Annotated in this window: 52 protein-coding genes and 1 tRNA gene (1 of these 53 only partly in view); 32 read left to right on the top strand and 21 right to left on the bottom strand. The window is 64.0% G+C overall.

What is annotated here, in order from left to right; all coding sequences use genetic code 11:
- Positions 1 to 917: M1 family aminopeptidase (locus AACZ65_RS13735; RefSeq protein WP_339671756.1), on the bottom strand; the 917-nt coding region annotated here is incomplete at its 3' end.
- Here AACZ65_RS13735 and AACZ65_RS13740 point away from each other — a divergent pair.
- The 3 genes from AACZ65_RS13740 (at position 916) to AACZ65_RS13750 (ending at position 3654) form a co-directional block, all read left to right on the top strand.
- Positions 916 to 2502, top strand: coding sequence for an FAD-binding domain-containing protein (locus AACZ65_RS13740; RefSeq protein ID WP_339671758.1), 1587 nt, complete (start codon positions 916 to 918; stop codon positions 2500 to 2502). The genes AACZ65_RS13735 and AACZ65_RS13740 overlap by 2 nt on opposite strands.
- Position 2503: 1 nt before the next feature.
- Positions 2504 to 2698 (top strand): DUF2256 domain-containing protein, encoded by a 195-nt coding sequence (locus AACZ65_RS13745; protein ID WP_339671760.1) that lies wholly within the window; start codon positions 2504 to 2506, stop codon positions 2696 to 2698.
- Positions 2699 to 2877: 179 nt separating this feature from the next.
- Positions 2878 to 3654, top strand: coding sequence for a gamma-glutamyl-gamma-aminobutyrate hydrolase family protein (locus tag AACZ65_RS13750; RefSeq protein WP_339671762.1), 777 nt, complete (start codon positions 2878 to 2880; stop codon positions 3652 to 3654).
- A gap of 6 nt (positions 3655 to 3660) precedes the next feature.
- On the opposite strand, the gene AACZ65_RS13755 is transcribed toward AACZ65_RS13750, so the two are convergent.
- From AACZ65_RS13755 to AACZ65_RS13765, 3 genes are all read right to left on the bottom strand, one after another.
- Complete coding sequence (locus tag AACZ65_RS13755; RefSeq protein WP_339671764.1) at positions 3661 to 9315, bottom strand: Hint domain-containing protein; 5655 nt, start codon at positions 9313 to 9315, stop codon at positions 3661 to 3663.
- A 332-nt stretch (positions 9316 to 9647) separates the two neighbouring features.
- Positions 9648 to 11894 carry a Hint domain-containing protein gene (locus AACZ65_RS13760; protein WP_339671766.1) on the bottom strand — a complete coding sequence of 749 codons (2247 nt, stop codon included), beginning with the start codon at positions 11892 to 11894 and terminating at the stop codon, positions 9648 to 9650.
- A gap of 192 nt (positions 11895 to 12086) precedes the next feature.
- The gene (locus tag AACZ65_RS13765; RefSeq protein WP_339671768.1) at positions 12087 to 12839 is read right to left on the bottom strand and encodes an SDR family oxidoreductase; all 753 of its coding nucleotides are present in this window, start codon (positions 12837 to 12839) and stop codon (positions 12087 to 12089) included.
- A gap of 74 nt (positions 12840 to 12913) precedes the next feature.
- Between AACZ65_RS13765 and AACZ65_RS13770 the strand changes: the two genes are divergently transcribed.
- The 4 genes from AACZ65_RS13770 to AACZ65_RS13785 all read left to right on the top strand — a co-directional run bounded on the left by AACZ65_RS13770 (position 12914) and on the right by AACZ65_RS13785 (position 18023).
- Positions 12914 to 13366, top strand: a complete 453-nt coding sequence (locus tag AACZ65_RS13770; protein WP_339671770.1) for an isoprenylcysteine carboxylmethyltransferase family protein — start codon at positions 12914 to 12916, stop codon at positions 13364 to 13366.
- A 127-nt stretch (positions 13367 to 13493) separates the two neighbouring features.
- Positions 13494 to 15068 (top strand): Re/Si-specific NAD(P)(+) transhydrogenase subunit alpha, encoded by a 1575-nt coding sequence (locus tag AACZ65_RS13775; protein WP_339671772.1) that lies wholly within the window; start codon positions 13494 to 13496, stop codon positions 15066 to 15068.
- A gap of 13 nt (positions 15069 to 15081) precedes the next feature.
- A complete protein-coding gene (locus AACZ65_RS13780; protein ID WP_037272693.1) occupies positions 15082 to 16515 on the top strand; it encodes an NAD(P)(+) transhydrogenase (Re/Si-specific) subunit beta in 1434 nt (477 codons plus the stop codon).
- A gap of 227 nt (positions 16516 to 16742) precedes the next feature.
- Positions 16743 to 18023 carry a DUF3422 domain-containing protein gene (locus tag AACZ65_RS13785; RefSeq protein ID WP_339671774.1) on the top strand — a complete coding sequence of 427 codons (1281 nt, stop codon included), beginning with the start codon at positions 16743 to 16745 and terminating at the stop codon, positions 18021 to 18023.
- Between the two features lie 127 nt (positions 18024 to 18150).
- Here the strand turns inward: AACZ65_RS13785 and AACZ65_RS13790 are convergent, their stop codons facing one another.
- Positions 18151 to 19467, bottom strand: coding sequence for an aminotransferase class I/II-fold pyridoxal phosphate-dependent enzyme (locus AACZ65_RS13790; protein ID WP_339671776.1), 1317 nt, complete (start codon positions 19465 to 19467; stop codon positions 18151 to 18153).
- A gap of 101 nt (positions 19468 to 19568) precedes the next feature.
- On the opposite strand from AACZ65_RS13790, the gene AACZ65_RS13795 reads away from it, so the two are divergent.
- The 6 genes from AACZ65_RS13795 (at position 19569) to AACZ65_RS13820 (ending at position 23898) form a co-directional block, all read left to right on the top strand.
- On the top strand, positions 19569 to 20459 hold the full coding sequence (locus tag AACZ65_RS13795) for a LysR family transcriptional regulator (RefSeq protein WP_339671778.1): 891 nt from the start codon (positions 19569 to 19571) through the stop codon (positions 20457 to 20459).
- Between the two features lie 68 nt (positions 20460 to 20527).
- The gene (ribB, locus tag AACZ65_RS13800; protein WP_339671780.1) at positions 20528 to 21679 is read left to right on the top strand and encodes a 3,4-dihydroxy-2-butanone-4-phosphate synthase; all 1152 of its coding nucleotides are present in this window, start codon (positions 20528 to 20530) and stop codon (positions 21677 to 21679) included.
- A gap of 4 nt (positions 21680 to 21683) precedes the next feature.
- The gene (locus AACZ65_RS13805) at positions 21684 to 22229 is read left to right on the top strand and encodes a 6,7-dimethyl-8-ribityllumazine synthase (RefSeq protein ID WP_339671782.1); all 546 of its coding nucleotides are present in this window, start codon (positions 21684 to 21686) and stop codon (positions 22227 to 22229) included.
- Positions 22226 to 22708, top strand: coding sequence for a transcription antitermination factor NusB (nusB, locus tag AACZ65_RS13810; RefSeq protein WP_339671784.1), 483 nt, complete (start codon positions 22226 to 22228; stop codon positions 22706 to 22708). Before AACZ65_RS13805 ends, nusB begins: the two co-directional genes overlap by 4 nt.
- A gap of 149 nt (positions 22709 to 22857) precedes the next feature.
- The gene (locus AACZ65_RS13815) at positions 22858 to 23187 is read left to right on the top strand and encodes a hypothetical protein (RefSeq protein ID WP_339671786.1); all 330 of its coding nucleotides are present in this window, start codon (positions 22858 to 22860) and stop codon (positions 23185 to 23187) included.
- 267 nt (positions 23188 to 23454) lie between these two features.
- Positions 23455 to 23898: an MmcB family DNA repair protein gene (locus AACZ65_RS13820; RefSeq protein WP_339671788.1), complete on the top strand. Its 444-nt coding sequence runs from the start codon at positions 23455 to 23457 to the stop codon at positions 23896 to 23898.
- Here the strand turns inward: AACZ65_RS13820 and AACZ65_RS13825 are convergent.
- A complete protein-coding gene (locus tag AACZ65_RS13825) occupies positions 23893 to 24081 on the bottom strand; it encodes a DUF6324 family protein (RefSeq protein WP_008280662.1) in 189 nt (62 codons plus the stop codon). The two genes, AACZ65_RS13820 and AACZ65_RS13825, sit on opposite strands and share 6 nt — an antisense overlap.
- A gap of 78 nt (positions 24082 to 24159) precedes the next feature.
- On the opposite strand from AACZ65_RS13825, the gene AACZ65_RS13830 reads away from it, so the two are divergent.
- Entirely contained in the window at positions 24160 to 24645 is a 486-nt protein-coding gene (locus tag AACZ65_RS13830) for a GNAT family N-acetyltransferase (protein ID WP_339671887.1), read from the top strand.
- Positions 24646 to 24686: 41 nt separating this feature from the next.
- Positions 24687 to 24763, top strand: a tRNA-His gene (locus AACZ65_RS13835).
- A gap of 11 nt (positions 24764 to 24774) precedes the next feature.
- Here AACZ65_RS13835 and AACZ65_RS13840 read toward each other — a convergent pair.
- Positions 24775 to 25086 carry a DUF6476 family protein gene (locus tag AACZ65_RS13840; RefSeq protein WP_339671791.1) on the bottom strand — a complete coding sequence of 104 codons (312 nt, stop codon included), beginning with the start codon at positions 25084 to 25086 and terminating at the stop codon, positions 24775 to 24777.
- Between AACZ65_RS13840 and AACZ65_RS13845 the strand changes: the two genes are divergently transcribed.
- The 4 genes from AACZ65_RS13845 (at position 25085) to AACZ65_RS13860 (ending at position 28649) form a co-directional block, all read left to right on the top strand.
- Positions 25085 to 26113 (top strand): RluA family pseudouridine synthase, encoded by a 1029-nt coding sequence (locus tag AACZ65_RS13845; protein WP_339671792.1) that lies wholly within the window; start codon positions 25085 to 25087, stop codon positions 26111 to 26113. The two genes, AACZ65_RS13840 and AACZ65_RS13845, sit on opposite strands and share 2 nt — an antisense overlap.
- A 157-nt stretch (positions 26114 to 26270) precedes the next feature.
- Positions 26271 to 27167 carry an RNA polymerase sigma factor RpoH gene (rpoH, locus tag AACZ65_RS13850; RefSeq protein ID WP_037272713.1) on the top strand — a complete coding sequence of 299 codons (897 nt, stop codon included), beginning with the start codon at positions 26271 to 26273 and terminating at the stop codon, positions 27165 to 27167.
- 67 nt (positions 27168 to 27234) lie between these two features.
- Positions 27235 to 28314, top strand: a complete 1080-nt coding sequence (locus AACZ65_RS13855) for an alpha/beta fold hydrolase (protein WP_339671794.1) — start codon at positions 27235 to 27237, stop codon at positions 28312 to 28314.
- A 65-nt stretch (positions 28315 to 28379) separates the two neighbouring features.
- The gene (locus AACZ65_RS13860) at positions 28380 to 28649 is read left to right on the top strand and encodes a DksA/TraR family C4-type zinc finger protein (RefSeq protein ID WP_339671889.1); all 270 of its coding nucleotides are present in this window, start codon (positions 28380 to 28382) and stop codon (positions 28647 to 28649) included.
- A 104-nt stretch (positions 28650 to 28753) separates the two neighbouring features.
- On the opposite strand, the gene AACZ65_RS13865 is transcribed toward AACZ65_RS13860, so the two are convergent.
- Positions 28754 to 30574: a M3 family oligoendopeptidase gene (locus tag AACZ65_RS13865; RefSeq protein WP_339671796.1), complete on the bottom strand. Its 1821-nt coding sequence runs from the start codon at positions 30572 to 30574 to the stop codon at positions 28754 to 28756.
- Positions 30575 to 30698: 124 nt separating this feature from the next.
- Between AACZ65_RS13865 and AACZ65_RS13870 the strand changes: the two genes are divergently transcribed.
- Positions 30699 to 31529, top strand: coding sequence for a fumarylacetoacetate hydrolase family protein (locus AACZ65_RS13870; RefSeq protein ID WP_339671798.1), 831 nt, complete (start codon positions 30699 to 30701; stop codon positions 31527 to 31529).
- Here the strand turns inward: AACZ65_RS13870 and AACZ65_RS13875 are convergent.
- Together AACZ65_RS13875 and AACZ65_RS13880 are read right to left on the bottom strand one after the other, a co-directional pair.
- Entirely contained in the window at positions 31483 to 32472 is a 990-nt protein-coding gene (locus tag AACZ65_RS13875) for an alpha/beta hydrolase (protein WP_339671800.1), read from the bottom strand. The two genes, AACZ65_RS13870 and AACZ65_RS13875, sit on opposite strands and share 47 nt — an antisense overlap.
- Positions 32472 to 32762, bottom strand: coding sequence for an SCP2 sterol-binding domain-containing protein (locus tag AACZ65_RS13880; RefSeq protein WP_339671802.1), 291 nt, complete (start codon positions 32760 to 32762; stop codon positions 32472 to 32474). The genes AACZ65_RS13875 and AACZ65_RS13880 overlap by 1 nt, the downstream gene beginning before the upstream one ends.
- Before the next feature lie 71 nt (positions 32763 to 32833).
- Here AACZ65_RS13880 and AACZ65_RS13885 point away from each other — a divergent pair, with 71 nt between their 5' ends.
- The 5 genes from AACZ65_RS13885 (at position 32834) to AACZ65_RS13905 (ending at position 37902) form a co-directional block, all read left to right on the top strand.
- Positions 32834 to 33394: a tetratricopeptide repeat protein gene (locus AACZ65_RS13885; protein WP_339671804.1), complete on the top strand. Its 561-nt coding sequence runs from the start codon at positions 32834 to 32836 to the stop codon at positions 33392 to 33394.
- 21 nt (positions 33395 to 33415) lie between these two features.
- Entirely contained in the window at positions 33416 to 36325 is a 2910-nt protein-coding gene (locus tag AACZ65_RS13890) for a helicase-related protein (protein WP_339671806.1), read from the top strand.
- A 4-nt stretch (positions 36326 to 36329) separates the two neighbouring features.
- Positions 36330 to 36710: an RNA-binding S4 domain-containing protein gene (locus tag AACZ65_RS13895; protein WP_339671808.1), complete on the top strand. Its 381-nt coding sequence runs from the start codon at positions 36330 to 36332 to the stop codon at positions 36708 to 36710.
- 52 nt (positions 36711 to 36762) lie between these two features.
- Positions 36763 to 37101: a ferredoxin FdxA gene (gene fdxA, locus AACZ65_RS13900; RefSeq protein ID WP_297541224.1), complete on the top strand. Its 339-nt coding sequence runs from the start codon at positions 36763 to 36765 to the stop codon at positions 37099 to 37101.
- A 291-nt stretch (positions 37102 to 37392) separates the two neighbouring features.
- A complete protein-coding gene (locus AACZ65_RS13905; RefSeq protein ID WP_008280623.1) occupies positions 37393 to 37902 on the top strand; it encodes a CarD family transcriptional regulator in 510 nt (169 codons plus the stop codon).
- A gap of 57 nt (positions 37903 to 37959) precedes the next feature.
- Here the strand turns inward: AACZ65_RS13905 and cobS are convergent, their stop codons facing one another.
- Positions 37960 to 38718 carry an adenosylcobinamide-GDP ribazoletransferase gene (gene cobS / locus AACZ65_RS13910; RefSeq protein ID WP_339671812.1) on the bottom strand — a complete coding sequence of 253 codons (759 nt, stop codon included), beginning with the start codon at positions 38716 to 38718 and terminating at the stop codon, positions 37960 to 37962.
- A 78-nt stretch (positions 38719 to 38796) separates the two neighbouring features.
- Here cobS and cobT point away from each other — a divergent pair, with 78 nt between their 5' ends.
- The gene (gene cobT, locus AACZ65_RS13915) at positions 38797 to 39813 is read left to right on the top strand and encodes a nicotinate-nucleotide--dimethylbenzimidazole phosphoribosyltransferase (protein WP_339671814.1); all 1017 of its coding nucleotides are present in this window, start codon (positions 38797 to 38799) and stop codon (positions 39811 to 39813) included.
- Positions 39814 to 39890: 77 nt separating this feature from the next.
- Entirely contained in the window at positions 39891 to 41555 is a 1665-nt protein-coding gene (locus AACZ65_RS13920; protein ID WP_339671816.1) for an iron ABC transporter permease, read from the top strand.
- 191 nt (positions 41556 to 41746) lie between these two features.
- Here AACZ65_RS13920 and AACZ65_RS13925 read toward each other — a convergent pair whose 3' ends face one another.
- The gene (locus AACZ65_RS13925; protein ID WP_339671818.1) at positions 41747 to 42352 is read right to left on the bottom strand and encodes a flavin reductase family protein; all 606 of its coding nucleotides are present in this window, start codon (positions 42350 to 42352) and stop codon (positions 41747 to 41749) included.
- 89 nt (positions 42353 to 42441) lie between these two features.
- Here AACZ65_RS13925 and AACZ65_RS13930 point away from each other — a divergent pair, with 89 nt between their 5' ends.
- The 4 genes from AACZ65_RS13930 (at position 42442) to AACZ65_RS13945 (ending at position 45425) form a co-directional block, all read left to right on the top strand.
- Entirely contained in the window at positions 42442 to 42927 is a 486-nt protein-coding gene (locus AACZ65_RS13930) for an N-acetyltransferase (protein WP_339671820.1), read from the top strand.
- Positions 42928 to 42981: 54 nt separating this feature from the next.
- On the top strand, positions 42982 to 43752 hold the full coding sequence (locus AACZ65_RS13935) for an EcsC family protein (protein WP_339671822.1): 771 nt from the start codon (positions 42982 to 42984) through the stop codon (positions 43750 to 43752).
- Between the two features lie 109 nt (positions 43753 to 43861).
- A complete protein-coding gene (locus AACZ65_RS13940) occupies positions 43862 to 44236 on the top strand; it encodes a hypothetical protein (protein ID WP_339671824.1) in 375 nt (124 codons plus the stop codon).
- Entirely contained in the window at positions 44229 to 45425 is a 1197-nt protein-coding gene (locus AACZ65_RS13945) for a biotin/lipoyl-binding protein (RefSeq protein WP_339671826.1), read from the top strand. The genes AACZ65_RS13940 and AACZ65_RS13945 overlap by 8 nt, the downstream gene beginning before the upstream one ends.
- A gap of 10 nt (positions 45426 to 45435) precedes the next feature.
- Here AACZ65_RS13945 and ptsP read toward each other — a convergent pair whose 3' ends face one another.
- From ptsP to metF, 4 genes are all read right to left on the bottom strand, one after another.
- Positions 45436 to 47679, bottom strand: coding sequence for a phosphoenolpyruvate--protein phosphotransferase (ptsP, locus tag AACZ65_RS13950; RefSeq protein WP_339671828.1), 2244 nt, complete (start codon positions 47677 to 47679; stop codon positions 45436 to 45438).
- 67 nt (positions 47680 to 47746) lie between these two features.
- Positions 47747 to 48985, bottom strand: coding sequence for an aspartate kinase (locus tag AACZ65_RS13955; protein WP_339671830.1), 1239 nt, complete (start codon positions 48983 to 48985; stop codon positions 47747 to 47749).
- Positions 48986 to 49068: 83 nt separating this feature from the next.
- The gene (locus tag AACZ65_RS13960) at positions 49069 to 49560 is read right to left on the bottom strand and encodes a PaaI family thioesterase (protein ID WP_339671832.1); all 492 of its coding nucleotides are present in this window, start codon (positions 49558 to 49560) and stop codon (positions 49069 to 49071) included.
- A gap of 61 nt (positions 49561 to 49621) precedes the next feature.
- Positions 49622 to 50488, bottom strand: a complete 867-nt coding sequence (gene metF, locus AACZ65_RS13965) for a methylenetetrahydrofolate reductase [NAD(P)H] (protein WP_339671834.1) — start codon at positions 50486 to 50488, stop codon at positions 49622 to 49624.
- A 106-nt stretch (positions 50489 to 50594) separates the two neighbouring features.
- On the opposite strand from metF, the gene AACZ65_RS13970 reads away from it, so the two are divergent.
- Entirely contained in the window at positions 50595 to 51515 is a 921-nt protein-coding gene (locus tag AACZ65_RS13970; RefSeq protein WP_339671836.1) for a LysR family transcriptional regulator, read from the top strand.
- Between the two features lie 3 nt (positions 51516 to 51518).
- Here AACZ65_RS13970 and AACZ65_RS13975 read toward each other — a convergent pair whose 3' ends face one another.
- From AACZ65_RS13975 to AACZ65_RS13995, 5 genes are all read right to left on the bottom strand, one after another.
- Positions 51519 to 52751 carry a mandelate racemase/muconate lactonizing enzyme family protein gene (locus AACZ65_RS13975; RefSeq protein WP_339671838.1) on the bottom strand — a complete coding sequence of 411 codons (1233 nt, stop codon included), beginning with the start codon at positions 52749 to 52751 and terminating at the stop codon, positions 51519 to 51521.
- A 99-nt stretch (positions 52752 to 52850) separates the two neighbouring features.
- Complete coding sequence (locus AACZ65_RS13980) at positions 52851 to 53936, bottom strand: zinc-binding dehydrogenase (RefSeq protein WP_339671840.1); 1086 nt, start codon at positions 53934 to 53936, stop codon at positions 52851 to 52853.
- 66 nt (positions 53937 to 54002) lie between these two features.
- Complete coding sequence (pcaD, locus tag AACZ65_RS13985; protein ID WP_339671842.1) at positions 54003 to 54803, bottom strand: 3-oxoadipate enol-lactonase; 801 nt, start codon at positions 54801 to 54803, stop codon at positions 54003 to 54005.
- 9 nt (positions 54804 to 54812) lie between these two features.
- Positions 54813 to 55787, bottom strand: a complete 975-nt coding sequence (locus AACZ65_RS13990) for a threonine/serine dehydratase (RefSeq protein ID WP_339671844.1) — start codon at positions 55785 to 55787, stop codon at positions 54813 to 54815.
- A protein-coding gene (locus tag AACZ65_RS13995; protein WP_339671846.1) for an alpha/beta hydrolase crosses the window boundary here: on the bottom strand, positions 55784 to 56154 show its final stretch. It continues 463 nt past the right edge of the window; 371 of the gene's 834 nt are visible here — the last part of the coding sequence; its start codon lies beyond the right edge, outside the window — the gene reads right to left on this strand; the stop codon is at positions 55784 to 55786. The genes AACZ65_RS13990 and AACZ65_RS13995 overlap by 4 nt, the downstream gene beginning before the upstream one ends.

A 56154-nucleotide genomic window follows, 5' to 3' on the forward strand; every position in this document is an offset into this window, starting at 1 on the left:
CAGTCGCGGCAGGTGATGCGGTTGCCGGTCCAGTTGTGGAAATACTCATGCGCGACAATCGCCTCGATACGTTCGAAATTGGCATCTGTTGCGGTCTCTGCTGTGGATAAGACGCAAGAGGAGTTGAAAATGTTCAAGCCCTTGTTCTCCATCGCGCCCATGTTGAAATCGTCCACGGCGACGATATTGAAGAGATCGAGGTCATATTCGCGCCCGTAGACCTCTTCGTCCCAAGCCATGGATTTCTTGAGCGCCTCCATGCCAAAGGCGCATTTGTCCTCATCCCCCGGCCGCACCCAGATGTTGAGCGCGACCTTGCGGCCAGAGCGGGTGGTGAACGTGTCGGTATGCGCCACCAGATCGCCCGCGACGAGGGCAAAGAGATAGGCGGGTTTCGGCCAGGGATCGTGCCATTCGGCCCAGCCCGCGCCAGAGCCGGTCGGGTTGCCGTTGGAGAGCAGGACCGGCATGTCGCCCTCGATGCGCACGGTGAAGGTGGCCATCACATCGGGGCGGTCGGGGTAATAGGTGATCTTGCGAAAGCCTTCGGCCTCGCATTGGGTGCAATACATGCCGTTCGACATATAGAGCCCTTCGAGGGCGGTATTGCCTTCGGGATCAATCTCGACCTCGGCCTCGAAAGTGAAGGGCGCGTCGGGGACCTCGGCCCGGAGGCCCTGCGGCGTCACCTCGGGTGTGATGTCGGCCCCGTCGATACGGGCCGAGACGAGCGTAAGCGCCTCGCCATGCAGGAAAAAATCGCGCGATGCGGCCTCGGGGTTGGGGCGGAATGCGATGCGACTGAGAACGCGCGTGGATTTGGGCGCAAGCCGAAAGGTCAGATGCACCGCGTCCACGAGAAAGGCGGGGGGCGTGTAATCTGCGAGATAAACGGGCTGCGGGGCTGCATCTTTCATGGCGCTCTCCTTTGACTTTGGCGCGAAGGTAGGCGTTGGGGAAGGGGGCTGCAATGGGCTTTCCTTTGGGGCGCGCGCCTCTATTTCCGGGGTTATGGAACGCCCGGTCATTCTCTGGTTCAAGCGCGATCTGCGGGTGCAGGATCACCCGGCGCTGCACCATGCCGCGCGGTTGGGGCCGATCATCCCGCTCTATATCGTGGAGCCGGATCTATGGGCCGAGCCGGATGCCTCGGGGCGGCAGTATGCATTTGTCCGCGACTGTCTGGAGAGCCTGCGGGAGGACCTGGCGGGGCTGGGTCTGGGACTTGTGCTGCGCGTCGGGGATGCGGTGGCGGTTCTGGAGGCGCTGCGCGCCCGTCACAAGGTGGCGCATCTGGTGAGCCATGAGGAAACCGGCAATCTCTGGAGTTATGCGCGCGACCGGCGGGTTGCCGCGTGGACACGCGGGCAGGGGGTGCGGTGGCACGAGAGGCCGCAATCGGGCGTGGTGCGGCGGCTGGGCAATCGCGACGTCTGGCAGGGCGCGCGCGACGGGTTCATGCGCACGCCGGTTCTGGGGCCGCCCGAGGGCGCACGGGGGCTGGTGCTGGCGAGTGATGACCTGCCAAGCGCCGAGAGTTTGGGGCTGAGCGATTTTTGCCCGTTGCGGCAAAGGGGCGGGCGTGGCGCGGCGGTGCGCGCGCTCGAGTCGTTCCTGACGACTCGCGGCGAGAGCTATCAGCGGGCGATGTCCTCGCCCCTTGACGGCGCGCGGGCCTGTTCGCGGATCAGCCCGCATCTGGCCTTTGGCACGCTGTCGCTGCGCGAGGCGGTGCAGGCGGGGGCGGCGGCCCCCACCGGGCGCGGGCCGGATTGGGCGCGGTCAATGCGGTCGTTTCAGGCGCGTTTGGCCTGGCGCGATCATTTCATGCAGAAGCTGGAGGATGAGCCGGAGATCGAGCGGCGCTGCCTGCATCCCGCCTATGAGGGGCTGCGCCGGCGCGCGCCAGATGAGGCACGGCTGGCGGCGTGGTCGCGGGGCGAAACGGGGTTGCCTTTTGTCGATGCCTGCATGCGGTCGCTCTTGGCGACGGGATGGCTCAATTTCCGCATGCGCTCGATGCTGATGGCGGTGGCGTCCTATCACCTCTGGCTTGATTGGCGCAGCACCGGGCCGGTGCTGGCGCGGGCCTTTACCGATTACGAGCCGGGGATTCACTGGCCGCAGGTGCAGATGCAATCGGGCACCACGGGGATGAACACCATCCGGATCTATAACCCGGTGAAACAGGGGTTGGATCAGGATCCTACGGGGGCATTCACGCGGCGTTGGTTGCCGGAATTGGCCGAGGTGCCGGATGCCTGTTTGCAACGCCCTTGGGAGTGGCCGGAGGCGGCGGCGCTCTTGGGGCGCGCCTATCCGGCGCCGATTGTCGATCCGGTCGCGGCGGCGCGGGCCGCGCGCGAGGCGGTCTGGGCCTGTCGGCGCACGCATCGCGGGGATGAAAAGACGGCGCAGATCGTGCGCCGCCATGCCAGCCGCAAACGCCCAAGGGGGGCCAAGCCCAAGGCGGTCTCGGCGCAATTGAGTCTGGACCTCTGATATGCCGCGCGCGCCCCGCAAATCCGATCTGCCAGTCAAGATCTGCGCCACCTGTGGGCGGCCGATGGTATGGCGGCGCAAATGGGCGCGCGTCTGGGACGAGGTGCGCCATTGCAGCGAGCGGTGCCGGCGCAGTCGCAAGATCGCTGGTGTGGACGAGAACGGCCCGGCTGGTCGGGATGCGTTTGACCGGTGACGAAGCAGCCCCGCCCACGGCGTCAGGGTGGCGCCAAAAAGTGAAGAACCTCGCAAGAAATTCGGGCAATTTCGCATCATCGCACGAAAACATGTGCGCGAATTGATGTTTTGTTATTTCATTCTGCGTTATATTTAAGACAAATATGTAAACGTCAGGCGCAGCCCGGAAAGACAAAAATGAAACGTCCGGTTGTTGGTGTGATTGCCAACCAGTACCAGATCGAAAACCGCTATCCGACCCACGCGGGGGGCACCATCAATTCTTCGGCGGTGGCCGATGTCGCGGGCTGTATGCCGCTGATCATTCCCGCCGATCCGCGCTATGTTTCGGTGGCGGAATTGCTGGACACCTGCGATGGTTTTATGCTGACCGGCGGACGGCCTAATGTGCACCCCGAGGAATATGGCGAGGCCGCGACCGAGGCGCATGGCGCATTTGACCGTGCGCGCGATGCGATCACCCTGCCGCTGGCGCGCGCCTGTATCGAGCGTGGGCAGCCGATTTTGGGCATTTGCCGGGGCTTTCAGGAGATGAACGTTGCCATGGGCGGCACGCTTCACCCCGAAATCCGCGATCTGCCGGGGCGCGACAATCACCGCATGCCCCCCGAGGGCACGATGGAAGAACAGTTCGCCCTGCGCCACAAGGTTCGCTTTACGGCAGGTGGCGTGTTTCACCGGCTGATGGGGGCGGAAGAGGTGATGACCAACACGCTGCACGGGCAGGGGATTCTGCGTGAGGGGCGCAGCGTGGTGATCGATGGATGGGCCACGGATGGCACGCCTGAGGCGCTTTATATCGAGGGCGCGCCGGGGTTCACGCTCTCGGTGCAGTGGCACCCGGAATACAATGCCGCGCATGATCCGGTCAGCCGCCCGCTCTTTGCCGCCTTTGGCGATGCGGTGCGGGCCTGGGCCGCGGGGCGCGCGGCCCCGCTGCTTCGCTCGGCCTGAGCGCGGTCAGGCCGCGTCTTTCTCTCCCAGAGCAGTCAGGAGTTGCGCCTCGTGGCGGCGCAGGCAACTGCGCACGGTGTCGCGGTGGTGGCCGGGAGCAGTGCGCAGTTCCGGGAAGATCGCGAAAAGCTCTTCGCGCGCTGCCGCGTCGATCGCTCCAAGCGCCATGTCGCCGGCATAGAAGCTCTCGGTGCCGATTCCGTCGGCATAGATGATCTCGTGCCGGTCGAACATGATGTGGATGTAGGTCACGGCGTCGCGCGGGCTGATGGTCACGTCGCGGCCGTTGACCATATGCTTGGAGGCAATCAACACCTCACTCTCGCCAAAGAGCAACTCGGCCTGATAGCCGGTAAAGAGCAGACGGTGTTGCGGCGACACGAGAAGCGGCGCTTGTCCGCCCATCACGCTTGAGGCGATGGAAACGGGGGCGAAATCGCCCAGACCCGGCACGCTGCGTTTGCCGATCCAGCGGATCGGCTGCAACCCGTGATCGCGCGTCACCACCATGTCGCCCAAGCGCAGGCTCTCGACCGGGCGTTCGCCCCATTGGGTGAGAATGCGCGCACCGGGGGTGAAACAGATGATGTTCTCGATTTCCGAGAAGGTGACGATGGTGCCGTCGGTCATGGTGAACGTGCCCGCAAGCCCGCCCGCCGCATCGTCGGTATTGGTAAAGTTGATGTCGGCCTTCTTGGCGAACTCGCCCAGCCAGAGGGTGTCACCGGCGGTTTCCGCGCCCTCGCCACCGAGGATGGTGATGGTATTGGTTGCGGCCTCGCCCAGATCGGTCAGTCGGAAGAAATCATCGCCTTCCTCGCCTGCCACGCTGTCGCCCTGGCTGACATTGATCGTGTCATCGCCGGTGCCGCCAAAGAGCGTATCGGCGTCGATGCCGCCATCGAGGCTGTCATTGCCCGCATCGCCATAGAGAACGTCGGCGCCGTCGAGGCCGAAGAGTGTGTCATTGCCGTCGCCGCCCATGACCGTATCAGCGCCAAGCCCTGCGGAGACAAGGTCATTGCCTGCACCGGCGTCGATGACATCATCGTTACCATTGGTGCGGCTGTCGGCATTGTCCACCCGGTCGCCTTCGGGGTCGCCGGTATAGGCGCTGTCGATGGAGTCATCGCCCGCCGTGCCCTCGACCACGTAATCGGGCTGGAAGATGCCCATGGCCGCGAGCGCGTCGTGAGAGGAAATCGAGGCTGGATCGACCCCCACAAGCGTGACGCTCTCGCCATTCGGGAAGCTGAGAACGGCGTTGCCGTCGAGATCGCCGCTGACGGTCACATCGGTTACGTTGACCGGATCGCCATTGGCATCGGTCAGACCCGAGAGGTCAAGCTGATCCTGTCCGGTAAAGGTGCCGTCGCCATTGTCGATGGGACCGGCAAAGCCGGTGATGGTATCTGCCCCGTCGCCATCGGCAAAGACGACGGTATCGACCGCGCCATCGCCAACGCCAATGTCGAAGCTGTCATCGCCCGCGCCGCCGTCGACGGTATCGGCGCCCGCGCCGGTGCTGACGCTGTCGTTGCCGCTGGAGCCGAGCACAAGGTCGTCGCCAGAACCGAGGATGATATTCTCGATCTCGACGAATTGCGCTGTCTGGGTGCCGTTCGAGAGCGTGCCCTGTTCGGGGTTGCCGGGATCGCCCACCGTCAGGTCAAGCACGGTGTTCTGCGTGACCGCGCTGGCATCCAGCGTGTCGCCGCCTGCGCCATTCGACCAGCCGTCGATCGTGTCATTGCCGAAATCATCGGCCATGACGATAAGGTCATCGCCTTCGGCGGCGAAGATCACATCGTCGCCGGTGCCGCCCAGAAGCGTGTCATTGCCTCCGCCCGCGCTGAGGCTGTCATTGCCCGCGCCGCCATCGAGATAGTCATCGGCCACGTCGCTGCCCGCGAGCAGCGTGTCATTGCCATCGCCGCCGATCAGCGTGTCGGCCTCTGTTCCACCGTCGAGATAGTCGTCGCCCACGCCGCCCGACAGGCTGTCGGAGCCGGTGAAGCCCTCCATGCTGTCATTGCCGTCGCCACCGTCGAGCGTATCATTGCCCGCCGCGCCGTAGAGCGTGTCATCGCCCGCGCCGCCGTCGACGCTGTCATTGCCATCTTCGCCGTGAATTTCGTCATTTCCGGCGCCGCCCAACACGGTATCGTCGCCCAGCCCGGCAAAGACGAGGTCATCGTTGCCACCATCTGCGGCATCGTTGTTGTCGATGCGGTCTCCCTCCGGGTCGCCGGTATAGCTGGCGTCGATGAGGTCTGCGCTGCTGGTGCCTTCAACGATGAAATCGCCCTTGAAGCTGGGGATTCCCATGGCAACCAGCTGATCCACGCTCTGGACGGCCGTGATCGGCACGCCGACGAGTGTCACGCTCTCGCCGCCGGGGAAGGTGAGGACGGCGTTGCCGACCCCGTCCTGTGACACAACGACATCCTCGGTCGTGACCGGGTTGCCGCTGGCGTCGGTGAGGCCGGTCACATCGAATTGGTCGCGCCCGGTAAAGGTGCCGTCGCCATTGTCGGTTGGGGTCTCGAAGCTGGAGACCACATCATTGCCGGACCCGTCCGCGAGGATCAGAAGATCGGTTTCGCCGTCGCTTGGGCCAAGGTCGATCTGGTCGTCGCCCGCGCCGCCCGCGACCGTATCGGACCCCGAGGAGGAGAGGATCGAATCGTTGCCGTCCCCGCCATCGACATAGTCGCTGTCAAAGCCGGAAAAGATCGTATCGTCACCGCCGCCCGCAAAGATGACGTCATTGCCGTAATTGCCGATGATTTCCTCGACCCCGTCCGAGCCGATGACGGTATCGGCCCCGGTGCCCATCTGAAATCGTTCGATTTCCGAGAATTCGGTGGTGGCGGTGCCATCGGTGATCGTGCCGGTGCCCTCGGCAGTGAAATTGATCAGCAGCCCGTCGGAAATGGCGGAAAAGTTGATGCGGTCGCCTTCGCTGGCTGTCTCTTCGGTCTCGCCGCCGATGATCGTGTCGTTTTGCAGGCTGCCGTCGAGGAAAATCTCGTCATCGCCTGCGCCTGCGAGGATGAGGTCATTCCCGAGACCCGAGTCGATGCTGTCATTGCCCGCGCCCGCGTCGATCACATCGTCATTCGAGCCGTTGGCGGCATCGTTTGCGTCTACCAGGTCGCCGTCGGGGTCGCCGGTGTAATCGACGTTGATGAGATCGGCCCCTGCCGTGCCCTCGACCACGAAGTCGCGCCCGTCGGGGATGCCCATTGCCACGAGGGCGGGGACGCTGTTGACATCGCTCATCGGCACGCCGACGAGCGTCAGGCTCTCGCCGCCGGGGAAGGTGAGGATCGCATCGCCCGTGCCGTCGCCATTGGTGTCGGTGACGGTGACATCGGCGGTGGTGACAGGGGTCGTGCCATCCGAGGTGAGGCCGGTCACATCCAGCAGATCGCCACTGGCATAGGTGCCATCGCCATTGTCGGTGGGGGCGGCAAAGCCGCTGACCGTATCGCGGCCAGAGCCATCGGCAAGGACCAGCGTGTCGGTGCCCGCGCCGAGGATGATAGTCTCGATCTCGGAGAAGGTGGCGGTGGATGTGCCATCGCTGACGGTGCCGGTTTCGGCATCGGCGGCGGTCAGGTCGAGGGTGATCGGGCCGGTTGTCGCGGACAGATCGAGCGTGTCGCCCAGGGTTTCGCCGGTTTCGCCGCCGGTGATCGTGTCCGCGCCGAAGCCGTCCGTCAGCACAAAGGTATCGTCGCCGCCTTCGCCGAACATCTGGTCGGCCCCTGTGCCGCCTGCGATCAGGTCATCATCTGTCCCGCCAAAGATGGTGTCGTTGCCGGCTCCGCTGAGGATCGTATCGTCGCCAGCCCCGGCCAGCACCGAATCCGCATTGCTGCCGTCCGAATGGTCAAGCGCGTCGATCCTGTCGCCATCGGGATCGCCGGTATAGTTAACGTCGATCAGATCGGCGCTGGCGGTGCCTTCGACGATGAAATCGGGGATGATGAAGCGTTCGATGTCGACGTAGTTGATATTGAACGATTCAAATCCGCGGCTGAGAGAAATCTGACCGCTGAACCCCGGATTGCCGTTCGCCTCGGGGTTTTGCGTCATGCTGGTGACGGTCCAGCCGTCCGCGATCAGCCCCGAGAGGTCGAGCGTGTCGTTGTCGGTGCCGCCAGAGCCGCCATCGGCGTAGAAACTGTAGACACCGGAAGGATCATTCGCCGTTGCAACGATCAGGTCAGCATCATCGCCGCCGAAAATACTGTCATTGCCACCTGAACTGATGATCGTGTCATTGCCCGCTTCGCCAAAGACGGTGTCGGTCCCTGCGCCCCCGTCGATCAGGTCATTGCCGCTCTCGCCGCCGATGGAATCGTTGCCCGCATCGCCGCTGAGGATGTCTCCTGCCGAGGAGCCAAAGATCGTGTCATTGCCGTCGCCGCCCGAAACGGTGCTGGCATCGGCGGTCGCATCAAAGCCGCCGGCATCGTCGATGTAGTCGTTGCCCGCGCCCCCTTCGACCGAGTCGTTGCCGGTGCCGTAGTAGATCGTGTCGTCGCCGCCGCCGCCAAGGATCGTGTCATTGCCGCTGCCGCCGATCAGCGTGTCGGCCCCGTCGCGCCCGTCGATGGAGTCGTTGCCCGCGCCGCCGTCGATATAGTTGGTGGTGGTGCCGCCGTCGAAGATGCCGTCGTAGCCGACCAGAGTGTCGTTGAAAGCTGTCCCGATAAAGCCGTCGATGCCATCGTTGATCACATCCCCGGTGGCATCGCCACCAGAGGTGGCCCCGGTCGAGAGATTGACATTTACCGCCTCGGAAGAGCCCGAGTAGTCGACGATGTCGAGTCCCGATCCACCGATCATCGTATCGGCCCCGGCACCGCCGATCAGCGTATCGTTACCGTCTCCGCCCAGAAGCGAGTCATTGCCGGCGCCGCCATCGAGAAGATCGTTGCCGCCTTCACCATAGACGGTATCGTTGCCGGTGCCTGCGCGCACGGTGTCGTTGCCAAGACCGGCCGTGACCAGATCATCGTTGGTCCCGGCGAGATTGTCCGTGTCGTCGATCCGGTCGCCCTCGGGGTCGCCGGTGTAATTGGTGTCGATAAGGTCGTTGCCGGTCGTGCCCTCGACCACGTAATCCGAGAACGTGAGGTCGTAGCGGTCTGCCGTCATGGCATAGACGTCGGTGCCGTTGGCCGGCGTGGCGGTGCCCAATGTGACCGAGAGGATCGGTTTGGCCTCGAGCGCGTCTGAATAGGCGGTGGGACCGGAGGGCGGCGGTAGAAGATAGAGATTGCCGGCGGTGTCCTGCATGACCATGGCGGTGACAGTTGCCGTCGTGCCATCGGTGTAGGTAATCACCGTGTTGCTGTAGAGCATCGTGGCGTCATGCGTGTAGCGCACGCCGCCGATGACGAATTGTTCGTTGCTCAGGAAGTTGTTGGAATCGTAGGCGTTGGATGTAGCCCCGCCGGCGTAATCGGGAAACAGCAGCAGGTCGATGTCGGGGGAGAGCGACGCAACATTGCTCGCCAGCGGATTGGCGGTGCTGCCGAAGACGAGTCCCTCAAGGGCCTGATGATTCTCGGAGGTGAGATTGCCTTCGATCGTGTCGATTTGCGGGGCGGTCCCAAGGCGGAAGAGATCAAAGGTCGTGGCCATATTCGGTTACTCGTCAGATTTCTGGTCGTGGGTGTGGCCGTGACGGGCCAGGCGGCGGAGGATCGTCCGATCAGAGGGGCAGACAGTCCAAGGAGCGCGCAGACACACCGTGCCGCCCCCAGCGCTCACGCGCGCGGGGGAAAGATGTGCGTGTCTTAAATATTTGTTTTTCAAACATAAAACCTGCTTTCCACGTAAGATAACACTCGGGCAAGGTCAGTCTTGACGATCATAAGACGTACCCTTTGGAATAGTGTTAAAGTCCCAGCGCGCTGTTACTTTGGCTGGATTCAGGCATTTTAACGGCCCGTGCGCGTCATAATTTAGGGGCGTTATCCGCAGGGTTGTAAAAGTTTGGCCTCGTGGCGCTTGAGGCAGGGGCGCGCGGTGGCACCGTAAGCATTGGGATTGCTGCGCAGTTCCGGGAAGATGCTGAACATCTCTTCGCGCGCCTGATCCGAAATGGCCGATATGCCGATGTCGCCTGCGTGAAAGCTCTCGGTCGCCGCGCCTTCGGCGTAGATCACCTCGTGCTGATCGAACATGACGTGGATATAGGTCACGGCGGCCTGTTCCTCTTGGGTGACGGCCAGGCTGTCGACCAGATGCCGTGCGGCGACCAGCACTTCGTCGCAGCCAAAGAGCAGCTCTGCCTTGTAGCCGGTGAAGAGAAAGCGGTGCTGTGGCGAGACCAGAAGCGGCGCGCGCGCCCCGTCGAGCACATGGGCGGCCACGCGCACCGGGGCGAAGCGGTCAATGCCCGGCACGGTGCGCCGCCCGATCCAGCGGATCGGTTGCGGGCCATGATCGCGGGTGATCACCAGATCGCCCGCGCGCAAGGACTCAACCGGACGCTCGCCGCGCGGGGTCAGGATGCCGATGCCGGGCGTGAAACAGATGATGTTCTCGATTTCCGAGAAGTTGACGAGGGTGCCGTCGCTGAGCGTGAAGCTGCCCGAGAGGCCGCCCGCCGCGTCATCGGTGTTGGTAAAGGTGATGTCGGCCTTGCGCGCCTCGGGTGACAGGAAGAGCGTATCGCCGTTGGTTTCGCCCCCTTCGCCGCCGACGATGGTGATCGTGCCGGTGCCGGTCTCGGCGGGCGGTTCGATGACAAAGAGATCGTCGCCATCGCCGCCAAAAAGCGTGTCATTCTCGCCCACGATCAGCGTGTCATCGCCGCCTTCGCCAAAGAGCAGGTCGGCACCAGCCCCCCCGTCAAGGAAATCATTGCCCACAATCGCGTCGCTGCCCACGATGAGCGGGCTGCTGGCCAGATCCTGCACCGCGCCGCCGGGCAGGGTGACGGTGCCCGAGAGCACGTTGCCGCCAAGGTTTTCCCAATAGCGCACTTCGATGGTGTAACTTTGGCCCGCCTCGAGCGTGACATCGCCAAAGCGGGTCGTCGCGGCCTGGTGAAAATCGTTGTCGAGAAACGATCCGGTGGTGCCGATCTGGTTGGTAAAGGTCAGCGGGTTGCCGTTGCTGTCGAGGATGCGGATGGTCGAGCCATCGTCCGAGGTGGTGGTAAAGCGATAGACCCCATCCTCGGAGGCGATGAGGTTGGAGGTATAGATAATGCCGTAGTCATTGGGATCGAACTGACCTGTCGCCTGCTGGCCATGACCCGTGACGTCAAAGCCCGCAGAGGTGCCGGACCCCGCCAAGGTGCCGCTCTCGATGGTGAACGCCTGACCATTGGCCGAGGTGAAATCGCGGGTATAGACATCATAGCTCCAGCGTGCGGCGGTGCCGCCATCGCCGTAGAGCACGTCATTGCCAGCCCCGCCCTCAAGGCTGTCATCTCCGGCGCCGCCGATCAGCGTGTCGGTGCCGCCCTGGCCCAGCAGCGTGTCATTGCCGCTCTCGCCGCTCAGGCTGTCGGCGCCGGTGCCACCCTGCACGGAATCGTTGCCAAGGCCAGCGAGCACGGTGTCATTGCCTGCGCCCGCATTGATGACGTCGTCGTTGAAGCCCGGACCGCTGAGCCCGTCGCCATTGTCCACCCGGTCAGAGCCATTGGCGACAGGTTCGATATAGCTGCCATTGATCAGATCGGCACCGCCGGTGCCTTCGACAATCCCGTTATCCCAGGCCTGCGCCACGCGGTCCGCGCCGAGGTTGGTATTGGTGCTGGCATTGACGCTGTCGAGGGTGATGGAAACAATCGGTCCGGCCTCGAAGGCGGTGACATCGGCGTTGAAGCCGATTTCGGGCGCCAGAAACAATTCGCCGGTGGTCGATTGCGCCAGAACCGCCGTGACAAGCGCGGTGGTGCCATTGGCATAGGTGATGGTGGCGTTGAAAACGCTGAGCCCGTCAAAGATAAACGTCTGCGTGCCCGCGCCTATGTCGGTGGTAAAGGCGTCATTGGCCGCGGTGTTGTTCATGTCGAGCGCACCGGCTGCGCCACCGTTGTTGATGGTCGTGGTGCTGGTGATGCGCTGGTAAAGCGGGTCTACTGCGCTGCCGTAGGTGCGGTTTTCGAAGAGGGCGGCGTTTTCGGCATTGCTGTTGCCTTCGGTCGGATCAAGAAAATCCGTCTCGGTCCCTAAAAAGATCCAGTTGAACGTCGTTGGCATAGTTACGGCACCCTGTTGTTTCCAAACTGGATACACAGAGTGTGCGGCGGCAATGGGCGCGCATTCGGGAGAATTTTAGACGATTGTGTCTAAAAGCGGGTCAATCATGTCCGGCGTAAGGCGGGGGCGCTGCCCCCGGACCCCCGGAGTATTTTCGCCATAAAGAAACCATGCAGGCCGCGAAGCCTTGGATCAGACCTGACCGCCTGCGATCTCGATGGTCTGGCCATTGAGGCTGTTCGATCCCGGACCGCAGAGCCAGAGTACGGCTTGGGCCACTTCCTCGGGGGCGATCAGGCGTTTGTGGCGGTTGGCCTCGATCATCATGGCGCGCGCGGCCTCTTCTGACACGCCCGCGCGCTGCGAAATGGCGGTGGCATTGCGGCTGACGATGTCAGTGTCCACATATCCGGGACAAATCGCGTTGAAGGTCAGGCCGGTGCCAAGATAATCCTCGCTCAGCGCGCGGATGAGGCCGATCATCCCGTGTTTAGAGGCCGTATAGGCGGCCGCGCCCTTGAGCCCCTTGATCCCGGCAATCGAGGAAATGGCGATGACCCGACCCCAGTCGGTCTGGCGCATGCCGCCCAGACATTCGCGCAAGGTGTAGAATGCGCCGTCGAGATTGGTGGCCATGATCTGACGCCAGAACTCGGCGTCGGTCTTGTGCAGGGCGCGCCCCTCGGCGATGCCGGCATTGGCGATGCAGATCTGGATCGGGCCGCGCGCAGCGACCGCCTCGGCCACGCCGGCGACGACATGGGCCTCTTGGGAGACGTCCATAACGACGGGATGCAGGCCTGCGCCGCTGACTGCCTCCAGCACCGCGGCGCGGCGTCCGGTGATTGTCACCTCTGCGCCCGCCTCGGCCAGCGCGCGGGCGATAGCAAGGCCAATGCCGCTGCCGCCGCCCGTCACCAATGCGTGTTTGCCCGCGATTGTCATCTTGCCTCCACCTTGACTCGCGCTACTGTAGCCGCTCTTGACCAAGTGACAACCTCGAGAGGGATCGCAGGCCCATGCTGAAATGGATCGACATGCCGCCGGTCTGGCTGGCGGGGTTTCTTGCACTCGCCTGGTTGCAATCGAGCCTCTATGGCATGGGCCTCAGCTTTGGCGAGACCTGGGCCGATCTCTTGGGAGGGCTGCTCGTGGGTGGGGGGATTTTGCTGGTGGTGATGGCGGCCATGGAATTTCGCCGGCACAAGACCAGCATCGTGCCGCATGAAACGCCCGAGCGGCTGATTCAGTCGGGCATTTTCCGGCGGTCGCGCAATCCCATCTATCTGGGGGATGCGCTGATTCTCGCGGGGCTGATTCTGCGCTGGGACGCGGTTCTGGCGCTGCCACTGATTCCCGTTTTCGTCTGGGTGATCGAAAAACGCTTCGTTATACCGGAAGAGGACAGGATGCGGCGCAAGTTCCGCATGGATTTTGCCCGATATTGCGAAAAAACACGACGTTGGTTGTAGAAACCGCGACAATCTTGATCTCGTCACTCACGAAATAGTGTGAAATAACGACCTTCGGGACAAGGAAACCGGCATGCCGCGCTGCGGGGCCATCAGAACACGTCATCTGCCAAAGGGGGAGACAGCATTGAAGATCGGAACGCCAAAGGAAGTGCATGAGGGTGAGAATCGGGTCGCCATGACACCCGATTCGGCCCTGCAATTGCAAAAGCTGGGCTATGACTGTGCCATCGAAAGCGGCGCGGGGGCCGCTGCGGGATTCTCGGACGCGGCCTATGAGGCCGCTGGCGTCGAGGTGATCAAGACCGCCGCAGCACTCTACAAGGCCGTGGATATCGTGGCCAAGGTGCGCCCGCCCAGCGAGACGGAGGCCAAGCGCCTGAGCGAAGGCCAGCTTCTGATCTCCTTCTTCTGGCCTGCGCAGAATGAGGCGCAGATGAAACAACTCGCCGACAAGGGCACATCGGTCATCGCCATGGACATGGTGCCGCGCATCAGCCGGGCGCAGAAGATGGACGCTCTGTCCTCAATGGCCAATATCGCGGGCTACCGCGCGGTGATCGAGGCGGGCAACAATTTCGGCCGCTTCTTTACCGGGCAGATCACCGCGGCGGGCAAGGTGCCCCCGGCCAAGGTTCTGATCGTCGGCGCGGGCGTGGCGGGGCTTGCGGCCATCGGCACATCGACCTCGCTGGGCGCGATCACCTATGCCTTTGACGTGCGGCCCGAAGTGGCCGAGCAGGTCGAATCCATGGGCGCGCAATTCGTCTATCTCGATTTCAAGGAAGAGCAGCAGGACGGGGCCGCCACCGGCGGTTATGCCTCTGTCTCAAGCCCGGAGTTCCGCGAGGCGCAACTGGCCAAGTTCCGCGAGCTGGCTCCGGAGATGGATATCGTCATCACAACCGCCCTCATCCCCAACCGCGAAGCGCCCGAGCTTTGGACCGAGGACATGGTCAAGGCGATGAAGCGGGGATCGGTCATCGTCGATCTGGCCGCCGAAAAAGGTGGCAACTGCAAGCTGACGGTGATGGACGAAAAGATCGTCACAGAAAACGGCGTCACCATCATCGGCTATACCGATTTCCCGAGCCGGATGGCGGCGCAATCCTCGACGCTCTATGCCACCAATATCCGCCACATGATGTCGGACCTCACGCCCGAGAAGGATGGCAAGGTCAATCACAACATGGAGGATGACGTGATCCGGGGGGCCACGGTGGCCCATGCGGGTGCCGTTACCTTCCCGCCGCCGCCCCCCAAGGTTGCGGCGATTGCCGCGGCCAAGCCCAAGGAAAAGGCCAAGGAACTGACTGCCGAGGAAAAGCGCGCGGCGGAAATGGCGGCGTTCAAGGCGCAGACCAAGCAACAGGTCACGCTTCTGGTGGTCGGTGCTGCGTTGCTCCTGGGGGTGGGTCTGGTGGCCCCGGCCAGCTTCATGCAGCATTTCATCGTCTTCGTGCTGGCCGTTTTCGTGGGCTTCCAGGTGATCTGGAACGTGTCGCACAGCCTGCACACGCCGCTGATGGCCGTGACCAACGCGATCTCGTCGATCATCATTCTGGGTGCGCTCATGCAGATCGGATCGGGATCTTTCCTTGTCATCCTGCTGGCGGCGCTGTCGGTCTTCATGGCCGGGATCAATATTTTCGGTGGCTTCCTCGTCACCCGGCGCATGCTCGCCATGTTCCAGAAGTCATAAGGAGTAGAGGATCATGGATTACGGTTTCACGACGGCTGCCTATGTGGTGGCGGCCATCCTCTTCATCCTCTCTCTGGGTGGGCTCTCGGGGCAGGAAAGCGCCAAGCGCGCCGTGTGGTATGGCATGGCCGGTATGGCGCTGGCGGTGGTTGCCACGCTGATTGGCCCGGGTGCCGGGCTCTGGCTCTTGTCGCTGGTGCTGATCGCGGCCGGTGGCGCGATTGGCTATGTGGTGGCCACGCGGGTGCAGATGACCGAGATGCCGCAGCTTGTGGCGGCGATGCACAGCCTTGTCGGCCTCGCAGCGGTCTTTGTCGGCTTTAACGCCGATATCGAACTGGGTCGCGTGCTGGCGATGGACGACACCGCGCGTAAGGGGCTTGAGGGCTTTGCCGCCGTGCTGGCCAAGAAAACCAGCGTCGAGGTGGCGATCCTGCGGGTCGAGGTGTTCTTGGGCGTCTTTATCGGCGCGGTGACCTTTACCGGCTCGATCATCGCCTTTGGCAAGCTGGCGGGCAAGGTCGACACCGCCGCCAAGAAGCTGCCGGGCGGGCATATGCTCAATGCCGGGGCGGCGATCCTGTCGACCGTGCTGGGGATCATGTATTTCAATGACGCCGGCATCTGGACGCTGGTGGTGATGACGCTTCTGGCGTTCTTCATCGGCTATCACCTGATCATGGGGATCGGCGGCGCGGACATGCCCGTGGTCGTGTCGATGCTCAACAGCTACTCGGGCTGGGCTGCGGCGGCGATCGGCTTCAGTCTTGGCAATGACCTCTTGATCGTGGTGGGGGCGCTGGTCGGTTCCTCTGGTGCGATCCTGAGCTACATCATGTGCAAGGCGATGAACCGTTCGTTCATCTCGGTCATTCTGGGCGGCTTTGGCGGCCCGGCGGGCGAGCAGATGGCGGTCGAAGGCGAGCAGGTGGCGATTGACGTCGATGGTGTCGCCACGGCGCTGAACGAGGCCGACAGCATCATCATCATTCCGGGCTATGGCATGGCGGTGGCGCAGGCGCAGGGGGCGGTTTCCGAACTGACCGCGAAACTGCGGGCCAAGGGCAAGAACGTGCGTTTCGCCATCCATCCGGTTGCGGGGCGTCTGCCGGGGCATATGAACGTGCTCTTGGCCGAGGCCAAGGTGCCCTATGACATCGTGCTGGAAATGGACGAGATCAACGAGGATTTCCCCGACACGGATGTGGCCATCGTCATCGGTTCGAACGACATCGTGAACCCGGCGGCGCAGGACGATCCCAACAGCCCCATCGCCGGGATGCCGGTCTTGGAGTGCTGGAAAGCCAAGCAGGTGTTTGTCTCGAAGCGCGGGCAGGGCACCGGCTATTCGGGGATCGAAAACCCGCTCTTTTACAAGGACAACACGCGGATGTTCTATGGCGACGCCAAGGCGAGCCTGTCGAGCCTCTTGCCGAAGATCGACTGATCGTTTCGGGATGTGAAAATGCAGAGGGCACGGCCGAGAGGCTGCGCCCTTTCGCATTCTGCTTTCCCTTTGGCAAAGGTTGGAATTTGAGTATTTTGGGAACGATGACGCCCAAAGCTTGCGCGGTATACACTTGTGTTCCGCTAAATCATTGGGTTTGAACGAAAAACCTCTTTTTCGCGGGCGCGGCACGCGGTATGGAGCGCGGAGGAACAGGAGAACGGCGCATGCCCCCCATTCAGGACCACCCGCTGCGCTATGAGATGGCCAATGAGCTGCATGCGCGGCCGTTTCCGTCGCTCAATGCGCCTTGCACCGCCGTTTATCTGGCGGTCAAGCAGCCGCATGATGCGGCCAAGCGGGACCGGGCGGCGGACCTCGCGCATCTGATCGCGCTTCTCGATCGCTACGGGGCCAAGCATCCGCAGCCGGGGGCCACGCATTATTCCGGTCAGATCGGACGGCACAGCCTGAAATGGGAAAGCCATACCGAGATGGTGACCTATACCGTCTTCACCGATGGGGTCAGCGCGCGGCCCTTTGATCCGGCGGATTTCGAGGTGTTTCCGGCCGATTGGCTGGCGGACGCGCCAGGGCTGCGCGTCACCTCGGCGATGATCCGGGTGATCCCGTGGAAGAGCCGCGAGGCAACGCGTGACGAGATTGATCAGTGGTTCGTGTCCGAAAGCGTGGCAGTGGCGCGCGTGCTGGATGATGCGGCCGTTATGGCGGGCGATTTTCGGATTGATCCGGCGGGGCATTTGCGGTTTTCGCTGCATGTGGCCCCCAGCACCGGCGCGCGGCGGATTGGCCGCGTGGTGCAGCGCCTGTGCGAGATCGAGACCTACAAGGCGATGTCGATGCTGGGCTTTGCCCGCGTGCGCGAAATGGGCCGCCAGATGGGCGAGACCGATAGCCAGTTGAGCCGCCTGATCAATGACATGACGGGGGGCAGCCAACCAGCGGAGGAAACGCTGCAAAGCCTCTTGCGGGTTTCGGCAGAGTTGGAGGCGCTGGTGGCGCGCTCGTCCTTCCGCTTTGGCGCGACGGCGGCCTATGAGCAGATCGTGAACCAACGGATTGCGGTCTTGCGCGAGGAACGCTTTGAGGGGCGGCAGACTTTCGCGGAATTCATGATGCGCCGGTATGATCCGGCGATGCGCACCGTGCGCGCCACCAAGGACCGTCTGGCCGCCATGGCCGACCGGGCGATGCGGGCGGGCGAATTGCTGCGCACGCGGGTGGATGTGGAGCGGAGCGCACAGAATCAGGCGCTGTTGGAGAGCATGGACAAGCGCGCCGATCTGCAACTGCGGTTGCAAAAGACGGTCGAGGGCCTGTCCGTGGTGGCGATCAGCTATTACGCGGTGTCGCTGGCCTCTTATCTGCTTTATCCGTTGGCGGAGGTGCTGGGCATGAGCAAGGGCAGCGTGACCGCTGCCGTGACTTTACCTGTCATCGCCCTTGTGTGGTGGATGGTGCAGCGCATTCGCAAGAAGCTGCATTAGTGTTGCGCCCCATCAAACCATACCCGTCCCGGACCTGATCCGGGACCTCGCCGAGGCAGGGTAGAGGCCCCGGCGCGGGGGCCGGCACGATATGAGACCGATCAGACGCAACCCGCTCTAACGCGGTTCAGGTGATGTAATGCAGCCGGTCGAAGCTCTGACGCCAGCCTGAGACCTCGGGCAAGAGCGCATCGGGGTCATTGCCGCGCAGCGCCCGCGCGATAAGCGCCGCCATGCGCGGGGCATGCTCTGGTGTGACACCCCAGCGGACCAGTTCGGGCGTGCCGATGCGCAACCCGTTCATATCGCCCGCCACGGGCGCAATCGGCAGGCCTATACCGCAGGCGAGAAAGCCCGCGCGGCGCAGCGTTTTCGACGCCGCCTGTCCGCCGCCCAATCCCGCCGCCGCGATGGCGAATTGGTGCGAGGCCGTGGCGATACCGCCTGCCTTGAAGACGGGCAGGCCTTCGGCTTCGAGCGCCACTGCAAGCGCCTGAGCCACCGTGATCATCTGCGCGGCATAGCTGCGGCCATGGGTGCGCCAATCGCAGAGCGTGATGGCAAGTGCTGCGGATTTCGCCGCGTCGAAATTGGCCGTCATGCCGGGAAAGGCGATGGCATCCAGACGTTCCGCCAGATCCGCCTCGTTGGTGACGATGAGCCCCCCGGCAGGTCCCCCAAGGCTTTTGTAGGTGCTCATCGTCATCAGATGCGCGCCCTCATCGAGCGGATTCTTCCATGCCCCGCCCGCAATGATCCCGCATTGATGCGCCGCGTCAAAGAGCAGCTTGGCGCCCACCGCATCGGCAATCGCGCGCACCTCGCGCACGGGGTGTTCCTGCAGGTTGAGGCTTGCGCCCAGTGTGATCAGCCGGGGGCGTTCGGCCAGGGCCAGCGCGCGCAGACCCGCGACATCGACCGTGTAGCCATCGGCATTCACCGGGGCCTCAAGGATACGCAGGCCATAGAGCCCGGCGCAGCCCGGCGCATGATGGGTGACGTGGCCGCCGACCGAGGCGGGGGGCGCGATGATCGTGTCGCCGGGGCGGCAGGTGGCCATGAAGGCGTAGAGATTGGCAATCGCGCCCGACGGCACCCGGATTTCCGCGTATTTCGCGCCGAAGACCTCGGCGGCGAGTTCCGCCGCGATGACCTCGATTTCCTCGATCGCCTCGAGCCCCATTTCGTATTTGTCGCCCGGATAGCCCAGCGACGGGCGCGAGCCTATCCCCGAGGCCAGAAGCGCCTCGGCGCGCGGGTTCATCACATTGGTGGCGGGGTTGAGGTTGAAACACTGGGTCTCATGGATGCGCCGGTTGTCACTTGCCAGCGCCTCGATGCGCGCGGCGATTGCGCCCGCGTCCTGATGCGCGGTGCGGGTGGCAAGGGTCTGGATCAGGTCTTCGCAAAGGCTGGGCACCCAAGGGCGGCGGGCAAGTGGCATGGTGGTCTCCTGCGGGTTTGTTCCCGGCAAGATGGCGCGCGGGGATGGACGGTGCAAACAAGATTATGTAAAAATCAGCATAGGAAAACTAAGGCTAGAAAATGTCCGTATCGCCACCACGCCCCAAGGGGCCGCCGCTCAATGCGTTGCGCGCGTTTGAGGCGGCCGCCCGATTGGGCGGTTTTGCCAATGCTGCCGAAGAGCTGTGCGTCACGCCTGGCGCAGTATCGCAACATATCCGGGCATTGGAGGACTGGATCGGCGCGGACCTCTTTGAGCGTCGGTCGCAGGGGGTGCGGCTGACGGCGCTGGGGGCAGAGGCGATGCCGGGATTCGCCGCGGCTTTTGACGCGATGGGGGCGGCGGTGCATGGCCTGCGGGGGGCGGCCCGGCATCGGACGTTGCATATCGCGGCGCTGCCATCGGTGGCGCAGCTCTGGCTATCACCGCGCCTGCCGGCGGTGCGCGCGGCCTTGCCAGAGCTGCGCATTTCCGTTTCAGCCATTGAGGCCCCACCCAATCTGGCGCGTGATCTTTTTGATCTCAGCCTCTTTATCCGCCTGCCGACCGGCGCGCGGGGCGAGCGGGTGCTGGCGCAGGATATGATCCTGCCGGTCTGTGCGCCCGAGATTGCCGCGCGGTTGCGCAGCCCCGCCGATTTGGCAGCAGAAACCCTGTTGCACGATGCACTCTGGCCCGAGGACTGGGCGCTCTGGGCGCGGGTGATGATGCCGGATCTCCGCCTGCCCACCGACGGGCCGCGCTATTCGCTCTATGCCATTGCGCTGGAAGAGGCGCGGCACGGGGCAGGGGTGCTGATGGGGCATCAGAGCCTGGTTCAGAGCGCACTGGACGAGGGGAGCCTGATCGCGCCCTTTGCCGCATCTGTGCCGTCCGGCAAGGCACTGATGCTGGAACATCCCGCCTTTGATCCACCGCGCGCCGATCTGGCGCGGGTGGTCACGCTGCTTGGCGAACAGGTCACGGGCTGATCCCCTCTGGCCATTGCCGCGCGGCTGCGGTATCCGGGCCGGGTTGCAACACCCCGGAGGGCGCGCCCATGTCCGACACCGTTCCATTCGAGAAACCCGGCCCCGTCGAGGCCGATCTGCGCCATGCGATTGCGCCCACCGAAGAGATCATCGAGGAGGCGCGTAAGGGCCGGATGTTCATTCTCGTGGACCATGAGGACCGCGAGAACGAGGGTGATCTGGTGATTGCCGCCGAGTTCGCCACGCCGGAGGCGGTGAATTTCATGGCGATGCATGGCCGCGGCCTGATCTGCCTGCCGATGACGGCTGAGCGGATCGACCGGCTGGGCCTGCCGATGATGGCGGTCAACAATTCCTCGCGGCATGAGACCGCCTTTACCGTGTCCATCGAGGCGCGCGAGGGCGTGAGCACAGGCATTTCCGCCCATGACCGAGCGCTGACCATTGCCACCGCGATAAACGAGCAAAACACCATGGCGGCGATTGCCACGCCGGGGCACATCTTTCCCCTGCGGGCGCGGCGCGGGGGCGTGCTGGTGCGGGCAGGCCATACCGAGGCGGCGGTGGATATTGCGCGGCTGGCGGGGCTGAACCCCTCGGGGGTGATCTGCGAGATCATGAAAGAGGACGGCAGCATGGCGCGGCTGCCCGACCTGATCGAATTTGCCGCCAAGCATGACCTCAAGATCGGCACGATTTCCGATCTCATCGCCTATCGCCACAAGCATGACAACCTGATCACCGAGGTGGGGCGGGACTCCGTCTCTTCAAGCCATGGGGGCGATTGGGAGATGCGGATTTTTGCCGATCAGATCACCCAGACCGAGCATGTCGTGCTGACCAAGGGCGATGTAACCGATGGCCGCCCTGTGCTGGCGCGCACCCATGCGCTGAACGCGCTGGAGGATGTGCTGGGCATCGGCCTGAGCAAGCGCAGTGATGGGCCCACGGCCAAGCTGCCGCGCGCGATGGAGATCATCGCACGCGAGGGGCGCGGCGCGGTGTTTCTCTTCCGTCAACCCCGGCCCAAGCTGGCGGGTGAGATGGAGGATGAGGATGCGCCGCGCACCATCAAGCACACCGGCATTGGCGCGCAGATCATGTCAACCATGGGCATTCGCGAGCTGATCCTGCTGACAGATAGCCCGAAAACCCGCTATCTGGGCCTTGATGCCTATGGCATTTCGATCACCGGCACCCGCCCCCTGACCGAGGAGTAAGAGCATGGCCGAGCACGAATATTCCCTGCCGCGCGCCGAGTTTGACAAGCCCGTCAAGGTCTTGATCGTGGTGGCGCCGTTTTATCGCGACATTGCCGACAACCTGATTGCCGGGGCCACGGCGGAAATCGAGGCCACGGGCGGCACCTACGAGATTGCCGAAGTTCCTGGCGCGCTGGAAATCCCCACAGCCATCGGTATCGCGGAACGCATGGCCAATTTCGACGCCTATGTGGCGCTGGGCTGTGTGATCCGGGGCGAGACCACGCATTACGACACCGTCTGCAATGACAGCTCGCGCGGCATCACGCTGTTGGGCCTGCAGGGCCTGTGCATCGGCAATGGGATCCTGACGGTCGAAAACCGCGCCCAAGCCGAGGTGCGCGCCGATCCCGCGCGCATGAACAAGGGTGCGGGTGCGGCGGCGGCGGCCTTGCATCTGGTGGCGCTCGCCCGTAAATGGGGCGGCCCGCGCAAGGGCGTGGGATTCAAGCCCGCGACCGAGGAGATTCAGATCGCAGGCGCAGCAAAAGGCAAACCCGTCGCATGACCACCGATCCCGCCCTCTCGGGCAATCGCAAGCGCCAGATGAAATCCGCCGCCCGCCTATACGCGGTGCAGGCGCTGTTTCAGATGGAACATTCCGGCCAGACCTCTGACGCGGTGCGCGAGGAATTTGTCGACTTCCGTTTTGGGGCCGAGGTCGATGAGGGCGTCGATATGGCCGAGGGCGATGTCGATCTGTTTCGCAAGCTGCTTGACGATGCGGTCAGCTGGCAGGCCAAGATCGACCAGATGACCGACCGGGCGCTGGTGGCGAAATGGCCGATCGGGCGGATTGATCCCACGCTGCGCGCGCTCTTTCGGGCAGCAGGCGCAGAATTGGTGCAATCCGACACACCGCCCAAGGTGGTGATCATGGAATATGTCGACGTCGCCAAAGCCTTCTATCCGACCGGCAAGGAATCGAAATTCGTCAATGCCGTACTGGATCACATGGCGCGCGAGGCGCGGCCCGAGGCGTTTTGATCCGCGGGCAGCACAAATTGGGGGCCAGCCCCCAAACCCCCGAGGTATTTTTGGCCAGATGAGGCCGCGGCGCGAAAGGGTCGCGGGCCGTTCACTTGTATTCCTCTGGCAAAGGCGTAGAATCGGACCCTAAGCAAAGGAGTCGTAATATGCCCAAGCTTGTCCGCCTCTATATCACGCAGGTTGCCATCGGATTCGGCATCGCCGCGGCCTTTGTGGCCATGCTTCTTTGGTTCAATGTCGCGAACCTGTGGCACTTGGTGACGCATTCCGACAAAGGGCTATTGGCGGTGGTCGTGCTGTGGTTTGCCAATGGCATTGTGTTTGCCGGCGTGCAATTCGCGATCGCGGTGATGCGGATGAAGGATGACGACGACGATGAGCCGCGTGGCGGGCACCGTCAGCGGGCGATGGTGCGGGAATATATGGCGATTCCGGTGCGGGTTGATGACCGGCGGCGTCCGGTTCAGCGGCGCTGAGCGCGGCGCAATTCCAACACGGTCGATGGGTGTGACGGGCCCGTAGCAACCGTTCGGTGGTATGATTCCCGAGGACCTGTATGTACAGGTGGGCATCGGATAACTGGACCAGGGTCCAGACAGAGCCAATTCCCTCGGAATTGCTTAAGGCCACTGGAATGCAACCGTTGTCGAGAAGAACAGCACCCGTCACGCCCCACAGGTAAGTCTTTCCCGAGGCTTCGACAAGGGGTTGCGCACGTTCGTGTTTTGTTCATAATTTCACCCATGGAGTTTGAGACAGATCAATTGCTGCAACCGGGGCAGGTTCTGGCGCGCGGGGTGTGTCGCCACCTGCGCAGCCATGATTTTGATTCGATTGTTGAATTCGTGCCTGAACGGGGGCGGCGCGTCGATGTGATGGCGCTTGGCCCCAAGGGTGAAATCTGGGTGATCGAGTGCAAGTCGAGCCGCGCCGATTTCATGGGCGACGCCAAGTGGCAAGGCTATCTGCAATGGTGCGATCGCTATTTCTGGGCTGTGGATGCCGAATTTCCGGTGGATCTGCTGCCTGAGGGCACCGGGCTGATTCTCGCGGATGGGTATGGCGCGGAAATCATTCGCATGGGGCCTGAGACCCGGTTGGCCGGAGCGCGGCGTGCGGCGCTCACGCGCAAGTTTGCCCGCCATGCGGCGCGGCGGCTGCAATCGGTGCTCGATCCGCGGTTATGAGCCCTTGGCCCGTGCCGCCTGGGCGGAGGCAATAATTTCCTGCGCGATTTCCTCGGCCTCTTCGGGGGTGAAATCCATCGGCAGGTCAATGCCTTGCGCCTCGATGTAGAGACGGACCATGCCTTGATCGGTCGGCCCGATCTGGAGGTTGGCCTCGATGTCGCTCTCTGAATTGATACCCATGGCGCTCTCCTTGCAACAGAGGGCGTGCTATCTGTTTCCCCCTTGATTGACAAGCGTCTTGGCGCTTTGCTGGGCGCTATGGATGAGATCGCGCTGCGCCTGTTTCGAGCAGAGGACGCCCCTTGGCTGACAGAGCGCCACGGGACGCTCTACGCGCGTGAGGCGGGGTTTGACGCCACATTCGCGCCGCTGGTGGCCGAGATCATCGCGGACTATCTGGCGCGCCATGACCCTGCGCGTGAGGCGGGGTGGATCGCCGAGGCGGATGGGCGGCCGCTTGGCTCGATTTTCTGCGTGGCGCAGAGCGCGGAGGTGGCCAAGCTGCGGCTCTTTCTCCTGGAGCCAGAGGCGCGGGGGCGGGGGCTTGGCCAGCGGATGCTGGCGCATTGCATGGATTTCGCACGCGCCAAAGGCTATGCGCGCATGACGCTGGCCACCCACGAGAGCCACCGCGCCGCCTGTGCGCTCTACGCACGCAACGGCTGGCGGATCGCAGAGGCGCGTCCGGTGCATGCCTATGGCTGTGATCTGGTGGAACAAACCTGGGAAATCGCGTTGCATTAGACTTGCAATCCCAACACGGTAAAGCTAAATCGCCCCCCAGTGCCGCCTTAGCTCAGTTGGTTAGAGCGCTGGATTGTGGATCCAGAGGTCCCCTGTTCAAGCCAGGGAGGCGGTACCATCCCTCAAAAATCAGTTTTGTGTCTCGATGGACACGGTTTGCCGCAGGCTGCCACTCTGGCGGTCGTAGATGAGGATGCGGTTGTCCTCGGTCACGATGGCAAACCAGTCCGGGCCTTGGGTCACGGCGGTGGCGCGCGTGTCCGCTGGCAGCGTGATGCTGTCGGGCAGGGCCAGCGTACCCGCCTCGTCGCCCCAGAAGCGGGTGACAAAGAGGCCGATCATCACTATGAGGCCGACAACCATCGTGGCGGTCAAGAGCGTGACCAGCCGCGCCAGAAACTTCAGTGTGGCCGGGGCGACCGGCGGAGAGTTGTCATCCATGGGATTGGACCCGCTTGTTTTCCGGATCGGGGATGATCCGCCTCAGCGCCTTGATAAGGCGCTTGTCCGGGATGTGCCAGAGGCGGCGGTCCTGTCGCGCACGCGGCTGGCGCGGCTCTTGGAAGAGGGGGCGGTGCGGGTCAACGGCGCGGTCGTGACCGAGGCCAAGGCGCGGGTGCAGGCGGGCGACCTGATCGAGATTGCCCTGCCGGAGGCGCGCGAGAGCCATATGATGCCAGAGGCCATTGCGCTCGAGGTGGTCCATGAAGATGACGATCTGATCGTCATCAACAAACCTGCGGGCATGGTGGTGCATCCCGCCCCCGGCAGTCCCGAGGGCACGCTGGTCAACGCGCTCTTGCATCATTGCGGTGACAGCCTCTCGGGTGTGGGCGGGGCCAAGCGGCCGGGCATTGTCCACCGCATCGACAAGGATACCAGCGGCCTCTTGGTGGTGGCCAAGTCGGATGCCGCGCATCAGGGTCTGGCCGCGCAATTCGAGGCGCATAGCGTCGCGCGACAGTATCTGGCCGTGGTTTTCGGTGTGCCTGATGCGAGCGATCCACGGCTGCGTGGCCTGCCGGGGATCAGTTTCGAGGCTGGCAATGTCCTGCGCATCGCCACCCGCCTTGCGCGGCACAAGACCGACCGGCAGCGGCAGGCGGTCCTGTTCGAGGGCGGACGGCATGCGGTGACGCGGGCGCGGGTGATCGAGAGTTTCGGCACGCCTGCCGTTGCCGCGTTGATGGAGTGCTGGCTGGAGACCGGGCGCACCCATCAGATCCGGGTGCATATGGCCCATGCGGGCCATGGGCTGATCGGGGATCCGGTCTACGGCGGGCGCCGCAAGCTCAAGGAAAAGGCGCTGACGCCTGCGGGTGTGGCGGCGGCGCAGGGATTTCCCCGGCAGGCCCTTCATGCGGCGGTGCTGGGGTTCACACATCCTGTCAGCGGGGCCGCGCTCAGGTTCGAGGCGGAGTTGCCTGAGGACATGCAAGCGCTGCTCTCTGCCTTGCGCGCTGCGTGACAGCGGCGCAAGATCGCGTGACTTTCTGTCATAAAACGAGCGCCGCGACGGAACCATCCTAACTCTGCGTTAGTTACATCAGTGTAAGCACCTTGAAAGGGTGCCCGCATCTACCTAGTTGAATGTTAACGATGCAAACATCTGGAGGGACGACAGCGTGGGAAATTATAACAATCTGCCAGCCCCGACGCCGGAAGGCGGCCTCAACCGCTATATGCAGGAAATCCGCAAATTCCCGCTCTTGGAGCCGGAAGAGGAATATATGCTGGCCAAGCGCTGGGCCGAAGAGCAGGACACCGAGGCCGCGCACAAGATGGTCACAAGCCACCTGCGCCTCGCGGCCAAGATCGCCATGGGCTATCGCGGCTATGGGCTGCCGCAGGCCGAGGTGATTTCCGAGGCGAATGTGGGCCTCATGCAGGCGGTCAAACGCTTTGACCCCGAGCGCGGCTTTCGCCTGGCGACCTATGCGATGTGGTGGATTCGCGCCTCGATCCAGGAATATATCCTGCGGTCCTGGAGCCTTGTGAAGCTGGGCACCACCTCGGCGCAAAAGAAACTCTTTTTCAACCTGCGCAAGGCCAAGGCCAAGATCGGCGCGTTGGAAGACGGTGATATGCGCCCCGAGGTTGTCAAGAAGATCGCGACCGATCTGGGCGTGACCGAGGCTGAAGTGATCAGCATGAATCAGCGCATGGCGGGGGCCGATGCCTCGCTCAATGCCACGGTCGGGGCTGAGGGCGAAGGCTCGATGCAATGGCAGGACTGGCTGGAGGATGAGGATGCCGATCAGGCCGGCGATTATGAGCGGCGCGACGAGTTGGATGCGCGGCGCGAATTGCTGGTGCAGGCGATGGACGTGCTCAACGAGCGCGAGCGCGACATCCTCACCCAGCGGCGGCTGAGTGACGAGACCGTGACACTTGAGGATCTGAGCGCCGCCTATGACGTGAGCCGCGAGCGTATTCGCCAGATCGAGGTGCGCGCCTTTGAAAAGCTGCAAAAGCGTATGCGCGCCTTGGCGCAGGAAAAAGGCATGCTCACCTCCGCCTGAGGTCCCTTGGCGCGGGCGGACTTTGCGCGTATCTCTCACTGCGAAATGAGTGCGGGTGAGGTGTGGCATGGGACTGGGTGACAACTGGGCAGGCAATGTGAGGCGCGCCATGCTGGGCGGCGCGATTGTGCTTCTTGGGGCCTGTGCGCCGCGTGTCACCGCCGAGCGTGCGGCCCCGGATCCCAGCGCCACGATCCAGCCGGTCTATGTGGCCACAGGACGCAAGCTGGATCAGACCGGGCCGATCTTTGGGTTGGAGCGGCCCGAGGGGATGCGGTTTTTCCGTGCGGATGTGTCGGTGCCGCCAACCCATGCGCCGGGACAGATCGAATGGCCTGAAGGTCCGGCCGATGCCTCCACCGATTTTGTGGTAACCGGCACCGAGATCTTTGACGGGGTGGCCGACATGCAACGCGCCATGCGACGCAACCATCCCGGCACGCGCGAGACGCTGCTCTTCGTGCACGGCTATAACAACACCCTTTCCGAGGCGATGTATCGGCTGGCTCAAATCCAGACCGATTTTGACACGGCCATGCCGGGGGTTCTGTTTTCCTGGCCCTCGGCGGGGGATCCGCGCGGCTATATCTACGACCGCGATTCGGTGCTCTACGCACGCGACGATCTGACGGCGGTGCTGCGCCAGTTGACCGGCGGGCCGGGCGACAAGGTGTTTCTGCTGGCCCATTCGATGGGATCGAGTCTGGTGATGGAGGCGCTGCGCAGCATTGCGCTCAGCGAGGATCGCGCTCTGCTGACCCGGATCAGCGGTGTGGTGCTGATGTCACCCGACATTGATCCCGATGTCTTCGACCGGCAGGCCGAGACGATTGGCCGCCTGCCGCAACCCTTTCTCATTTTCATCACCAAGGCGGATCGTGCGCTGTCGCTCTCGGGCTTTATCACCGGGCGCAAGCCGCGCCTTGGCATGATCGACCGCGCCGACAAGGTGCAGCGCCCCGATGTGATGGTGATCGACTTTACGGCGCTTGCGGATGGGTCAGGTCTCAACCATTTCGTACCTGTCACCTCGCCCTCCGCCATCGGCTTTCTGCGCGATATCATGGCCGGAACCTCTGGTGTCAGCGGGGCGTTTGTGCGCGACATGACGCTGAGCTTGCCCAAGCCCCGCGTCCTGCTGCCCTGAGCGGAGCGGAATTGACGGGCTGCGTACAAGGCGTAAACTGACCCGTGTCAGAGGAGCAAGGCGAGATGGCCGGTGGATGGGCGCGCGACGGCGCGGTGAGCGAACAGATCGAGGCGTCGATTTCGGATGAATTGGCGCGGCTCAAGGCGCGGCGCGGACCAGAGGGCGAGAGCCTGACTCATTGTGCGGAATGTGAAGAACCCATCCCCGAGGCGCGGCGCGTGGCCATTCCGGGCGTCAAGCTCTGCATCGACTGCCAGCAAGAGCGTGACTCGGCGCACCAACCGCGCGGCGGCATAAACCGGCGTGGATCAAAGGACAGCCAGTTGAAATGAAGGGTTGGGGGGCTCTGCCCCCCGTGCCCCCCGAGGTATTTTTGGCCAGATGAACGAGCTACGGCTTCTTTATGGTTCAAGTACTCATGTCAGAAGGCAGAGGCTCACCCCTCCATCGCCTCCAATTCGTCGATCATGCCTGAAATCATGCTGAGGCCCTTGTCCCAAAACGCCGGGTCGCTGGCATCTAGGCCGAAGGGCGCCAAAAGCTCTTTGTGATGTTTGGAGCCGCCCGCCTTGAGCAGGTCGAAATACTTGTCCTGAAACCCGTCGGGGTTCTCTTCGTAGACCGCGTAGAGCGCATTCACGAGGCCATCGCCAAAGGCATAGGCATAGACGTAAAAAGGCGAGTGGATGAAGTGCGGGATATAGGCCCAGAAGGTTTCATAGCCCTCCATGAAATCAAAGGCGTCGCCCAGGCTCTGGGCCTGCACGCTCATCCAGAGGGCGTTGATGTCATCAGGGGTCAGTTCGCCCTCGCGGCGCGCGGCGTGGAGTTTGCATTCGAAATCGTAGAACGCGATCTGGCGCACGACCGTGTTGATCATGTCCTCGACCTTGCCAGCCAATAGCACCTTGCGTTCGGCTTGGGTCTTGGCCCCTTCGAGCATGCGGCGGAAGGTCAGCATTTCGCCAAACACGCTGGCGGTCTCGGCCAAGGTGAGCGGTGTCGAGGACAGCAATTCGCCCTGATCCGCCGCCAGACGCTGATGCACGCCATGCCCAAGCTCATGCGCCAGCGTCATCACGTCGCGCGGTTTGCCAAGGTAGTTGAGCATCACATAGGGATGCACGGTCGTCACGGTCGGATGGGCAAAGGCCCCCGGCGCCTTGCCCGGTTTCACACCGGCGTCGATCCAGCCCCGTTCGAAAAACGGCTGCGCCAGATCGGCCATGCGCGGATCAAAGGCGGCGTAGGCCCCCATCACCGTGTCGCGCGCCTCGTCCCAATCGACTAGGCGCGGGGCCTCCATCGGGAGGGGCGCGTTGCGGTCCCAGACCTGCATCCGCTCCAGCCCCAGCCACTTGCGCTTGAGCTCGTAATAGCGATGCGACAGTTTCGGATAGGCCGCGACCACCGCATTGCGCAACGCCTCGACGACATCGGGCTCGACATCGTTCGAGAGGTGGCGTGCGGTCTGGGCCGTGGGCATCTTGCGCCAGCGGTCGATCACCTCTTTTTCCTTGGCCTGCGTGTTGTGGACGCGGGCAAAGGTGCGGATATTCTCGCCAAAGACCCGCGCCAGTTCGCGCGCGGCTGATTCGCGCTTGGAGCGGTCCTGTTCGGTCAGAAGGTTGAGCGTGCCCTCGATGTTGAGGTCGTCACCATCCACGGTAAAGGTCAGCCCGGCGATGGTCTCGTCAAAGAGGCGCTCCCAGGCGTCGCCGACAACGCCCAGATCATGCAGGAATTTTTCCAGCTCATCCGAAAGCTGATAGGGCTTCATCGCGCGGATGCGGTCGAGCACCGGCTTGTAGCGGGCAAGTTCGGCATTCTCGGCATACATCGCCGTCAGCGCGCCTTCGTCGAGCCGATTGAGTTCGAGCGAGAAAAAGACCAGCGGCGTGGTCGAATTCGTCACCTTCTCCTGGCAATCGGACATGAATTTCGCCCGCCCGCCATCGGTGGTCAGCTGGTAATAGCGCAGGCCCGCGTAGGACATGATGCGCCCCGCCGTGGTGCTGATCGCCTCGTCGCGGCGAATACACTCCAAGAGACCGGCCGCGTCGAGCGTGGCCAGTTTGCCCTCGTAATCGGCGGCGAAATCGGCGCAGGCCTTGTGCAGCCAGTCGAGATCGCGCGTGAGTTCGGGCGCGGTCTCGGAGGTGTAGAGATCGCTCAGGTCCCATTCCGGCAGCTGTCCCAGGTTCTTGTTGCCAGAGCTGGCATTGGCATCGCGGACGGGAAACGGCAGGTTGAGCATGGGGGCACCTCATGTTGACATGGCCCAGACATAGGCCGGGGGGGCGGGGGCCACAAGGGGCGCGGTGCTTGCACTTCGTGTGCGGCTGACTAGGGTGAGGCGCACTACGAGAGGGGACGCGCACATGAAGTTTGCACGATATGGAGATGTGGGTCAGGAACGCCCGGCGGTTCTGGACGATCAGGAACGCCTGCGGGATTTGTCGGGTGTGGTGCCCGATTTGGCCGGGGCGGTGCTTGCCGATCTGCCCCGGATCGACCCCGAGAGTCTGCCGCTCGTAGCGGGCAATCCCCGGATCGGGCCGCCGGTGGGGCAGGTGGGCAAGCTGATCTGCATCGGCCTCAACTATACCGACCATGCCGAAGAGGTGGGCGTGGCCGCCCCGCCAGAGCCTGTGGTGTTTCTCAAGGCGACCTCGGCCATTTGCGGGCCCAACGATACCGTCCGCCTGCCGCGCGGTGCGCAGAAGGGCGATTGGGAGGTGGAACTGGGCGTGGTGATCGGCCGACGCGCCAAATATGTCACCGAGGCTGAGGCCCTGGATCATGTTGCGGGCTACACGATCGTCAACGACGTGTCCGAGCGCGCCTTTCAGATGGAGCGGGCCGGGCAATGGACCAAGGGCAAAAGCTGTGACACCTTTGCGCCGATGGGGCCGTGGCTGGTGACGCCCGATGCGCTGGGCGATGTGCAGGCGCTCGATCTGTCGCTCGACCTCAGTGGCACGCGGATGCAGACGGGCACGACGGCGCGCATGATCTTTTCCGTGGCGCATATCGTGGCCTATCTGAGCGCGCTGATGACGCTCGAGCCGGGTGATGTGATCGCCACTGGCACGCCGCCGGGCGTGGGCATGGGGCGCAAGCCGCCGCGCTATCTGACCGAGGGTGATGAAATGGTGGTGCGGATCAGCGGGCTTGGGGAACAGCGTTCGCCCGTGAGGCGCGATCCGTAGCCGACGCGCGCCACGCGCCGCCGTAGAAATCGCAGAGCTGGCGCAGCAGGCGCCCGCGCGTGTCGGGCGTATCCATCAGCGTTTCGTGCCGCCCGCCGGGGACCATTTCGAGATGCCCGCCCGGCCAATGCGCCATACGGTCGATGACGCGGGGCACATCCACAATCTGCTCGTCGCTGCCCAGAATGGTGAGGCAGGGCAGGTCAGGCGAGGGCGCGCGTGCCAGATCGCGGGTTTCGCGCAGCGCCTCGTGCAGCCAGCGCAGGCTGGGCCCGCCCAGTCCCAATTCGGGATGGGCCTTCAATTGCTGCGCCATGTACTCATACATCTCGCGGTCATTGGTCAGCTTGTTGGTCTCGAACGGCTCTTCCAGCACGTAATGCGCGCCTGCGGTGCCGGGGGCGTAGTGATGGCTCATCCCCAACTGCCGACTGCCCCAGGACAGTGACCAGGCGACGGGCCGCAGGGCCTGCGCCATGTGGATGCCCCACATCGGGCTGGAAAAGGCGCAGGTTTGCACGTCGAGCCCCTGCATCACAGCGCGCAGGCCGATGCAGCCGCCCATCGAATGAGCCAGAAGGTGCCAAGGGCGCGGCAGATCAAGGCGTCTCGCCGCCTCGACCATCGCGGCCACGTCCCGCTGGTAGTCCGCGAATTCATGCACATGGCCTGCCATGGCATCGGTGGTCAGGCGGTCCGACAGACCCTGACCGCGCCAGTCAAGGACCAGCGTGGCATAGCCGCAGTCCGCGAAATGTGCTGCGGCGCGCCCATATTTCTCGATATATTCGGTCCGACCGGGAAAGAGGAGCACCGTGCCCCCCTTTGCATCCCGGTTCCATAGGCCCACCCGCAGGCTCACCCCGTCCGAGGCCGAAATCCACCATGCGGTGCCGCCCTCCGGCCCTTGGGCCACATCGTCAAAGAGCGGCGCCGCGTGCATCAGGCCAGCACGCTGCCCAGTTTCATCGCCATGCCCATATCGCCATCCACGCTGAGGCGGCCCGACATGAAGGCGGCGGCAGGATCGAGATCGCCCGCGAGGATCGATTCGAACGTGTCGCGGCTGGCGGTCAGGGTGACATCGGTGTCGTCGTCGCCTGCGCGCGCGCCATTGGCGTCGATCACGATGGCCCCCTCATCCTCGATCACGAATTTCGCGCTTCCCTCAAGGCCCTCGCCCCCCAGTTTTTCATTCAGGGCGGCCACGGCCGCAGTGATCACGTCGCTCATCTGCGCTTCCTTTCACATTTGCGATGCCGGGGCTGTGCAACCGGACAATCTGCGCTAAACTCTCTACTGTTATGGGCGCAGCAAACCTCAATCTCAACCGTATCGTCGCGGCATTTGTCGCGATAGTCACGTTTTCCCTACCTGCGCTGGCACAGGAGACGCGGCTGGATGGGTTGTTTGCCCAGCTTTCGCAAGCCGAAGCGCCGGAGGCGCGCAAGATTGCCGCAGAGATCGAACTCGAACTGTCGCGGTCCGGGTCGCCCGCGATGGATCTCTTGTTGCGGCGCGGACAGGACGCGATCGAGGCGGGGGACATGACGGCAGCCATCGCGCATCTGAGCGCCGCGATCGATCATGCGCCAGACTTTGCCGAGGCTTGGCATTTGCGGTCGGTCGCGTTTTTCCGGCAAGAGCGCTATGGTCTTGCCCTGCATGACATAGAGCGCGCGCTGGCGATCGAGCCACGACATTTCAACGCGATCTACGGTTTGGGCGTCCTGCTCAAGGAATTGGGGCAGCCCGATCTGGCAGAAGAGGCGTTTTCGCGCGCTCTGGCTATACATCCCCATCACGAGGACGTAACCAAGGCCCGGGAGAGCGTCGCCCGGGATTTGGGCGGCGCGGATCTCTGACAGGATCAAGGAGCAGGGCGGATGTCCGAGCAGTCAAGAACCTTCGCGGTTCTGGGCCCGACCAATACCGGCAAGACACATTATGCCATCGAGCGCATGCTGGGCTATCGCACGGGCATCATCGGCCTGCCGCTGCGCCTGTTGGCGCGCGAGGTCTATGACAAGATCGTCGCGGTGCGCGGACCCTCTGTCGTGGCGCTCGTCACAGGCGAAGAGCGGATCGTGCCCGAGCGCGCGCAATACTGGGTCTGCACCGTCGAGGCGATGCCCGAGGGGATGGGTGCGGATTTCGTGGCGGTGGACGAAATTCAGCTTTGTGCCGACCCAGAGCGCGGCCATGTCTTTACCGACCGTCTGTTGCGGATGCGCGGGCTGCGCGAGACGCAGTTTCTGGGCAGCCACACCATGCGCCAAACCATTGCAGCGCTGGTGCCGGGGGTGGAGTTTCTGAGCCGCGAACGCATGTCGCAACTGACCTATACCGGCCCGCGCAAGATCGCCAAGATGCCCGCCCGCAGCGCCATCGTGGGTTTTTCCGTGGAAAACGTTTATGCCATGGCAGAGCTTTTGCGCCGGCAAAAGGGCGGCGCTGCGGTGGTCATGGGCGCCCTCAGCCCGCGCACCCGGAATGCGCAGGTCGAGCTCTATCAGAATGGCGATGTCGATTATCTCGTGGCGACCGATGCCATCGGCATGGGGCTCAATCTCGACATCAGCCACGTGGCCTTTTCGTCGCTCAGCAAATTCGACGGGCGGCGGATGCGCTATTTGCAGCCCAATGAGTTGGGGCAGATCGCGGGGCGCGCGGGGCGGGGGATGAACAACGGCACCTTTGGTGTGACCGGCGAGGCGCCGGACCTCGATCCCGAGTTGGCCGAGGCGATCATGGAGCATCGCTTTGCCCCCATCCGCAAGCTGGAATGGCGCAATGCGCGTCTGCAATTCGGCACCACGGCGGCACTCATCGGCAGCCTCGAGGCGCGACCGGATCACGACTTGCTGGTGCGCGCCCGCGAAGCGGACGATCTGGGCGCGCTCAAGACGCTGGCGGAACAGCCCGACGTGGCACAGCGCGCAATCGGCGGCAACGCGGTGAAACTCTTGTGGGATGTGTGCCGCATTCCCGACTTTCGCGGCATCAGCGCCGCCGAACATGCCAGCCTCTTGGAGCGGATTTATTGCGATCTGACCGACTATGGCCGCGTGCCCGATGACTGGCTGGCACAGCAGGTGGCGCGCATCGACCGCACCGATGGCGACATCGACACGCTGTCCAAACGGTTGGCATATATCCGCACATGGACCTATGTCGCGCAGCGAAAAGGCTGGCTGGATGACGAAAACCATTGGCGCGGCGCGACACGCGCTGTAGAAGACCGCCTGTCGGATGCGCTTCATGGCGCTCTGACCCAGAGATTTGTGGATCGGCGCACCTCGGTTTTGTTGCGCCGGCTCAAGCAGAAGGAAGCCATGGTGGCCGAAGTAAACGATCAAGGTGATGTGACCGTCGAGGGCGAATTCGTCGGACGGCTCGAAGGGTTCCGCTTCATGCAGGACCGCGCGGCTGCGGGCAAAGAGGCCCGCACGCTGCAACAGGCGAGCGTTGCGGCATTGGCCCCGCATTTCCATCTCAAGGCGGATCGTTTCTACAACGCTCCCGACACCGAGATCGACTTTACAGAGCAAGGCGGCCTCTTGTGGGGCAAGGAGGCGGTGGGCAAGCTCACGCCCGGTGCCGATCCTTTGAAGCCGCAGATCGTGGCCTTTGTCGATGACGAGGCGGGTCCGGATGTCGCCGCCAAGGTGCAGCGCCGCTTGCAGCATTACATCGACCGCCGGATTGCCACGCTGTTCGAGCCGCTCCTGAACATCCAGCGCGACGAGACACTGAACGGTCTGGCGCGCGGATTTGGCTTTCGCATGGTCGAGGCGATGGGCCTCATTCCGCGCGGTGAGGTGGCTGACGAGGTCAAGGCGCTGGATCAAGAGGCGCGTGGCGCATTGCGCAAGCATGGCATCCGCTTTGGCCAGTTCACGGTGTTTTTGCCGCTCCTGCTCAAGCCTGCGCCGACACGCCTGCGGCTGGTGCTGTGGTCGCTGGCACAAGGCATGGACGACTTCCCCGAGGCACCGCCCCCCGGTCTGGTGACGGTGCCCGCGCGTAGCGACGCGCCCAAGGGATATTTTACCATGGCGGGCTATCGCGCCGCAGGGGATCGGGCGATCCGCATCGACATGCTGGAACGTCTGGCCGACATGCTGCGCAGCGAGGATACCCGCGCCGGGTTCGAGGCCAAGCCCGACATGCTCTCGATCACCGGCATGACGCTCGAGCAATTCGCGTTGCTCATGCAGGGGCTGGGCTACAAGGCCGAGCGCGGGGAGCGTGAAAAGGTCAAGCCGGTGGATCAGGCCATCGTGGATGCCCCTGCGGATGCCGCACAGGCCGCAGAGGCCGAAACGGCGGGCGATGTGGTTGCGGATATTCCCGATGAGGGGGTTGCCCCCGTCGCGGCAGAGCCTGTCGGCGAGGCCGAGGTGCCTGCGGCGCTCGACGAGACCCCGGCCGAAGAGGTGCTCCCCGGCGAAAGCCCAGAGGTCGCGACCCCCGAACTCGAGGTCTACTATACCTTTACCTGGGCCCCGCGCGCCAATCGCTCGCGTGGCGAGCGCCCGGCACAGGGCGGGCGCGGCCCGCGTGGTGCTCAGGGTGGACAGCCCGCCCAAGGCGATGGCGACGCGGCGCAGAAACGCGACCGTCCGCAACGCCAAGGTGGCAAACCGCGCGGCAAACCCGGCAAGGGCAAACCGCGCGAGACCCGCGACGAGCAGCCCAAAACCTACGCGGCAAAGCCCGAGAAGCGCAATGATCGGATCGACCCGGACAATCCCTTCGCCGCAGCACTGATGGGGCTGAGGACCAAGGGCTGAGGTCTTGGACGGAATCACCGCCAAGATCCGCCTCGACAAATGGCTCTGGCAGGCGCGGTTCTTCAAGACGCGCACGCTTTCGGCCAAGGAAATCACCGCCGGGCATGTGCGCGTGAATGGCGCGCGGATCACCAAGCCTGCGCAGGCGGTCGGGCCGGGCGACGTTCTGACCTTTGCGCAGGCGACGCGCGTCCGGGTGGTGCGGATTGTCGAGATCGGCACGCGGCGCGGCCCCGCCCCCGAGGCACAGACGCTCTATGACGATCTCAGCGACCCGGTGACGCAGGACAGCGTTCCACCCGCGCCCAAATATGAGGGAAAAGGACGCCCGACCAAGCGCGACCGCCGCAAACTCGACCTCAATGAATCGGGACCGCTTGATTGATCCGCCCCACTGGATTAGGTGAGGCGCAATTCGGCAAGAATGAGAGACGGCCATGACCTATATCGTGAACGACGCCTGTATCGCCTGCAAATACACCGACTGTGTCGAGGTCTGCCCGGTCGACTGTTTTTACGAGGGCGAGAACATGCTGGTCATTCATCCCGATGAATGTATCGACTGTGGCGTATGTGAGCCTGAATGCCCCGCCGATGCGATCCGCCCGGACACAGAGCCGGACATGGAAAAATGGGTCGAGTTCAATCGCAAATACGCGGAAATGTGGCCGGTGATCATCACCAAGAAAGACCCGCTGCCCGAGGCGGAAGAGCGCGACGGCGAGGCGGGTAAGCTTGAGAAATACTTTTCCGAGGCACCCGGACAGGGCGGCTAAGATCCGATTCGCGCGGCGAATCGGTAAAAGCTGGCTGCGCGCGAAAACGTGAACTGGATAAGCCCTTGATTTGCAGGGTGGAATCCCCCTAGCCAGAACACCGCCCTTTCATTGGGCGGTTTTTTGTGATACAGTTTCATGACAAGATCAAATGTGCCTGATATCCATTCACCCGCGTTGCTGCCCGGGGGTGGATTTCTCTGCGACAGATACACATATACCGTGGACCGCATTGGCCCTTGGCATGTGTTTTTGTGCGTCCGAGCTGGCAGCCCTGCGAGGAAGACCTGAATGTCGAAGACCAAGAAGTCCGAATTTCGCCCCGATGATTACGTTGTATACCCCGCCCATGGCGTAGGCCAGATCGTTTCGATCGAAGAGCAGGAAATCGCCGGCATCACGCTGGAACTTTTCGTGATCTCCTTTGAAAAGGACAAGATGACCCTGCGGGTGCCCACCAACAAGGCCACCGAAATCGGGATGCGTGGCCTGTCCAGCCCCGATGTCGTGTCCAAGGCGATGAGCACGCTCAAGGGCAAGGCCAAGGTCAAGCGCGCCATGTGGTCGCGTCGGGCACAGGAATACGAGCAAAAGATCAACTCCGGCGATCTCATTGCCATTGCCGAGGTGGTGCGCGACCTGCACCGCTCGGATGATCAACGCGAGCAGAGCTATTCCGAGCGTCAGCTCTATGAGGCCGCACTCGAGCGTTTGACGCGCGAAGTCGCTGCCGTTTCGGGCGGGGACGAGGTGCTGGCCGCACGCAAAGTGGACGAGGTGCTGGTATCGCGCGCCGCGTGAACCACACCACAAAGATCTGGAAAGGGCCGCGTCCGAGGACGCGGCTTTTTTCGTCAGTCAGGGCAAGAGGCTGACCAGCACCGCGATTTCCGCCAGTTGCTGCGTGGCCCCGAGGATGTCGCCGGTCTGCCCGCCGATCTTGGCACGGGCAATGAGGGCGATTGCACAGGTGACGATCCCAGCCGCAATGAGCGAGCTCAGCCCCGCCGCCCCGACAAGGCCGCAGGTCAGCGCCACCGCAATCGCCAGCCCCAAGAGGGCCGTAGTCCGCGGCGGACGGCCCTGCGCCTGCGATAGCCCATTGGCGCGGGCATGGGGCAGGGCGCACATGACCCCTGGCATCATCGCCCGCGACAGCAGAGCGGCGGCCAGAAGGGCGGTTGTCGCCATGGCCGGGCTGGCCTCATAGAGCAGCCAGAGCGCCACGCCGCGCGCGCCCAACGACAGGATAAGCGCGATCACGCCATAGCTGCCGATATGGCTGTCCTTCATGATCTCCAGCCGCCGCGCGCGCGTCCAGCCGCCCCAGAGACCGTCGGCGGTATCGGCCAGCCCGTCCTCGTGCATCGCGCCGCTCAGAATGATCGGAAGGGTCAGGGCAATCAGCGCCACAAGCGGCGTGGGCAGTCCCAGCGCCAAGGCCGCTATCCCGCCAAGGCCCGCAATCCCGCCCAGCACCAGCCCCGCCAGCGGATAGGCCCAGGCCGCACGTGCCCCCCGGTCGAACCGGTGAAGCGGCACCGGCAAACGGCTGAGCAGGCTCAGCGCAAGGGGCATATCCCCAAGCCGGATCAAGGCCTTGTCGTTTTCTGCCATGGGCGTGCCCTTTTTCGTCTGGGGCGGGGGCTCTGCCTGCGATACAGAATGGGGGCAGCACAATCAATGAGGCTTTGCATGGTGCCCGCCTTCTCTTCGCTCTCGGAATTCGGCGCACTCTTGCGCGGTGCACCCGGCCCGGATGCTGCCGCGACGCAGGCCGCGCAAGCACGCGATGTGCAGCTCACCAAACCCCCCGGCGCGCTGGGGCGGCTCGAGGAGCTGGCGCTCTGGTATTGCGGTTGGCGTGGCGATGCGCGGGCGCGTGTGACAGCCCCGCAAGTGATCGTCTTTGCGGGTAATCACGGGGTGGTGGCGCAGGGCGTGTCCGCCTTTCCCGCAGCCGTCACCGCGCAGATGGTCGCCAATTTCCGCGCAGGGGGTGCTGCGGTCAATCAATTGGCGGCGCAGGTCGGCGCGCGGATGGATGTGGTCGCGCTCGATCTCGAGCGGCCCACGGGCGACATCAGCCTCTCCGCGGCCATGTCCGAGACCGAGGTTGTCGCCGCGCTCAACAGCGGTTGGGCCGCGGTGGACCCTGCTTGCGATCTCTTGGTCGTGGGGGAAATGGGCATTGGCAACACCACGAGCGCAGCAGCGATTGCGCTGGCGCTCTACAGCGGGGAGGCCGTGGACTGGACCGGGCGCGGCACGGGGCTGGCAGACGCGGCCTTGGCGCATAAGGCGCAGATCGTGGCGCGGGCGGTCGCGGTCAACGCCGCCGACGGCGCGGGCGGGCTGGAGATCTTGCGCCGCTTGGGCGGGCGCGAACTGGCGGCGATGGCGGGGGCGATGGCGCGGGCGCGACAGTTGCGCATTCCGGTGGTTCTCGACGGCTTTATCTGCACCGCTGCCGCCGCCTGTCTGGAGGCGGACTTCGCCGGAGCGTTGGATCACGCGGTGGCGGGCCATGTCAGCGCCGAGCCGGGCCATGCGCGTCTGTTGCAGGAGCTGGGCAAGGTGCCGCTCTTGTCGCTGGGCCTGCGTCTGGGCGAAGGGTCGGGCGGGGCGCTGGCCATCGGCGTGGTGCAGGCGGCGCTCGCCTGTCATTCCGGCATGGCCACTTTTGCCGAGGCGGGCGTGTCGGGGGCGTGAGCGCCGCATCGGCTTGACCCGCCTGCCGCCCCGGAATACTGATAAAAACCGTCGGATTATGTCGGAGCATCAGCCCCATGAGCGAAACCCTATTGCACCGCCTTGCCTGGGTCGTGGTCGCGCTCTGCGTGGCGCCCATCCTCGCTGCGGCGCTTGCGGCCTTTGCGGGGGATTTACAGACTTGGCGCGAGGTGCTGTCCTCGGTCCTGCCGCGCTATACCGCAACGACGCTGACCTTGGTGGCGATCGTTGGTGTCAGCACGGCGGTGATCGGATCGGTCACGGCCTGGTTGGTGACGGTCTACCGCTTTCCCGGTGTGCGAGTGCTGGAGGTGGCGCTGGCGCTGCCGCTGGCCTTTCCGGCCTATGTCATGGCCTATGCCTATACGCACTTCCTGGATCATCCCGGCCCGGTGCAAACCGCCCTGCGTGCCGTTACCGGCTGGGGGCCGCGCGACTATTGGTTTCCAGAGGTGCGCAGCCTGGGCGGCGCGGCCTTGATGCTGACCATCGTGCTTTATCCATATGTCTACTTGCTGGCGCGCGCCTCGTTCCGGCAGCAATCGGGCAATGCGTTCCTTGTGGCGCGCACGCTTGGCCGTTCGCCGATGCAGGCCTTCTGGCGCGTGGCCCTGCCGATGGCGCGCCCGGCGATTGCGGGCGGCGCGCTGCTCGCGATCATGGAGACCATCGCCGATTTCGGCACGGTGGCGTTTTTCAATGTCCAGACCTTTGCCACCGGCATCTATCAGGCGTGGTTCAGCCTGGGCGACCGGGCAGCGGCGGCGCAACTGGCGCTCTGCCTGCTCAGTTTCGCGCTGCTCTTGGCGGGGCTGGAGCGGGCAAGCCGGGGGCGGTCGCGCACCGCCGGACGCGGCGCGCGGTTCGAGACGATGGAACGCCCCGAATTGCGCGGTGCGGCGGGCTGGGGGGCCTTTGCCCTCTGTTTCCTGCCGGTGCTGCTGGGGTTCATCATCCCGGTGATCATGCTGGGGGAAATGGCCATCGGCTCGGGTCAGAATATCCTCTCGGCGCGCTATCTTGGGTTCATGTCGAATTCGCTGCTCTTGGCCAGTGTGGCGGCGGTGCTGACCGTGGCGGGGGCGATCCTTGTGGGGTTTCGCGCGCGCACCCGTCCGGGGCGCAGCGCCCGCTGGCTGGTGATGGGGGCGGGTCTGGGCTATGCGGTGCCCGGCGGCGTGATTGCGGTGGGCCTCATGGTGCCGATGGCGGGGCTCGACAATGCCATTGACGCCTTCATGCAAGAGACATTCGGCATCCGCACCGGGCTTTTGATCACCGGATCAATCTGGCTCATGATCATGGCCTATGTGGTGCGGTTCATGGCGGCGGCGCTCAATGCCTATGACAGTGGCATGGCGACGGTGCCGGGACATCTCGATGCGATTGGCCGATCTCTGGGTCAGCCGGGGCCCAAGCTGTTGACACGGGTGCATCTGCCGGTGGCGCGCACTTCGGTTCTCACGGCCCTGTTGATCGTCTTTGTCGATGTGATGAAGGAATTGCCCGCCACGCTGATCCTGCATCCCTTTGATTTTCAGACGCTGGCGGTGCAGGCGCATCGCCTGGCCGCAGACGAGCGGCTGTCAGAAGCGGCAGTGCCCTCGCTGGTGCTGGTGGGCTTTGGCCTCATTCCGGTGCTGATCCTCTGCCGCACGCTGGGCCGCGAGAGCATGGGGCGGCGCGCGGCCAAGCTTGGCACAGCGATTTCGGCGGGGTGAGGGGGGATTGGCCTCAGTCATCCCCCGCGCGGAATCAAGCCCGAAGGGCGCCGCGCGGATCGCTGGGCCGTCCCGCGGCCTAGCGATTTTGAGAGTGAGCGCCAGACCGTGAGGTCATGTGGACTTGGCAGGCATAAAGTGGCAACCGCATCCGGTGTTTCGCTAGACCCCGGCCCAGCGGTCCGCGCGGCTCATTCCCCCGGTCGCTTCAGGCTGAAGGTCTCGCGGATCACGGAATAATCCTGATACCCGAGCCGCGTCAGCGGATTGAACCGCGTCACGTCGAACCGACCCTCGACCATGCAGTCATCGCGCATATGCACGCCCGTGACCTCGCCAAAGACCACGAAATTCGCCTCACCCGGTAATTGCACGATCTGCGTCAGCTTGCATTCCAGACTGGCCGGGCTTGCCGCCACGCGGGAACACGCGATGGTTTCGCAGGTCGCCTTTTCCAACCCCGCATCGGTGAATTCATCCACCTCACGCCCCCATGCGCCAGAGGTCTGGTTCATCGCGTCGCGCAACGCTTCGCTGACGATATTGACGCAAAAGACGCCTGTCTCGCGGATATTGGCGACGCTGTCCTTGGTGTCGCCGCGATCCGGCTTGGCGCTGGTCGAGGCGAACATCACCTGTGGCGGCACATAGGCCACCGCGTTGAAGAACGAATAAGGGGCCAGATTGTCCTGCCCATCGGCCCCACGGGTCGAAATCCAGCCGATCGGGCGCGGTGTCACGATGGCATTGAACGGGTTACGCGGCAGGCCATGGCCCTCTTCGGGTCGGTAAAACATCCGCTTCTCCTTGGTCATCGGGTTTGTGCCTGTCGTAACGTCGTGCTAGGCGCATGGCCAGTCGATTTTTGGCAAGGGCAACGCGCGGCATGTTCACCCTCGAGACGGAGCAACCCGTTGATTACTGGGAGGTTGAGGCCCTCTATGACCTGTGTTTCGCGCCGGGGCGCGAGGCGCTGTCGTCCTACCGGCTGCGCGACGATGTGCCGCCCGTGCGCGATCTGTGCCGCGTCGTGCGTGATGGTGCGGGCATTCTGGCGGGGGCGATCCGCTATTGGCCCGTTCGGATCGGCCCGGCGCGGGCGCTCTTGCTGGGGCCGGTGGCGGTGCATCCCACCCATCAAGGCGAGGGACTGGGCGCGCTGCTGATGCGCGACAGTCTGGAGCGCGCGGCAGCGCTGGGCTGGGAGCGGGTGATCCTCGTGGGCGATGCGCCCTATTACAGCCGCTTTGGTTTCACCAAGCTGGAGGCCGTGGAAATGCCGCCCCCCACCAACCCCGAGCGCGTTCTGGGGCTGGAATTGCGCCACGGCGCATGGAAGGATGTGGCCGGTAAAGTGGGGCGTGACGCTTGAATTCATGCGCCGCTGTGGCCAGTTCAATCGGGACAACAAGGGTGAGGCACGCGAATGGAGCTTTTGGGCCGACCGATTGACGAGGCCGAGACCGAGCGGCGCTTGCGCGCGCTGGTGGCGCGCAACGCGCAGGCGGGCAATGGCGTGATCGACCTGCTCAACCTCGTGGGCGGCCGGGCCGAGGGGCTGCTCGACCGTCTGCCGCCTGCCTTGCGCGCGCGGCTCAACGAGACCACCGAAGAGGCGCTGCGCCGGGCGGCCGAAATGGCGCATCGCTCGCGCGGGGTGGTGGGCGATCAACCCGGATGGATGGCCCGTGCGCTGACTACCTCGATGGGGGCGATGGGCGGCATGGGCGGCCTGCCCACGGCGCTGGCTGAATTGCCGATCACGGTTACCGTGCTCTTGCGCGCAATTCAGGATGTCGCGGCGGAACATGGGTTTGATCCGTCCGAGCCGGGCGTGCGATTCGATTCGGTGCAGGTGTTTGGCGCGGCAGGGCCGCTTGAGCGTGACGATGGGGCCAATCTGGGCTTTCTGGGCAGCCGGATGACGGTTACAGGTCCCGCGCTGAATGCACTGATCGCGCGAGTGGCTCCGCGTCTGGCGGCGGTCATGGGGCAAAAGCTTGCGGCGCAGACAGTGCCAATTCTGGGGGCCGCAGCGGGGGCGGCGACCAATTATGCCTATACCCGCTATTATCAGGATATGGCGCAGGTGCATTTCGGGCTGCGGCGGCTGGCCATCGACTCGGGCCGCGACCACGCGGCGCTGATCGCCGAGTTTCGCGCCCGGGCCGAAGACGCGCAGGGGCGCGTCACCTGATCCAGGCCCTGCCGCGCGGACCCAAATAAGGGCAGCCCCGCCGATAATTTTCTTGATATTGTGAGCGCAGCCCATAGGCTGAATCCATTGGTCACTATGGATTTCAGCAATGGCAACGACAGGGGAACATGGCGCGGCACTGCCCAGTTGGTTCGCGACACCGGGCGAAGGTGACACGTTGGCTTGGGTCTCGCTTGCGCTAGTGATTGCCGTTATCTACGGGCTGGTCACGCTCTACGCGGCCTTTGATCGCTGGGCAGAGCAACAATCGCACGGCACGCCACTGGCCAAGACGATCCCTACCATGCTGACAATCGCCCTGCTCTACGAGATTTTTCCGCTCGGGCATTTCAACATTCTCTTGCCGATCAGCGCCATTCTGATTGCGCTCATGGCAGATTGGTCGCGGTTCAACCTGCGCGGCCTGGGCCAAGACGAGCCCCACGAAGAGACCTCCAAAACAGGCGAGGGCGACCGTGCTTGAGCTTCTTCTGACGTCTTTCCCGGTCATCATCCGCTATTTCCAGCTCAAACGCCGGGGTGAGGCGATGAACGTCTGGAACATGCGCACGGCAGTCCTGATCTGGGCAGTGCTGGCGTTTCTGCTGTTCCTCGTCATCTTCTATTTCCACCCCAAATCCTATTCGGGCATCGTTCCCTTTCGCACCATTTCCGTGGTGGCTCAGGCCAGTGGGCCGGTGACAGAGCTGAACGTGCGGAATGGTCAGAGGGTCGAGGCGGGCGATCTGCTGTTCCGGGTCGATGACCGCAGCCAACGCGCCAGCCTCGAGCAGGCAGAGGCGGAATTCGCCAAGATCAAGGCCGCCGAGAGCAAGGCCGCCGAGACGCTCAAGGTGGCGCAGGCCTCGGTGGTCGAGGCTGAGGCGTCGCTTGAAAAGCTCAAGGTCGATCTGGAGAATGCACTGACGCTGGTCACGCGCAATGTGGGCACGCGCGATGCGGTGCGCCAACTGGAATCCTCGGTTGCCATTGCCGAAGCCGGGGTTGCGGCGGCAGAGGCACAGGTGGCACTGGCCGAGACCGATATTTCCGAAACCCTTCCGGCGCAGCGCCGTGCGGCCGAGGCCGCATTACACAGCGCAGAGGCCGCCTTGGCGCAGACCGAAGTCCATAGTTACACGGGTGGCGTGATCACTCAGCTCGCGCTGAGCGTGGGCAGCCCCGCGTCGACCCTGATCCTCAGCCCGGCAATGGTGATCATCCCGGATCGCGACGAGGGGGTGCCAGTGCGGACGGTAGCGGGTTTCGCGCAGGCAGCGAACAACACGATCTATCCCGGCATGCCCGCCGAGATTGCCTGTGACAGCAACCTCAGCCTGTCCTTTCACAACGCGGTCCTGCCTGCGCGGGTGGTCTCGGTCCAGCCAGCGATTTCCACGGGGCAGATCGTGCCCGGTGGCCGCCTCATGGACCCGGCGGAAATGCTGCGGCGCGGTTCGATCCTCGTCTATCTGGAACTGGTCCATCCCGAACATGAAAAGATCATGCTCGATGGCAGCGGCTGCATGGTGCAGACCTATACCACCAATCTGCCCGGCTTTTTCGGCCATGTCATCGCGGCCACCGGGGTGGTCAAGGCAGCGGGGCTGCGCATCAAGGTCTGGGGATCGCTGGTGTCGGGCGTGGGCCTTGCCGGGGGTGGGGGCCACTGAGGCAAACACCTCACATCTGTTCGCGCAGATAGTCCATCACCGCCGGGCGCACGGTCTGCGCGCCGCCTGCGCGCTCGGCATGGATCACATCCCGCAATCCCCCCAAATCAATCCGTCGCAACAGGCTTTTGACCGGACCGATCGAGGCGGGGCGCATCGACAGCGTGCGAAATCCGATGGCGGCCAGACAGGCGGCCTCGATCGGGCGTCCCGCATCCTCGCCACAAAAGCTCAGCGGTGTGCCCAGCGTTGCGCAGCGATAGACGATGCCTTCGAGAAAATTGAGAAAACTGAGGTTGAGCGTGTCATAGCGGCGGCGCACGCGCTCGTTCTCGCGGTCGGCGGCAAAAAAGAACTGCTTGAGGTCGTTACCCCCCACCGAGATGAAATCCACCTCGGAATAAAAGGTATCCGGCGCAAAGGCCAGCGACGGGGTTTCCAGCATCGCGCCCACTTCGATCTGTTCGGGGATCGGATGGCCCAGAATACGCTCGCGCTCCAGTGCCTTGTCCATTTCGGCGCGGGCGGCGGTGAATTCGTCGCGTTGCGCTACAAACGGGAACATGATGGTCAGGGGGCGCCCCTTGGCCGCGCGAATGAGCGCCTGAAGCTGCATCCGCATGACGCCCGGCTTGTCCAGCCCCACCCGGATCGCCCGCCAGCCCATCGCAGGGTTGGGTTCGTCATTGGGCTTCATATAGGGCAGCACCTTGTCCGAGCCGATGTCGAGCGTGCGAAACACCACGCGCTGCTCCCCCGCGGCATCCATCACCCGCGCGTAGAGTTCTGACAATTCGGCCCGTTTGGGCATGTGGTTGCGGATCAGGAACTGCAATTCTGTGCGGAAAAGGCCAACGCCCTCGGCGCCCGACCCGACAAGGCTGGGCAGGTCGGCCATGAGGCCCGCATTCATCTTGAGCTTTATCCGCTGACCACACAGCGTTTCGGCAGGCTTGTCGCGGATCGAGGCATAGCGCTGCTGCGCTTCGGCCTGCATCGCCATCTTGTCGCGAAAGGCCGATACCACGGTATCGTCGGGCCGTAGATGGACAATCCCCTGATCGCCATCAACAAGGATCGGATCGCCATTCAGCGCCTCGGTGGTGATGCGATTGGCATGGATCACCAGCGGAATCGCCAGCGCCCGCGCGACAATCGCGGCATGAGAGCCGACCGATCCCTCTTCCAGCACGATCCCCTTGAGGCTGCGGCCATAATCGAGCAACTCCGCCGGGCCGATGTTGCGGGCGATGAGAATGGGATCGGGGGGCATGTCGGCGCCGGTCTCGTTGCCCTGTCCGGTCAGGATGCGCAACAGCCGGTTCGAGAGGTCGTCGAGATCGTGCAGACGCTCACGCAGATAGGCATCGGTCACTTGGGTCATGCGGGCGCGGGCGGCGGATTGTTCCTTTTCGACGGCGGCCTCTGCCGAGAGACCACTGTCGATATTGGCCTCCATCCGGCGCATCCAGCCTTTGGAATTGGCAAACATGCGATAGGCTTCGAGGATCTCCATCTGATCCTTGTCGCCACCCTTGGCGGAGCTCAGCATCCGGTCCACGCCCACGCGCAGCGTCTCGACCGCCTCATTCAGCCGCGCCAGCTCGCGCACCGGATCGTCGGCGATGGGATTGGTGACAACCACGCGCGGCTCGTGCAGCCAAACGCGGCCCTGCGCCGTGCCCTCTTGTGCGCTGGTGCCGCGAAACAGCACCGCTTGCTGGTGGCGCGCCGACATGGCCGCCCCTTCGCCCACGAAGGCACCCAGTTCGGCCATTTCCGCCAGAACCATGGCGACCACCTCGACCGCATAGATCTCCTCTTCCGAAAAGAGCCGCGCCTGTTTCGATTGCACGACCAGAACGCCCAGTTTCTCGCCAAGCCGCTGGACCGGCACGCCCAGAAAGGACGAATAGGCCTCTTCGCCGGTTTCCGGCATGTAGCGAAACCCGGGTTCTGCCGGGGCATTGTCGGTGTTGATCACCTCGCCGGTGCGCGCCACACGGCCCACCAGACCCTCGCCCATGCGCATCCGGGTCTGGTGCACGGCCTCGGCCTTCAGACCCTCGGTCGCGCAAAGTTCCAGCGTATCCTCATCGCGGAAGAGATAGATCGAACACACTTCGATCCGCATTTCCTCGGCAATGAGGCGCGTGATCTGGTCAAGCCGCGTCTGCCCGCCCGCATCCTCGGCCATGATGGCGCGCAGACGGCCCAGCATCTGGCGGCTGTCGGTCTTGAAATGCTCGGTCATAGGCGGCGGTCCCCCGGGGCGGATTCAGGGATTGGCCAGACCCGGCAGGGATAAAATTGGGGCCGGGTCAGGCCGCTTTGTCCAACTCGAAGGCATCATGCAGCGCCTGCACCGCGAGTTCCATGTATTTCCGGTCGATCAGCACGGAAATCTTTATCTCGGAGGTTGCAATCACCTTGATGTTGATTCCTTCATCGCTGAGCGTCTTGAACATCTTGGCGGCAACGCCCGATTGGCTGCGCATGCCGATGCCCACCGCAGACACCTTGGCCACATTGGTATCGGCGACAAGGTCGTGATAGTTGATGTCGCCGCGTTCCTTGGCCTCGCGCAGCGCCTTTTCGGCGCGTATGACCTGATCCGTCGGACAGGAAAAGGTCATGTCGGTGCGCCCCTCTTCGGCGATATTCTGGATGATCATATCGACATTGACCCCCGCCTCGGACAGGGGTCCAAAGATGGCGGCGGCGATGCCGGGACGGTCCGCCACCGAGATAAGCGTCATTTTCGCCTCGTCTCGGGAATAGGCGATGCCGCTGACAACCTGTGATTCCATGATTTCCTCCTCGGCGCAGACCAGTGTGCCGGCTTCATCAGATGGTTCCTCGAAACTGCTGAGCACGCGCAGTTTCACATTATAGCGCATCGCCAGTTCCACGGAACGGGTTTGCAGCACCTTGGCCCCCAGCGAGGCCAGTTCCAGCATTTCCTCGAAGGCGATCTTTTCGAGCTTGCGCGCCTTGGAGGTGATGCGTGGGTCGGTGGTATAGACCCCGTCCACATCGGTGTAGATGTCGCAGCGCTCTGCGTCAAAGGCTGCGGCAAAGGCCACGGCGGTGGTATCCGATCCGCCCCGGCCCAGCGTGGTGATCCGCCCCTCGGGGCTGATGCCCTGAAACCCGGCGACAACGGCCACGCGCATGCCTTGGGCAAAGCGGCCATTGATGTTGTCGGTCGGAATCTCCTCGATCCGGGCGGCGGAATGCGCGGAATTGGTCTTGAGCGGCACCTGCCAGCCCTGCCAACTGCGCGCCGGGATGTCCATTTCCTGCAACGTGAGCGCCATCAGGCCCGCCGTCACATTCTCGCCTGCGCTGACCACGGCGTCATATTCGCGCGCGTCATGCAGCGGCGAAATCTCGTTCACCCAGCCCACCAGTTCGTTGGTCTTGCCCGACATGGCCGAGACGATGACGATGACGTCATAGCCCTTGGCCACTTCCAAACCCACGCGCTTGGCGGCGCGGCGGATGCGGTCGATATTGGCGACCGATGTGCCGCCGAATTTCATCACGAGAACGGGCATGGGTGCAGTCCTGAGCCGATGTATCGGGCGCGGTTTACGCGCGGGCAAGGCGCTGTGCAAGGGGGTGCTGTGCGGGCGGGCGCCTATGCGCTGTCCGGGCGCATCACCAGGCAGGTGGTCGTGCCCGTGGCATAAAGCCGCCCATCGGTGTGCCCGCGCAATTCCCCCCGCGCGACGGCGGTCGAGCGCCCCTTGTGCTCGAGCGTGCCAATGGCCCGCACCGGCACGTCAAGCGGCAGGGCGCGGATGATATTCACCTTGTATTCGAGGGTCGTGTAGGTCTCGCCGCGCTCGAGTGCCGTCATCACCGCACAGCCCATGCAACTGTCGAGGATCGCCCCGTACCAGCCACCATGCACGCCGCGCATGGGGTTAGTCACGTCAAACTGCGCGGCCCCTTCGAACACCACATGCCCGTGCATGGCCTCGACGGCTGAAAACCCCAGCGTGGCTCCGATCGGGGGGCCGGGCAGGCGGCCTGCGATCATGTCTTGGATGAAGTCTAGGCCGGACCGCGCCAAGACCGCCGCCAGATCCGGCAACTCTTCCAGCGATGTGGCGTGATGTGACGGCATGTCGGCCCCTCCTGTCCCTGCTCCTTTCAGGGTAGGCGGGGCCGACGCGGGCGGCAAGCGTTCAGGCGACGTCTCGCAGCGTCACCTTGGGTGTCACGCCCAGCGCGTGACAGACGTCGCGGGTCAATTCGGGGCGATTGAGCGTGTAGAAATGCAGGTCTTCGACCCCACCCTCTAGCAGGTCGCTGCACAGTTCCGTGCAGAGCGCGGTTGCCAAAAGGTCATGCCGGTTGTCGCGGATGGCCTTGTCAAACGCCTCATCCAGCCATGCCGGAACCTGCGTGCCGCAGGAGAGAGCGAATTTGCGCGCCCCGACCCAGTTTTCAATCGGCAGGATGCCCGGAATGATCGGCGCATTGATCCCCGCTGCCGCGCAGGCGTCGCGGAACCGAAAGAATGTCTCGGCCTCAAAGAAAAACTGCGTGATCGCCTCGGACGCGCCTGCGTCAATCTTGCGCTTGAGCCAGTCTATGTCGGCCTTCTGATCCGCAGCCTCGGGGTGCTTTTCAGGGTAGGCGCCAACGCGGATTGTGAACTTGCCGGTGTCGGCCAAGGCCGAAATCAGCTCGCAGCTATTGGCGAAGCCTTGCGGGTGCGGCACAAACCCGTTCGCGCCCTTGGGCGGGTCGCCGCGCAGGGCGACAATCTCGGACACGCCTGCTGCCGCGAATTGCTCGGCAATCTCCAGCGTCTCGGCGCGGCTGGCATCGACGCAGGTCAGATGCGCCGCCACATTCAGGCCCGTGGCCTTGTGCAGCGTCCCCACCGCCTCGCGGGTCAATTCACGGGTGGTGCCGCCTGCGCCATAGGTCACAGAGACAAAGCGCGGATCGAGCGGGGCAAGCGTGTGGATCGTCTCCCAAAGGCGAAACGAGGCCTCCAAGGTCTTGGGCGGGAAGAATTCAAAAGAGATACGCGGCGTTTTCATCTGGGGGTCATCCTGTGCAGGCGTGCTATCTGTTGTCCCCTTGTTGCAGGCGCAGCAATGTGAGACAACTTCATTAAATTCATGGTTTGAATGAGGTTCGCTAATAATGCACATCGAGTTCCGGCACCTGAAAACTATCCGGGCCATCCATCAGGCAGGAGGGCTGGCACGGGCGGCGGACATGCTGCATATCACCCAATCGGCCCTCAGCCACCAGATCAAGGGGCTCGAGGATCAGACCGGTGTCGAGCTTTTTGTGAGGCGTTCCAAGCCCTTGCGCCTTTCGGCTGCCGGTCAGCGCCTGTTGCGGCTGGCGGAAAAAATCCTGCCCGAGATCGAGGCGCTGGAAGCTGAATTCGACGGGCTACGCGAAGGCAGCGCCGGACGGCTGCATATCGCCATTGAATGTCATGCCTGTTTCGAATGGCTCTTTCCCGTGCTGGAACGCTTTCGCAAGACCTGGGGCGAGGTCGATGTCGATATTCGCCCCGGTCTGGCCTTTGACGCGCTGCCCGCGCTGCAAAAGGAAGAGGTCGATCTCGTGGTCTCGTCCGACCCCGAGGATCTGCCGGGAATCAGCTTCAAGCCGCTCTTTGATTACGAGCCGGTCTTTGTCGCCTCGAGCCAGCATCCTCTGGCGCAGAAACCCTATGTCGAGGCGGCGGATTTCCGCGACGAGGTGCTGATCACCTATCCGGTGGACCGCTCGCGGCTGGATGTCTTTACCGAATTGCTGACCCCCGCCAAGGTGGAACCCAAAAGCATCCGACAGGTCGAACTGACGGCGGTGATCCTGCTGCTCGTCGCCTCCAATCGCGGTGTCGCCGTACTGCCCGATTGGGTGGTGCGCGAGGTCAAGACCAGCACAGATTATGTCACCCGCCCGCTCACCGCGACAGGCAAGACCAAACGCCTCTATGCCGCGATTCGCGACGATGACGCAGACAAGCCTTATATGGCCTATCTGCTCAAACTCGCCCGCGAAATCCCGGTGCGCCTGCAACGTGGCGATAAGGTGGGGGGCTGAGCGTCAGCCCTCTTCGTGTGGCGCCCCTCCGGCAAACGCGTTGCCATTTGTATAATCGCAAGGCGCCTCCTGCATTTCCAGATGCAGGCCGGTGCCGCGATAGGGGTTGGCGCGTGCGAGATCCTCATCCACTTCGATCCCAAGACCGGGGGCCTCGGGCGGGGTGATATAGCCGCCCTCAACCCGGATGCTGCCCTTGATCAGCGCATCGTGGAACGGGGTTTCGATGCTCTCGCACATCAGGATATTGGGGATTGAGGCGGCAAAATGCACGTTTGCCGCCCATTCCACCGGCCCGGCATAGAGATGCGGGGCCATCTGCGCATTATAGACCTCGGCCATGGCGGCGACTTTCTTCATCTCCCAGATGCCGCCCGCGCGGCCCAGTGCCGGTTGCAGAATCGCCGCCGCGCCTTCGCGCAGCACAGGGGCAAATTCGGCCTTGGTGGTCAGCCGCTCGCCGGTGGCCACAGGGATGCGCACCGCGCGCGCCACCTGCGCCATCGCGCCCACATTATCGGGCGGCACCGGCTCTTCGTACCAGAGCGGCGAATAGGGCTCGAGCGCCTGGCCCAGACGGATTGCGCCCGCCGTGGTGAACTGCCCATGGGTGCCAAAGAGCAGATCGGCCTTGTCGCCCACCGCCGCGCGGATCTTGCGGCAGAACTCGACCGAGAGCGATATGTCCGTCATCGCGGGCATATGGCCGCCGCGCAGGGTGTAGGGGCCTGCGGGGTCGAACTTGACCGCCGTATAGCCGCGCGCCACGCAGTCCGCCGCACTCTCGGCCGCCATATCGGCCGAGGTCCAGAACGGCGTGATCGGATGATGGGGCAGGGGATAGAGATATGTATAGGCGCGGATGCGCGGGTTCATCTTGCCCCCCAAGAGCGCCCAGACAGGCCGCCCCCGCGCCTTGCCTAAGACGTCCCAGCACGCGATTTCCAGCCCGGAGAACGCCCCGATGACCGTCAGGTCCGGGCGCTGCGTGAAGCCGGACGAATAGGCGCGGCGGAACATCAGTTCGATATTCTCGGGGTTCTCGCCCTCCATATGGCGGGCGAACACATCCTCGATCACCGCGCGCATGGCGTCCGGCCCGACGCTCGCGGCATAGCATTCCCCCCAGCCGGTGATCCCGTCATCGGTGGTCAGCTTGACGAGGATCCAATAGCGCCCGCCCCAGCCGGGGGCGGGTGGTGAGGTCACGATAATATCGAGGTCTTTAAGCTTCATGATCAGGTCCTGTCAGCCGTGGTCGGCGGTGGCGGGCGAGGAGAGCGCGGGGGGCTCTGCCCCCCGACCCCCGAGTATTTCAGGCCAGATGAAGGCCGGTCATTCGAATACGATCACATTGCGCCGGGCGTGTCCGGATTTGGTGTCTTCGATGGCGGCGTTGATCTGGTCAAACCGCCACCGCCGCGAAATCAACTCGTCGAGCTTGAGCCGCCCCTGGGCATAAAGATCGACCATCCACGGGATGTCACGGCGGATCACCGCCTCGCCCATTTTGGAGCCGATCATGGATTGCCCCATGGCGGCAAAACTCGCGGCCTCATAGCTCGAGGCGTGGCCGCTGTGGGGCATGCCGACCATGATCACCCGGCCCCCGTTAGCCAGATAGCGCGGCGCCAGATCATAGGCCTTGGCCGCGCCCACGGTCACAAGCACCACATCGGCCCCGCGCCCCATCGCCGCCTTGGCGCTGCGCCACGGCTTTTCTTCACTTGCCAAAACGCCATCGGTTGCGCCGAATTCACGGGCGGCGGCCAGTTTGTCCTCGGTCATGTCCACCGCCACGATGCGTCGTGCGCCTGCGATGCGCGCGCCCTGAATGGCGTTGAGCCCGACACCGCCCGCGCCGATCACAACCACGTCCTGCCCAGCGCGCAACTGCGCCGCATTGATCACGGCCCCCACGCCGGTGATCACGCCGCAGGCCAGAAGGCTGGCCGCCGCCATGTCGATCCCTTGCGGAATCTTCACGATCTGGCTGTGATGCACCACCACGGATGAGGCAAAGGCCCCGCAGGCCATGGCCTGATGCAGCGCGCCGCCCGACAGGGTCGAAAGCGGGCCATTGCCGTCGTCCTGCGGTGTCTCGCAGCCCGTGGGGCGGCCTGTCGCACAGGGCGCGCAATGCCCGCAGGCGCGGATCAGCGTGACGACCACCGGATCGCCCGGCACAAAGCCGCTGACGCCCGCGCCTACGGCGCTGACCCGCCCTGCGGCCTCATGGCCATAGACCGCGGGCAGCGCGCCGCCCCAGCCGCCCATCGCATAGGAAATATCCGAATGACAGATCGCCACGGCCTTGATCTCGACCTGCACCTCACCCGCCTCGGGGGCGCGCAGATGCACCTCTTCGATCACGAGGGGCGCGCCAAACTCATGGCAAACGGCGGCTTTTATGGTCTGCATGGGGCCTCCCTTCCGATGCTATGCGCAGGTGATCCGAATTCGCGCGCCACCGCAAGCGGGTTTCTGTCAGGCTTGGCCGATATGCCCGGTGGCGTGCAGGAAGTCCGACAGCAGCCGCGCATAGTCCGCAGGCTGATCCACGGGCGGCACATGCCCTGTCCGGCGCATCAGCGCGAATTGCGAGCCGGGGATCAGGTCCACTGTCTCGCGCACAAGATCCGGCGGGGTCGAGCCATCCTCGGCGCCAGCAATGCCCAGCGTCGGAATACGCAGGCCCGAGGTGGGCGTGTAGAAATCCGTGCCGGAAATCGCGGCGGCACAACCGGCATAGCCCTCCGGGTCGTGCTGGCAGAGCCGCTCGAACCACGGCAGGTGCTTGTTTTCCTTGAGATAGCTGCGCGTGAACCAGCGCTCGCACGATCCGCGCGCCAGCTCTACCATGCCACCCGCACGGCGCGCCATGGCGATCCGTTCGGCCCAGAGCTTGGGCGTGCCGATCTTGGCCCCGGTGTTGGACAGCACCAGCGCGCGAATGAGGTCCGGGCGCTTCACCGCCAGACCCTGCGCGACCATGCCGCCAATCGAGAGGCCGACGAACATCGCCTCCTTGACCTGCAAGTGATCCATCAGCCGCTCGGCATCGCGGATGAGCGCGCCCATGGCATAGGGCGCGGGCGGGGTCGAGGATTGCCCATGCCCACGCGCATCATAGCGGATGATCCGCAGGCCGGCGGGCAAGAGCGGCACCACGGCATCCCAGAGAAACGTGCCGGTGCCCAGCGCATGCGCAAAGACAAGGGGCGCGCCCTCGGGGTCGCCCTCGTCGAGGTAATGCAGGGTCACATCGTCCAGTTCGAGAAATGCCATTGTCCCCCCTCAGGCAAATCGGGTGAGCGCCGACTGGAACACATCGGCATCCACATTGCCGCCCGAAATGGTGACGAACACGGCATCCCCTTCGATCTCGTCACGGCGAAAGAGCGCCGCCGCCAGCGCCACGGCACCGCCCGGTTCTGCCACCAGCTTGAGCCGGGAAAAGGCCAGCGCCACGGCACGCAGCGCCTCATCCTCGCTCACGACAAGCCCCGGGCCACAGAGCCGCTTCATGATCGGAAAGGTGATCGCCCCCGGTTGCGGTGTCACGATGGCATCGCAGAGACTGCCCGAGGTGCGCGCGTTGCGCATCACCTGCCCCGATGCCAGCGAGCGGGTCACATCGTCGAACTCCTCCGGCTCGCAGGGGCGCGCGCGCAGACCCGGCGCATCGGCCTCAAGGGCAAGGGCGATGCCCGAGGTCAGCCCACCGCCGCCGCAACAGACCAGCACATCGGCGCGGGTGATGCCCATGGCCGCCGCATCCTCGGCAATCTCAAGACCGACAGAGCCTTGGCCTGCGATCACCTCCGGCTCGTCATAGGGTTTGATCAGCGTCAGACCGCGCTCGGCGCTCAGGCCTGCGCCGATGGCGTCGCGATCCTCGGTGGCGCGGTCATAGAGCACCACCTCTGCCCCCAGGGCGCGGGTGTTGTCGATCTTCATGCGTGGTGCGTCTGCCGGCATGATGATCACGCTGGGCACCCCGAATTGCCGCGCCGCCAGAGCCACGCCCTGCGCATGGTTGCCAGAGGAAAAGGCGATCACGCCTCGCGCGCGGGTGCCCTCATCGAGTGCCGAAACGGCCGCGCGCGCGCCGCGATACTTGAAGCTGCCTGTGTGCTGCAGGCACTCTGGTTTGACGAACACACGCCGTCCGGCGATCTCGTCGAGAAAGGGCGAGGACAAGAGCGGCGTGCGCCTTGCATGGCCCGCCAGACGGGCGGCGGCGGCGCGGATCATTGTGATGTCGGTCATTTTATCTGGTCCAAGAGGGCGTGAATTGCGGCAAGCGCGTGAGGTTCATCGAGAAAAGGCACATGGCCCCGGTCGGGCACGGTGGCGGTGATCAGGCTCGCGTGACGCTCTTGCATCTTGGCGAAGGTTTCAAGGCTCAGGAGGTCGGAATTCGCCCCCCGGATCGCGGCGGTGGGAATATCCTTGAGCGCGTCGTAAAGCGGCCAGAGGTCAACCGCCTCACCCGCGCCCGCTTGGCCCACCAGCGCATCGCGGAGCCGCGCATCATAGCGCAGGCCAAGGCCTCCGCCCGGTTTCTCGTGGAACATGAATTCTGCCTGTTGCCGCCAGCGATCCAGCGACACACCGGGAAATCCTGCGGCATGGA

Source organism: uncultured Roseovarius sp. (genome assembly GCF_963972555.1).
Lineage (GTDB): Bacteria > Pseudomonadota > Alphaproteobacteria > Rhodobacterales > Rhodobacteraceae > Roseovarius > Roseovarius mucosus.

Bases quoted from the DNA above. Each gene is read 5' to 3' on its own strand.
- AACZ65_RS13740 (WP_339671758.1), top strand. From the start codon at position 916: ATGGCGCTCTCCTTTGACTTTGGCGCGAAGGTAGGCGTTGGGGAAGGG.
- AACZ65_RS13745 (WP_339671760.1), top strand. From the start codon at position 2,504: ATGCCGCGCGCGCCCCGCAAATCCGATCTGCCAGTCAAGATCTGCGCC.
- AACZ65_RS13750 (WP_339671762.1), top strand. From the start codon at position 2,878: ATGAAACGTCCGGTTGTTGGTGTGATTGCCAACCAGTACCAGATCGAA.
- AACZ65_RS13755 (WP_339671764.1), bottom strand. From the start codon at position 9,315: ATGGCCACGACCTTTGATCTCTTCCGCCTTGGGACCGCCCCGCAAATC.
- AACZ65_RS13760 (WP_339671766.1), bottom strand. From the start codon at position 11,894: ATGCCAACGACGTTCAACTGGATCTTTTTAGGGACCGAGACGGATTTT.
- AACZ65_RS13765 (WP_339671768.1), bottom strand. From the start codon at position 12,839: ATGACAATCGCGGGCAAACACGCATTGGTGACGGGCGGCGGCAGCGGC.
- AACZ65_RS13770 (WP_339671770.1), top strand. From the start codon at position 12,914: ATGCTGAAATGGATCGACATGCCGCCGGTCTGGCTGGCGGGGTTTCTT.
- AACZ65_RS13780 (WP_037272693.1), top strand. From the start codon at position 15,082: ATGGATTACGGTTTCACGACGGCTGCCTATGTGGTGGCGGCCATCCTC.
- AACZ65_RS13785 (WP_339671774.1), top strand. From the start codon at position 16,743: ATGCCCCCCATTCAGGACCACCCGCTGCGCTATGAGATGGCCAATGAG.
- AACZ65_RS13790 (WP_339671776.1), bottom strand. From the start codon at position 19,467: ATGCCACTTGCCCGCCGCCCTTGGGTGCCCAGCCTTTGCGAAGACCTG.
- AACZ65_RS13795 (WP_339671778.1), top strand. From the start codon at position 19,569: ATGTCCGTATCGCCACCACGCCCCAAGGGGCCGCCGCTCAATGCGTTG.
- ribB (WP_339671780.1), top strand. From the start codon at position 20,528: ATGTCCGACACCGTTCCATTCGAGAAACCCGGCCCCGTCGAGGCCGAT.
- AACZ65_RS13805 (WP_339671782.1), top strand. From the start codon at position 21,684: ATGGCCGAGCACGAATATTCCCTGCCGCGCGCCGAGTTTGACAAGCCC.
- nusB (WP_339671784.1), top strand. From the start codon at position 22,226: ATGACCACCGATCCCGCCCTCTCGGGCAATCGCAAGCGCCAGATGAAA.
- AACZ65_RS13815 (WP_339671786.1), top strand. From the start codon at position 22,858: ATGCCCAAGCTTGTCCGCCTCTATATCACGCAGGTTGCCATCGGATTC.
- AACZ65_RS13820 (WP_339671788.1), top strand. From the start codon at position 23,455: ATGGAGTTTGAGACAGATCAATTGCTGCAACCGGGGCAGGTTCTGGCG.
- AACZ65_RS13825 (WP_008280662.1), bottom strand. From the start codon at position 24,081: ATGGGTATCAATTCAGAGAGCGACATCGAGGCCAACCTCCAGATCGGG.
- AACZ65_RS13830 (WP_339671887.1), top strand. From the start codon at position 24,160: ATGGATGAGATCGCGCTGCGCCTGTTTCGAGCAGAGGACGCCCCTTGG.
- AACZ65_RS13845 (WP_339671792.1), top strand. From the start codon at position 25,085: ATGGGATTGGACCCGCTTGTTTTCCGGATCGGGGATGATCCGCCTCAG.
- AACZ65_RS13840 (WP_339671791.1), bottom strand. From the start codon at position 25,086: ATGGATGACAACTCTCCGCCGGTCGCCCCGGCCACACTGAAGTTTCTG.
- AACZ65_RS13855 (WP_339671794.1), top strand. From the start codon at position 27,235: ATGGGACTGGGTGACAACTGGGCAGGCAATGTGAGGCGCGCCATGCTG.
- AACZ65_RS13860 (WP_339671889.1), top strand. From the start codon at position 28,380: ATGGCCGGTGGATGGGCGCGCGACGGCGCGGTGAGCGAACAGATCGAG.
- AACZ65_RS13865 (WP_339671796.1), bottom strand. From the start codon at position 30,574: ATGCTCAACCTGCCGTTTCCCGTCCGCGATGCCAATGCCAGCTCTGGC.
- AACZ65_RS13870 (WP_339671798.1), top strand. From the start codon at position 30,699: ATGAAGTTTGCACGATATGGAGATGTGGGTCAGGAACGCCCGGCGGTT.
- AACZ65_RS13875 (WP_339671800.1), bottom strand. From the start codon at position 32,472: ATGCACGCGGCGCCGCTCTTTGACGATGTGGCCCAAGGGCCGGAGGGC.
- AACZ65_RS13880 (WP_339671802.1), bottom strand. From the start codon at position 32,762: ATGAGCGACGTGATCACTGCGGCCGTGGCCGCCCTGAATGAAAAACTG.
- AACZ65_RS13885 (WP_339671804.1), top strand. From the start codon at position 32,834: ATGGGCGCAGCAAACCTCAATCTCAACCGTATCGTCGCGGCATTTGTC.
- AACZ65_RS13890 (WP_339671806.1), top strand. From the start codon at position 33,416: ATGTCCGAGCAGTCAAGAACCTTCGCGGTTCTGGGCCCGACCAATACC.
- fdxA (WP_297541224.1), top strand. From the start codon at position 36,763: ATGACCTATATCGTGAACGACGCCTGTATCGCCTGCAAATACACCGAC.
- AACZ65_RS13905 (WP_008280623.1), top strand. From the start codon at position 37,393: ATGTCGAAGACCAAGAAGTCCGAATTTCGCCCCGATGATTACGTTGTA.
- cobS (WP_339671812.1), bottom strand. From the start codon at position 38,718: ATGGCAGAAAACGACAAGGCCTTGATCCGGCTTGGGGATATGCCCCTT.
- cobT (WP_339671814.1), top strand. From the start codon at position 38,797: ATGGTGCCCGCCTTCTCTTCGCTCTCGGAATTCGGCGCACTCTTGCGC.
- AACZ65_RS13920 (WP_339671816.1), top strand. From the start codon at position 39,891: ATGAGCGAAACCCTATTGCACCGCCTTGCCTGGGTCGTGGTCGCGCTC.
- AACZ65_RS13925 (WP_339671818.1), bottom strand. From the start codon at position 42,352: ATGTTTTACCGACCCGAAGAGGGCCATGGCCTGCCGCGTAACCCGTTC.
- AACZ65_RS13930 (WP_339671820.1), top strand. From the start codon at position 42,442: ATGTTCACCCTCGAGACGGAGCAACCCGTTGATTACTGGGAGGTTGAG.
- AACZ65_RS13935 (WP_339671822.1), top strand. From the start codon at position 42,982: ATGGAGCTTTTGGGCCGACCGATTGACGAGGCCGAGACCGAGCGGCGC.
- AACZ65_RS13940 (WP_339671824.1), top strand. From the start codon at position 43,862: ATGGCAACGACAGGGGAACATGGCGCGGCACTGCCCAGTTGGTTCGCG.
- ptsP (WP_339671828.1), bottom strand. From the start codon at position 47,679: ATGACCGAGCATTTCAAGACCGACAGCCGCCAGATGCTGGGCCGTCTG.
- AACZ65_RS13955 (WP_339671830.1), bottom strand. From the start codon at position 48,985: ATGCCCGTTCTCGTGATGAAATTCGGCGGCACATCGGTCGCCAATATC.
- AACZ65_RS13960 (WP_339671832.1), bottom strand. From the start codon at position 49,560: ATGCCGTCACATCACGCCACATCGCTGGAAGAGTTGCCGGATCTGGCG.
- metF (WP_339671834.1), bottom strand. From the start codon at position 50,488: ATGAAAACGCCGCGTATCTCTTTTGAATTCTTCCCGCCCAAGACCTTG.
- AACZ65_RS13970 (WP_339671836.1), top strand. From the start codon at position 50,595: ATGCACATCGAGTTCCGGCACCTGAAAACTATCCGGGCCATCCATCAG.
- AACZ65_RS13975 (WP_339671838.1), bottom strand. From the start codon at position 52,751: ATGAAGCTTAAAGACCTCGATATTATCGTGACCTCACCACCCGCCCCC.
- AACZ65_RS13980 (WP_339671840.1), bottom strand. From the start codon at position 53,936: ATGCAGACCATAAAAGCCGCCGTTTGCCATGAGTTTGGCGCGCCCCTC.
- pcaD (WP_339671842.1), bottom strand. From the start codon at position 54,803: ATGGCATTTCTCGAACTGGACGATGTGACCCTGCATTACCTCGACGAG.
- AACZ65_RS13990 (WP_339671844.1), bottom strand. From the start codon at position 55,787: ATGACCGACATCACAATGATCCGCGCCGCCGCCGCCCGTCTGGCGGGC.